Source organism: Streptomyces sp. NPDC096339, from assembly GCF_044762985.1.
Lineage (GTDB): Bacteria > Actinomycetota > Actinomycetes > Streptomycetales > Streptomycetaceae > Streptomyces.
In genome coordinates this window covers 1-55,325 of the sequence record NZ_JBIWFI010000028.1, presented here as the reverse complement: position 1 = coordinate 55,325, position 55,325 = coordinate 1, and the positions used below count along the sequence as shown (strand labels likewise).

The window sequence follows — 55,325 nt, the reverse complement described above, 5'->3', positions numbered from 1 at the left end:
GGCCGCGCCGACGAGCGGACAGTGGACGGGTGAACGCGACACCGTACGACCGCCGCAGGCGGCGCACGCTCACCGTACGGCCCGCCGGGCCCGGGGACGCCTCCGACATCTGCGCCCTGCTCAACGCCGTCGACGTCATCGAGATCGGCAGACCCGAGACCGACCTCGCCGCGGTCGAGGCCGATCTCCACCACCCCGGCACCGACCTCGCCAAGGACTCCTGGCTGGCCTTCGAGGGCGGCCTGCTCGTGGCCTGCGCCCAGGTGTGGAACGACTCCGGGCCCGGCAGGATCGACTCCGACCACTACGTGCTGCCCGGCCACCGGCAAGCCGCCGTCCGGCTGCTGGAGCTCATGGAGGCCCGGGCCCGCGAGCTCACCGCGGGGGAGGGGGACGCCGTCATGCGGCTCCAGCTCAACTCCGAGCCCGTCCTCGACGCCGACGTGCTGCCCGGCCGCGGCTACCGGCCCGTGCGCCGCCACCAGGTGATGACCCGGGCCCTGTCCCCGGCCGCCGATCCGCCGCCCGCCCCTCCCGAGGGGCTCGTCCTGCGCGACTGCGCCACCGACGAGACCGACCGCCGCCGGGCCCACGCCCTCGTCGAGGATGCCTTCGCCGCCCACTTCGGCCATGTGCGCCGCCCGTACGAGGCATGGCTGGACCACCAGGGCGCCCGCGGCCTCGACTGGTCGCTGGTCTGGATCGCCGGCCTGCCCGCCGCCGGCGACGCGGGCGTCCTGCTGAGCCGCGACGACCGCACCAGCATGGGATGGCTGAACTACCTCGGCGTCCGCGCCGACCTGCGCGGCCGGGGCATCGGAGGCTTCCTCCTGCGCCACGCGTTCGCCGCCTACGCGGCCCGCGGCCGCGACACCGTAGGCCTCGGCGTCGACACCCGCAACGAGACCGGGGCCCTCGCGCTCTACGAGGCGCACGGCATGCGCCCGCACTACGCGGTGGACACCTGGGAGCTGAGTTTGCACTCGCCCGGGTGACAGGCGCGGGACGCGAGGGTGCAATCGGTCCAACGAGGAGTGTCGAGGCCCCCGCATAGGGTGACATAGGGCCCTAAGTGAGTCTTGGGAGCCTTAGGAGGCACTTCATGCGCGGAGCCACCCACGCCAAGTGGGCCGCATGTGCGGTGGCCGTCGCCCTCACGGCGACGGCCTGCGGCGGGGGCAGTGACAGCGGTGGAGGCGGTGGCTCCGGAATCGTCAGCTCCTCCTGGGGTGACCCCCAGAACCCCTTGGAGCCGGCCAACACCAACGAGGTGCAGGGCGGCAAGGTCCTCGACATGCTCTTCCGCGGTCTCAAGAGGTACGACCCGAAGACCGGCCAGGCGAACAACATGGTCGCCGAGAAGATCGAGACGACGGACAGTCAGAACTTCACGATCACGCTGAAGGACGGCTGGAAGTTCAGCAACGGCGAGCCGGTCACCGCCCAGTCCTTCGTGGACGCCTGGAACTACGGCGCGGACGTGCGCAACAAGCAGAACAACTCGCCCTTCTTCTCCGACATCGTCGGCTACGCGGACGTGCACCCGACGACCGGCGAGCCCAAGGCGAAGACGATGTCCGGACTGGTCGTCAAGAGCCCCACCGTCTTCACGGTCGCCCTGAAGGACAAGTTCTCCACCTGGCCCGAGACCCTCGGCTACCAGGCCTTCTCCCCGCTGCCCAAGTCCTTCTTCACCGACCACTCCGGCTGGCTGGACAAGCCCGTCGGCAACGGCCCCTACACCGTGGACTCGTACACCAAGGGCACCGGGATGAAGCTGCGCAAGTGGGACGCCTACGGCGGCCCGGACAAGGCGCAGAACAACGGGGTCGACCTCAAGGTCTACACCGACAACAACACCGCCTACACCGACCTGATCTCCGGCAACCTCGACCTCGTCGACGACGTCCCGGCGCAGCAGCTGAAGAACGTCAACAACGACCTCGGCGACCGCTACATCAACCAGCCGGCCCTCATCATCCAGACCCTCACCTTCCCGCTGTACGACCCCCAGTGGAACAAGGAGGGCAGCGAGAAGGTCCGCCTGGGCATCTCCCGGGCCATCAACCGCGACGAGATCACCAAGCAGATCTTCCGCGACACCCGCACCCCCGCCAAGGACTGGACCTCCCCGGCCCTCGGAGAGAAGGGCGGCTTCTCCGCGACGATCTGCGGCGACGCCTGCGTCTTCGACCCGGCCGAGGCCAAGAAGCTCATCCAGGAGGGCGGCGGACTGCCCGGCGGCAAGGTCACGCTGACCTCCAACGTGGACACCGGCTCGCACCGCGAATGGATGGACGCCGTCTGCAACAGCATCAACAACGCGCTCGGCGAAGGCCCCGTCTGCACGGTCAACCCGGTCGGCACCTTCGCCGACTTCCGCAACCAGCAGAGCAGTTACAAGCTGACCGGCCCGTTCCGTTCCGGCTGGCAGGCCGACTACCCGCTCATCCAGAACTTCCTGCAGCCGCTGTACTATACCGGCGCCTCCTCCAACTACGGGAAGTTCAGCAACCCGGACTTCGACAAGCTCGTCGACGAGGCCAACCGGGAGAGCGACTCCGCCAAGGCGATCGCCACGTTCCAGGACGCCGAGAAGATCCTCGCCCAGCAGATGCCGTCCATCCCCCTCTGGTACCAGAACGGCAGCGCGGGCTACTCGGAGCGGCTCTCGGACGTGACGCTCAACCAGTTCAGCGTCCCGGTGTACGACCAGATCAAGGTCAGCTGACCAACCCCCGGATCGAACCTGGAGCAGTCCATGGGACGTTATGTGATCCGGCGGCTGCTCCAGATGATCCCCGTGTTCATCGGCAGCACGTTCCTGATCTTCTTCATGGTGTACGCCCTCGGCGACCCGGTCGCCGCCCTCTTCGGCGACAAGGCCCCCGACCCGGCCACCGCCGCGCGCATCCGCAAGGACCTCTACCTCGACCGCCCCCTGTGGCAGCAGTACCTCCACTACATGGGGCAGATCTTCCAGGGCGACTTCGGCACGGCCTTCAACGGCCAGTCCGTCACCGAGCTGATGGCCTCGGCCTTCCCCGTCACGCTGCGCCTGACCATGGTCGCGATCTTCTTCGAGATCGTCATCGGCATCACCCTCGGCGTGATCAGCGGACTGCGCCGGGGCAGGGCCACGGACACCTCGCTGCTGGCGCTGACCCTCGTGGTCATCTCCGTGCCCGCGTTCGTGACGGGCTACGTCCTCCAGTTCGTCTTCGGCGTCAAACTGCAGTGGGTGCGGCCCACCGTCTCCCCGGACGTCCCGCTGAACGAGCTGATCCTGCCGGGCCTCGCGCTCGCGCTGGTCTCCCTGGCGTACGTCACCCGGCTGACGCGCACCTCCATCGCCGAGAACGTCAAGGCCGACTACGTCCGCACCGCCGTCGCCAAGGGCCTGCCGCGCCGCCGGGTCGTCACCCGCCACCTGCTGCGCAACTCCCTGATCCCGGTGGTCACCTTCATCGGCACCGACATCGGCGCCCTCATGGGCGGGGCCATCATCACCGAGCGGATCTTCAACATCCACGGCGTCGGCTACCAGCTGTACCAGGGCATCCTGCGCAACAACGCGCCCACGGTGGTCGGCTTCGTGACCATCCTCGTCATCGTCTTCCTGCTGGCGAACCTGATCGTCGACCTGCTCTACGCGGTCCTGGACCCGAGGATCCGTTATGCCTGATCCCGAGCGCCCCGAACCGGCCGGCTTCGACCCGGTGGGGCCCCGCCCGAAGGAGGCGGTCTCCCCCACGGGCCAGGGGGGACCCATGGATCTGGCGCTGGACGAGGCCGAGAGCGTGGAGGGCATCGAGAAGACCGCCGGACCGGGCCCGGCCGGCCCCGCGGAGCGCACCCGCTCCCTGTGGTCCGACGCCTGGCACCAGCTGCGCCGCAACCCCGTCTTCATCCTCTCCGCGCTGGTGATCCTCTTCCTGGTCGTCATCTCGATCTGGCCGCAGCTCATCGCCGGCGGCGACCCCCTCCAGTGCGACCTGTCCAAGTCCCAGCAGGGCTCCGCACCCGGCCACCCCTTCGGCTACGACACCCAGGGCTGCGACGTCTACACCCGCACCGTCTACGGAGCCCGCGCGTCCATCACCGTGGGCGTCTGCGCCACCCTCGGCGCCGCCCTGCTCGGTGCCACCCTCGGAGGCGTCGCCGGCTTCTTCGGCGGCTGGGGCGACTCCCTGGTCTCCCGGGTCGCCGACATCTTCTTCGGCATCCCGGTCGTCCTCGGCGGCCTGGTCTTCCTGTCGGTCGTCACCAGCACCACCGTCTGGCCCGTGGTCGGCTTCATCGTGCTGCTCGGCTGGCCGCAGATCGCCCGCATCGCCCGCGGCTCGGTGATCACCGCCAAACAGAACGACTACGTCCAGGCCGCCCGGGCCCTCGGCGCCGGCAACGGCCGGATGCTGCTGCGGCACGTGGCGCCCAACGCCGTCGCCCCCGTCATCGTCGTCGCCACGATCGCGCTGGGCACGTACGTCGCCCTGGAGGCCACCCTGTCCTTCCTCGGCGTCGGCCTGCGCCCGCCCACCGTCTCCTGGGGCATCGACATCTCCAACGCCGCCCCGCAGATCCGCAACGCCCCGCACATGCTGCTCTGGCCGGCGGCCGCCCTGAGCCTCACGGTGCTCGCCTTCATCATGCTCGGCGACGCGGTGCGCGACGCCCTCGACCCCAAGCTGCGCTGAGGAGCCCCGCACATGCTGCTCGAAGTCCGCGACCTGCACGTGGAATTCAAGACGCGCGACGGAGTCGCGAAGGCGGTCAACGGAGTCGACTACTCGGTGGACGCGGGCGAGAGCCTCGCCGTGCTCGGCGAGTCCGGCTCCGGCAAGTCGGTGACCGCCCAGGCGGTGATGGGCATCCTGGACATGCCGCCGGGCCGCATCACGAGCGGCGAGATCCTGTTCAAGGGCAAGGACCTCCTGAAGATGAAGGAGGACGAACGGCGCAAGGTCCGCGGCGCCGGGATGGCCATGATCTTCCAGGACGCGCTGTCCTCCCTGAACCCCGTGCTGAGCGTCGGCGCGCAACTCGGCGAGATGTACGAGGTGCACCGCGGGATGTCCCGCAAGGACTCCAGGGCCAAGGCCGTCGAGCTGATGGACCGGGTGAGGATCCCCGCGGCCAGGGAGCGGGTGGGGGACTACCCGCACCAGTTCTCCGGCGGCATGCGCCAGCGCATCATGATCGCCATGGCGCTGGCCCTGGAGCCCTCGCTGATCATCGCGGACGAGCCGACCACCGCCCTGGACGTCACCGTCCAGGCACAGGTGATGGACCTGCTGGCCGAGCTCCAGCGCGAGCTGCACATGGGCCTCATCCTGATCACCCACGACCTGGGCGTGGTCGCCGACGTGGCCGACAAGATCGCCGTCATGTACGCGGGCCGGATCGTCGAGGCGGCCCCCGTCCACGCCATCTACAAAGCCCCCGCCCACCCCTACACCCGCGGCCTGCTGGACTCGATCCCGCGCCTGGACCAGAAGGGCCAGGAGCTCTACGCCATCAAGGGCCTGCCGCCGAACCTGCTGGCCATCCCGTCCGGCTGCGCCTTCAACCCGCGCTGCCCGATGGCGCGGGCCGTGTGCCGCACCGACGTCCCGCCGCTGTACGAGGTGGCGCGGTCGCCCGAGTCGCCCGAGTCGCCCGAGTCGCCGGAGTCTCCCGAGTCGCCGGAGGGGCGGACCAGTGCCTGCCACTTCTGGAAGGAGTGCCTCCATGGCTGAGCCCCTCCTGGAAGTGAAGGACCTGGTCAAGCACTACCCGCTCACCCAGGGCATCGTCTTCCGCAAACAGGTCGGCGCGGTCAAGGCCGTGGACGGTGTCTCCTTCGAGCTGCGGGCCGGCGAAACCCTCGGCATCGTCGGCGAGTCCGGCTGCGGCAAGTCCACCGTCGCCAAGATGCTGGTGAACCTGGAACGCCCGACCGCGGGCGCGATCTCGTACAAGGGCGAGGACATCACGAAGCTGTCGGGCAGGGCCCTCAAGGCCGTCCGCCGCAACATCCAGATGGTGTTCCAGGACCCGTACACCTCGCTCAACCCGCGCATGACGGTCGGCGACATCATCGGCGAGCCGTACGAGATCCACCCCGAGGTGGCCCCGAAGGGCGACCGGCGCCGCAAGGTGCAGGAACTCCTCGACGTGGTCGGCCTCAACCCCGAGTACGTCAACCGCTATCCGCACCAGTTCTCCGGCGGCCAGCGCCAGCGCATCGGCATCGCCCGCGGCCTCGCGCTGCGGCCCGAGATCATCGTCGCCGACGAGCCGGTCTCCGCGCTCGACGTCTCCGTCCAGGCCCAGGTGATCAACCTGCTGGAGCGGCTCCAGAACGAGTTCGGCCTGAGTTACGTGTTCATCGCCCACGACCTGTCGATCGTGCGGCACATCTCCGACCGGGTCGGCGTGATGTACCTGGGCCGGATCGTGGAGATCGGCTCCGACGCCCAGATCTACGACCACCCGACCCACCCGTACACGCAGGCCCTGCTCTCGGCGGTGCCCGTCCCCGACCCGGAGGCCCGCGCACACCGCGAGCGGATCATCCTCAGCGGCGACGTGCCCTCCCCGGCCAACCCGCCCTCGGGCTGCCGCTTCCGCACCCGCTGCTGGAAGGCCCAGCCCCGCTGCACGGCCGAGGTCCCGCTGCTCGCCGTCCCCGAGGCCTTCCCCTCGGGCCCGGCGGCCCACCCCTCGGCCTGCCACTTCGCGGCGGAGAAGCAGGTGGTGCCGCCGTCACCGCCGGAGGGCGGGGGCGGGCCGCGCCTGGACAAGGGCAACGGGGGCGTATGACCCGGCGCAGGGCGCCCGTTCGGGGCGCACGGCCGGGCCGCTCCGGCGGAATGCGCCCCGCCGCGCCGTACATGCCGACGGGGCGATCATTTCCGGCCACCCCCGGCGGCCTCCGGCCGACCGGTCGGGATGCCCGAGCGATCGGGCAACTCGGTTAACATGTAGGCAACTTGACCGTTTCTGCCCCGAGATCCGGGGCATGCAGCCTGTGTGACGTGCGGCCGTGCGGGTGCCGACAGCCGGCCGGAGGGAGTCAGAACCCCTCCGGCCGGCCTCTCGTGTGACCCAGCCCATGCGCGCCGTGCGCCCCTCGTGCTGCCGGAATTCGATCGATGCGCTGGTACGGATAGTTATGATCCGTAGCGCACGGTGGGTATGAGTCCTGCCGAGCACGAATGCGCTTACCGATGTCCGCTCGACGTGGAGGTGAACCGCCGTGGCACTCTCGATCTCGGCCGTGGTGCTGCTGGCGATCGTCGTCTTCCTGCTGGTCCGCAGGTCGGGCCTGAAGGCGGGACACGCGGTGGTCTGCGTACTGCTCGGCTTCTATCTGGCGAGCTCCACGATCGCTCCGACCCTCAGCCAGCTCACGTCCAACGTGGCGAGCATGATCAGCGGCTTGAAGTTCTGAGGTAGTCGACCAGGGGATGGCTTGCCGGTCGGGCCGGGCTCGCCGACGAGGCACCCCCTAGGCTGGGCCCCATGAACGGTCTTCCCGCCCGTCGGCTGCTCCTCGTGCACGCGCACCCGGACGACGAGTCGATCAACAACGGCGTCACCATGGCCAAGTACGCGGCCGAGGGCGTCCACGTCACCCTGGTGACCTGCACCCTCGGCGAGGAGGGCGAGGTCATCCCGCCCGCTCTCGCGCACCTCACGGCCGACCGCGACGACACCCTCGGCGCCCACCGCGTCGGCGAGCTCGCCGACGCCATGGCGGAACTCGGCGTCACCGACCACCGGTTCCTCGGCGGCCCCGGCCGCTTCCGGGACTCCGGGATGATGGGCGCCCCGCAGAACGACCGCCCCGAGGCCTTCTGGTCCGCCGACGTGGACGACGCCGCCGCGTACCTCGTCGAGGTGATCCGAGAGGTCCGCCCGCAGGTGCTCGTCACCTACGACCCCGACGGCGGATACGGGCACCCCGACCACATCCAGGCCCACCGGGTCGCCACGCGCGCCGCCGAACTGGCCGCGGAGGGCGCCTACCGGCGCGACCTCGGCGAGCCGCACCGGATCGCGAAGGTCTACTGGAACCGCGTACCGCTCTCGGTGGTGGAGGAGGGCTTCGCCGAACTGCGCGCGACCGGAACCGGGTCGCCCTTCCCGGGGATCGCCTCACCGAAGGACGTACCCGGCGTCGTCGCGGACGAGCGGATCACCGCCGAGATCGCGGCACCCGAGGAGATCGAGGCGGCGAAGGCGGCCGCGATGCGCGCCCACGCCACCCAGATCGCCGTGGACGGGCCCTTCTTCGCGCTCTCCAACGACCTCGGGCAGCCGCTGCTCACCCGCGAGTACTACGAACTCGTCGCGGGCGAGCCGGGCGCCCCGGCGGGCGAGCGCGAGCACGACCTGTTCGCGGGGGTCGGGGCATGACCGCGGCACTGACCCCGGCGCGGATCGCCGCCGCCCTGGGCCTGCTGGTCCTCGGCGCGCTGACCGGCCTGGCCGGCTGGCTCGTGGTGGACCTGTGGTTCCCCGGCGGGCTGCTGCTCGGGCTGCTGGCCCTCTTCGGGCTGTTCCTCGGCGGCCGGATCGCCCTGGGGGCCGGGCTCGGAGTGGGCGGGCCCGTGGTCGGCTGGTTCCTCGCGTACGTGATGCTCGGTGTCCCGCGCCCCGAAGGGGACTTCCTGCTGAGTTCGTCCGGAATCGGCATGTACGCCTACCTTTTGGGCGGTACGGTCCTGGCTGTGATGTGCGCCACCATGCGCGGCCCGCTGGAGCGGCCGGTTTCGGCCGGACGACCCGCCAAGTGACGTGGTGTCGGACTCCGTAGAGGGATCCGAGGAGGGGGCGCGCGAGGGGGTCCCGGGCCGCCGCGCGGGGGTTCGGTGAGGGGTTCGGAGAACCCCTGATTCCCCGGGGTCAGTTGCGTCCGGGCGGCGGCCAGTATGGTGGACGGGCCGCCGAGCTGCCCGCGCACGGTATGACGGGCGGCGGAGCCAACCGGGAGAACCTGCCTTGAGTCGTGAAACCGCCAGTTCGTCCTCCGGGTCCAAAGGGCCCGGTGGAGCCGCCTACCCCTCGGGTACGCCGCCGTATGGAACCGGCCAGTCCCCGGAGGAGAACCCTGTGACCTCGAACCCGTCAACGCCCGATCCCGACGGGCCCAAGACCGAGACCACGCTGACGACCCGGATCCGGATCAACATCCCGGGTTCGCGGCCGATCCCGCCCGTGGTCGTACGCACGCCGGTGGGCACCAACTCCGACTCGGCGGACAACGGACCCGACGCGCCGCAGGCGCCGGCGCCGCGACCGGCCCTGCCGGCCGCGCCCGCCCAGGCCCAGCCGCGCCTCGAGCAGCGGCCGAAGCCCCAGCCGACGCGGATCCAGGCCGAGCCCGAGCCGGTCGCCGAAGCCGAGGCACCGGCCAGCAACTGGTTCGCCCCCCGCAAGGCGCCCACCCCGCCGCCGCCCGCCCCGACGCCGGCCCCCGCGCAGCCGCCGACCCGGTCCGCCGGCGCCCCGGCCCCCGGGTCCGCCCCGCAGCTGCCGACCCGACCCACCGGCGCCTCGCTCCCCGGCGCCCCGGTCCCCGGCGCCCCGCTCCCCGGCGCCTCGCTCCCCGGCGCCCCGGTCCCCGGCCCGATGGCGGCCCCCGTGCCCGGACAGGCGCCGCTGCCGCCGACCCCGGCCGTGCCCGGCGCCGGCTACGCGACCCCGCCGCCCACGCCCGCCGCGCCGATGTCGGACCTCGCCCACGGCTTCGGCCACGGCCCCGTGCCCGGCGCCCCGATGCCCGCGGGCCCCGTGCCCGGCGGGCTGGTCCCCGGCGCTCCCGGCCCCGACGCGCCCGGCGGCGGCTCCACGCAGCCCCTCCCGGCGTTCCGGGCCGAGCAGGGCGCGGGCCCCGCCGGTCCCACCGCCGGCCCCGGTCTCGGCAGCGGCCCCGGCGGCGCGGACGCGCCCCGCTGGCCCGGTCCCGGCCTGGACACCCCGCCCCCGTCCACGGCGCGCGTACCGGCCCCCGGGCCGGCCGCACCGCGCCCCGCGCCCGCCCCCGCGCAGGCCAAGACCGCGCCGGCGGCCAAGAAGAAGGGCCGCTCCAAGACGGTCCTGATCGGCGGCGGAGTCTTCGTCCTGTTCGGCGTGGCCTACGGCGCGGGCCTGCTCCTGAACCACTCCGACGTCCCCAAGGGCACCACCGTCCTCAACGTCGACATCAGCGGCAGCCGTGACGAGGCCGTGGCCAAGCTCCAGACCGCCTTCGGCACCCGCGCCGCCGCCCCGCTCCAGGTCAGCGTCGGCGGCAAGCAGGTCGAGTTGAAGCCCGACAAGGCCGGCCTGAGCCTCGACGCCCAGACCACCGTCCGCAACGCCGCCGGCAACGACTACAACCCCATCACCGTCATCGGCTCGCTCCTCGGCAACGAGCGCGTCGCCGACCCGGTGATGCCGGTCGACGAGGAGAAGCTCCAGGTGGCCCTCCAGGAGCTCGCCGGAACCGCGGGCTCCGCCACCGAGGCGACCATCAAGTTCGACACCGGCAAGGCCGTCGCCGTCCCCGGCAAGGCCGGCACCACCCTCGACGTCGACGCCTCCGTCCCCGTCGTCGCCAAGGCCTTCCGCGACATGGTCGAAACCGGCAAGTCGGTCCCGCCCGAACTGCCCGTCACCAACAAGGAGCCGACCGTCGCGCAGGCCGAGATCGACCGGGCGATGAAGGAGTTCGCCGAGCCCGCGATGTCCGCCAACGCCATCGTCAAGATCGGCGGCAAGTCCATCGCCTTCGGCGCCAAGTCGCTGCCCAAGATCATCAGCATGAACGCGGTGGACGGCCACCTCGTCGAGAAGTACGACCTCGACGCGCTCAAGGCCACGTACGGGAACACCTGGGACGGGGTCCTGATCACCCGGGGCACCGGCGACAAGACCCCGGTCACCCCGCAGGACGTGGCCGGCGCGCTCACCAAGGCCCTGCGCGGCAAGACCACGGCCGAGCGCACCGTGGTCGTCGACACCAACCCGAGCTAGGCCGCACCGCTCACGACCGTGCCCCCGCCCGATCCCCGGGCGGGGGCATCGTCATGTCCACGGCATGACATCCGTCATGCGCCCCTCACGACGGGCGACACTGCCGCGCGGCACCCCCCACCGGCGAAGCTCGACACATGACGACGACGACCGCGACACGCACCGCGCAGCCCGCCACCGACACCGTGGTGAGCTTCGAGAACGTGACCAAGAGCTACGGCACGGTCCGGGCGGTCGACGGCCTCTCCCTCACGCTCCACCCGGGCGAGACCGTCGCGCTCCTCGGCCCCAACGGCGCCGGCAAATCCACCACCCTCGACCTCCTCCTCGGCCTGCGCCCCGCCGACTCCGGCTCCGTCCGGCTCTTCGGCACCACCCCGCGCGAGGCGGTCGCCGCCGGCCGCGTCGGCGCGATGCTCCAGAGCGGCGGCCTCATGGAAGAGGTGACCGTACGCGAGATCGTGGCGCTGGGCTGCGCCCTGCACCCCCGGCCGCACCCGGTCGACCAGGTCCTCTCCCGGGCCGGCATCGACAAGATCGCCGACCGCAAGGTCGACAAGCTCTCCGGAGGCCAGGAGCAGCGGGTGCGCTTCGCGCTCGCCACCGTCGGCGACAGCGACCTCATCGTGCTCGACGAGCCGACCACCGGCATGGACGTCACCTCCCGCCAGTCCTTCTGGGCCACCATGCGGGAACAGGCCGACCAGGGCCGCACCGTCCTGTTCGCCACGCACTACCTGGAGGAGGCCGACGCGATCGCCGACCGCGTCATCGTCCTCTCCAAGGGCCGGGTCCTCGCCGACGGCACCGCCGCCGAGATCAAGGCGAAGGCCGGAGCCCGGAAGATCACCTTCGACGTGACCGAACCGGCGGGTCCATCGACACCCATGGGCGCCCGCCTGCGCGAACTGCCCTTCCTGACCTCCTTCGAGCAGCGCGGCGACACCGTACGGATCCAGTCCCGCGACGCCGACGCCACCGTCCACGCCCTCTACGCGCTCGGGCTCTACCCCCGGAACCTGGAGGTCGCGGGCCTCGGCCTGGAACAGGCCTTCATCGCCCTCACCGAGGCCGAGGAGGCCACGAAGTGAACGCCCTCATCAAGCTCGAGATCGTCCGCGCGCTGCGCAACAAGAAGTACCTCTTCTTCACGATCCTCTACCCGGCCGCCCTCTTCCTGATGCTCGGCGGCACCCTCGACGGCACCACCAAGGTCATGGGCACCGAACTGACCATGCCCGCCTTCTACATGGTCGCCATGGCCTCCTTCGGCGCCCTGACCGCCGTCCTGATGGGCAACAGCGAGCGCATCGCCAAGGAACGCGAGAAGGGCTGGGTCCGCCAGCTGCGGCTGACCGCCCTCCCCGGCCGCGGCTACGTCCTCGCCAAGACCGCCGGAGCCGGCGTCCTCTCCCTCCCGGCCATCCTGGTCGTCTTCGCGGTGGCCGCCGCCGTGAAGGACGTACGGTTCGACGCCTGGCAATGGCTCGCCCTCACCGGCGCCATCTGGGCCGGCAGCCTGGTCTTCGCCGCGCTCGGCGTCGCCCTCGGCTACCTGGCGAGCGGGGACACCGTCCGCCCCCTCACGATGCTGGTCTACTTCGGCCTCTCCATCCTCGGCGGCCTGTGGATGCCCACCGCGAACTTCCCGCAGTGGCTCCGGAACATCTGCGAATGGCTCCCCACCCACGCCTACGCGGGCCTCGGCCAGGCCATCGAACTCGGCGGAGCCCCCCACGCGAAGGACGTGGCGATCCTCGCGGCGTACTTCGTACTGTTCACCGGTGCGGCCGCCTGGCTGTACCGCAAGGACTCACTGAAGGCGTGAAACCGTGGCGCTCACGAAGGAAGCCGACGAGGTCCCGGGGATCGGGATCGGAGTGAAGCCGCTGACCTTCCGCCAGCAGCTCGTGAAGGCCCTCTGGATCAGCATCTGGCTGTTCTACCTGAGCGCGCCCGTCACCGACCTGATCCGAGGCGGGCACTCCACCGGGGCCCGGATCCTCGGGGCGCTGGGCCTGGTGGCCTTCGTCGCCTGGTACCTGGTGCTGGTCTTCCGCACCGTCCGGCAGATGGCCGTGCCGCGGGTCCTGGTCTCGCTGGCCGTGCTCGCCGCGCAGGCCACCGTCCTGTCGCTGACGCTGGGCCGCGAATGGCTCGTGCTCTTCGTCTACGTGTCCATCTCCTCCGGCGCCGCACTGCCGCCGGAGATCTCCCGCTGGACGGTGCCGGGCGCGACCGCGTTGATGATCGTGGTGGCCCCGGCGCTGCCCGGCTGGGACGCCTACCTGGCCGGGCTGGTGGTACCGGCCCTGATGGGCGGGTTCGCGATGGTCGGCATCCGCGCGATGATCCGCACCACCATGGAACTGAGGGAGGCACGGGCCACGGTGGCCCAGCTCGCCGCCAACGAGGAACGCCTGCGAATGGCCCGCGACCTGCACGACCTGCTGGGCCACTCGCTGTCCCTGATCACGCTCAAGAGCGAGCTGGCCGGCCGGATGCTGCCCGACCAACCCGACGCGGCCGCCCAGCAGGTCGCGGACATCGAGCAGGTCAGCCGCCAGGCACTGGTCGACGTACGCGAAGCCGTGAGCGGCTACCGACGGCCCACCCTGCCCGGCGAACTCGCCGGCGCCCGAACCGCGCTGGCCGCGGCCGGGGTGGTGGCGAAGCTCCCGGCGGGGGACGGCGCCGACCTGCCCGGGGAACTGACCGAGGAACAGGAGTCCGCCCTGGCCTGGTCGCTGCGCGAAGCGGTCACGAACGTGGTCCGGCACAGCGGCGCGAAGCGGTGCGCGGTCAGCCTGGAGACGCCGCAGACACTGGAGGGGCCCGTGGTGGAGCTGACGGTGCGGGACGACGGCGCGGGCGGCCCGAGCACGCACGGCAACGGCCTCACGGGCCTGACGGAACGCCTGGAGGCGGTCGGCGGCACGCTGTCGGCCGGCCCGGCCGGCCCATCCGGCTTCCGACTGGTCGCCAGGGTCCCCCTAGGATCGCGGTCATGAGCCCACGCCCCATCCGCATCCTGCTGGCGGAGGACCAGTCGATGGTCCGCGAGGCCCTCGCCGCGCTGCTCGGCCTGGAGCCGGACATCGAGGTACTGGCGCAGGTCGCCCGAGGCGACGAGGTGGTGGAGGCGGCCCGCGCGCACGACGTGAACGTGGCCCTGCTGGACATCGAGATGCCGGGCATGACGGGCATCGAGGCGGCCGCGGCCCTGCGCTCGGCCCTCCCCGACATACGGATCGTCATCCTCACCACCTTCGGCCGCCCCGGATACCTGCGCGGGGCGATGGAGGCGGGCGCCTCCGCCTTCCTGGTCAAGGACGCGCCGGCCGCGCAGCTGGCGGCGGCCGTGCGGAAGGTCCTGGAAGGGGAGCGGGTCATCGACCCCACCCTGGCGGCGGCGGCCCTCGCGGAGGGCGCGAACCCGCTCACGGACCGGGAACGGGAGGTCCTGCGGGCTGCGGAGTCGGGCGCGACCAACGCGGAGCTGGCGGCCCGCCTGCACCTCTCGCAGGGCACGGTCCGCAACTACCTCTCGACGGCCATCCAGAAACTGGCGGCGCGCAACCGGGCCGAAGCCGTCCGCACGGCCCGCGAAAAGGGCTGGCTGTAGCCGCTGCGCGGCCCCCTGGGGCTCCGCCCCGGACCCCGCGCCTCAAACGCCGGCGAGGCTGGATCTTCCAGCCCCGCCGGCGTTCGAGGCGCGGGCGCGCGGCGCCTGTACGGCGTCCGGGGCGGAGCCCCGGTCTCGGGAAGGGGCGGGGTGGGGGAAGGCCCCGCGCAGCGGCCGGGACCCGTACCCCGCACCCGGCGGCGCGCACCGCGCAGCGGAACCGGCGGGCCGGTCAGTTCAGCAGGGCACGCGCGGCAGCGGCCTCGGCCCGGATCCTCGCGGCGGCGTCCGCGTCGATCACGGACACCACCTCCGCGTACGAGTCCAGCTCCGCCGCCCCCTCCCGGAAGGCGCCGCGTTCCACCAGCAGCCGCGCCCGGTCGTACCGCAGCGCCGCCGGATGCGACGGCAGCAGCAACGACAGCTCCAGCGCCCACAGCGCGACCCCCGAGTGCTCCGGGCGGGCCGACGCCCACGCGCGGATGTTGTTCAGGATCCGCAGCACGATGTCCAACGTCCGCGCGGGCGTCCGCGGCCCGGAGGCCAGCTCCGCCGGGCCCGCCCCCAGCGACGCGCCGCCCGCGAACGGGTCGATCACCACGCCCTCCTCCGGGTCCCCGAAGCCCACCACGAAGTGCCCCGGCAGGCCCAGCCCGTACACCGGCGCCCCCGCCCGCCGCGCGACCTCCAGCCAGACCACGGACAACAGGATCGGCAGGCCGCGCCGGCGCCGCAGCACCTCGTGCAGCAGCGAGGACGAGAGCCGGTCGTAGTCCGCCGGGGTGCCGTGGAAGCCCAGCCGGCCGCCCAGCAGTTCCGTGACCGCCGAGGCCCACTCCCGCGCGCCCCGCAGCCCGTACGGCAGCATCCCGGCCAGCCGGTCCAGCTCGATCTGCGCCCAGTCCATGACGCGTTCGTCGAGGTCCGGGTCGGCCTCCGCCGCCAGCAGCAGGCACAGCACCGCCAGATCGGGGCGCTCCGCCCGGGCCTCCGCCGCGAACCGCTCACGCCACTGCGAGGTCACGACCCCACCGCCCGGTAGTGGTGGTACGTGTGGTGCGTGGAGAAGCCGAGGCCGTCGTACAGCCCCCGCGCGGCCGCATTGTCGGTCTCCACCTGGAGCCACGCCGCCGACGCGCCCTCCTCCAGCGCCCGCCGTGCCAGCGCCGCCATCACGGCCGTCGCCAGGCCCTCCCGGCGGTGCTCCGGATCGACCGTCACCGCCGCGAAGCCCGCCCAGCGCCCGTCGACCACGAGCCGGCCGATGGCCCGGCCCCCGGGCAGCGCCGCGAACCACACCGACGGCCCCTCCACCAGCATCCGGCGCGCCAGGTCCGGGTCGGAGACCTTCCCGTAGCGCCCGAGCCACTCCTCGTCCGGGACGCGGGTCAGACGTACGGACCCGGCGCCGGGCGCGTCGACGTCGGCCACCGGCGCCAGGGCCCCGATCCGTACCTCCGCCGACACCTCGGACACCCAGCCCCGCCGCTCCAGCTCCGCGCACAGCAGCTCCTGCGTCCCGGCGGCGCCCGTCGCGGCCTGCACATAGGCCGGAAGACCACGTTCCGCGTACCAGGACGTCACTCGGGCGAGTGCATCGTCCAGCGGTATGCCCGGGTCGCCGAGCGGCAGCACGGAGTTGGCCCGCCGGGTGAATCCGCCCGCCGCCCGCAGCGTCCACTCGCCCAGCGGCTCGCTCTCCAGCGGCTGCCAGGACCGCGCCGCGACCCGCGAAAGCTCCTCGAAGGAGGCCGCCGGACCCCGTCTGCGGGCCGGCGCCGGGGGCACGACCTTGCCCGCGACCAGCGCGGATTCCGCGATGCGGACGGATTCGCCATTCTTTCGTGTGATCAGCAGCACACCCCGGTCCCAGGATGTGAGAACTCCGACCGTGTCCGTGAACTGGGGCGATCCGCCCAGCTCGCCCTCAGCCCGTCGTACGGAGACTCGTTTACCCACGTCAGCCGGGGTGATGCGAACCTCCAGCAGTCCGCCCGCAGTGAATTCCACAGCTCTGTCCGCCCCTCCTGTTCGGATCGTGCCCGGGAACGGAGATACTAGGTGTGGGCATCGACGACGCCGCGCTCCCGCGCGATATGGACAGCCCTACCGAGGAGGAACGAGAGCGTGACCTACGTCATCGCGGAGCCTTGTGTCGACGTCAAGGACAAGGCATGCATCGAAGAGTGCCCCGTCGACTGCATCTACGAGGGCCAGCGGTCCTTGTACATCCACCCGGACGAGTGCGTCGACTGTGGCGCGTGTGAGCCGGTCTGCCCGGTCGAGGCCATCTTCTACGAGGACGACACCCCGGAGGAGTGGAAGGACTACTACAAGGCGAACGTCGAGTTCTTCGACGAGCTCGGTTCGCCCGGTGGCGCTTCCAAGCTGGGCCTGATCGAGCGCGATCACCCCTTCATCGCTGCGCTGCCCGCCGGCATCAACGGCGAGCACTGACCTTTCAGTCAGAAGCGCCCCTCGGTCCCGTACGGCCTTCCAGCCGTACGGGACCGAGGCGTTTTCCGACCCGCTACCAGCCAGTACTGAGAGAGAGCAGAGACCACCGTGGCCGCAGTATCCGACCGTCTTCCCGCCTTCCCGTGGGACAAGCTGGAGCCCTATAAGGCCACGGCGGCGGCCCACGCGGACGGCATCGTCGACCTGTCGGTCGGCACCCCCGTGGACCCGGTCCCGGAGCTGATCCAGCGCGCCCTGGTCGGCGCCGCCGACTCCCCGGGCTACCCGACGGTGTGGGGCACGCCTGCCCTGCGCGACGCGATCACCGGATGGGTGCGGGGCCGCCTCGGCGCGAGCGCCGCCGGGCACCGCAACGTCCTGCCCGTCGTCGGCTCCAAGGAGCTGGTGGCCTGGCTGCCGACCCAGCTCGGGCTCGGCGCGGGCGACAAGGTGGCCTACCCGAGGCTCGCCTACCCCACCTACGAGGTCGGCGCGCGGCTGTGCGGCGCCGAGGCCGTGGTCTACGACGACCCGACCGAGCTCGACCCGGCCGGGGTGAAGCTCCTGTGGCTCAACTCCCCGTCCAACCCCACCGGGAAGGTCCTCTCCAAGGAGGAGCTCATCCGGATCGTGGCCTGGGCGCGCGAGCACGGGATCCTGCTCTTCAGCGACGAGTGCTACCTGGAGCTGGGCTGGGAGGCCGAGCCCGTCTCCGTCCTCCACGACGAGGTCTGCGGCGGCTCGTACGAGGGCATCGTCTCCGTCCACTCCCTCTCCAAGCGCTCCAACCTGGCCGGCTACCGCGCGGCCTTCATCGCCGGTGACGCGGCGGTCCTCGGCGAACTGCTGGAGATCCGCAAGCACGGCGGCATGATGACCCCGGCGCCCGTCCAGGCCGCCACCGTCGCCGCGCTCGGCGACGACGCGCACGTCGAGGAGCAGCGGGTCCGCTACGCCGCCCGCCGCGCGGCACTGCGCGCGGCGCTGGAGGCCCACGGCTTCCGGGTCGAGCACAGCGAGGCCAGCCTGTACCTGTGGGTCACCCGGGACGAGCCGTGCTGGGACACGGTCGCCCACCTCGCGGGGCTGGGCATCCTGGTCGCGCCGGGCGACTTCTACGGCGAGGCGGGCGCCCGCTTCGTGCGCGTCGCGTTCACCGCCACCGACGAGCGGGTGGAGGCGGCGGTCAAGCGCCTCGCGGGCTGATCCCTCACCGCCCGCGGATCCGTACACGCCCGAAGGGGCCGGGAGTTCGTGCTCCCGGCCCCTTCGGCGTTCCTGCGTTCCTGCGTTCCTGCGTTCCTGCGGTCCTGCGGTCCTGCGTGCTGCGCCGGTACGGCGATCAGCCGAGCGGCAGACCGCCGGGCAGACCCCCGGGCAGCGAGCCGAGCGGCAGCTCCTGCGCGCCGGGTACGGGCAGCCCGCCGAGCAGCCCGCCGGCCTGGCCGGCCACGTCGGCGGCCGGGACGGCCTTGGTGGCGGTGCCCGTGGCCGTGGACGCGGTCTCCGCGGCCGTCGCGGCCGTCGCGGCGGCGTCGGCGTCCGGGGCGGTCAGGGCGCCCAGCTGCTGCACGGGCTCCAGGCCGGCGGCACTGGCCGCGCCGGCCGCACCGACCACGGGCGCTGCCCCGGCTGCGACGAGCAGCGCGGCACGGGCGATCCGACGGGTCAGGGGGAGGGACATGATGCTCCTAAGCGGTAGCGGCTGAGTACGCCGTGTACAACCGCTCGTGGGGGGCCGTGAGTTGCGGAGCCGCCGGGTAAAGGATCGGTAACGCATCGTTTAATCGGCTTCCGCGAAAAGCCCATTGGATGCGCACCCACCAGCACTTCTTCCCTCCCCGAACCGTTTCGCCCCGCAGCCCGCGTCGCCCCCGCGAGGGTGACCCCCCGCACGCCTGACCGGGCCGAACCCGATGGGCCTGCCTCCAGCCTCGCCGGCGTTTGAGGCGCGGGGTCTGGGGCGGAGCCCCAGGACGGGTCCGGGCGGAGCCCGGGGAACGGTGGAAGGGCGGGTAGGGGACGGCTCCGCGCAGCGGCACCCACCCCGGGGCCGCGCCTACGGGCCGTCGGGGCCGGGCGCGCGGCGGGGCACCTCCTCGGGCGTCGAACCTGCGGAGGCAGCGGACATGTACGACGTGGCTGCGTTCGACGCCCTGCGGGGGCGCCCCACCGCACACCCGACCCCGACGGCGCGGGGGTGGCACTCGGCGGACCCGCCGTTCGACGCCCTGCGGGGCGCCCCACCGCACACCCGACCCCGACGGCGCGGGGGTGGCACTCGGCGGACCCGCCGTTCGACGCCCTGCGGGGCGCCCCGCCGCACGCCCGACCCCGGCGGCGCGGGGTGGGCACCACCGGCCCCGGCGGTCTCAGCGGCCCAGCGGGTCAGCGGGCCGTGAAGATGCGTACGTCGTCCGGGCCCGCGCTCAGCGGGTCGCCGGAGCCCGACTTGCCCGGGACCTTGTCGATCCAGCGGCCCTTGTTCTCGCCCGCCACCCACGCCTTGCCGTCGTACCCGACCCGCGTGATGTTCAGCTTCGCGGCGTTCGCCACGGCCCAGTGCGCGAGCTCCCAGCCGCGCTGCCGGTCGACCGCGCCCTTCTTGTCCGTCACGGGCACGGCGACCTCCGACCGGTCCGCGGGACCCGAGCGGCCCAGCGAGGAGGCGGGCGGACCGAGCTGCGGCGCCGCCTTGGGCCCGAACACCCGGGTCAGTTCCGCCTTCACCTTCTCCGGATCGCCCGAACCGGGCCGCGGCGCGGGGCCGGTGCAGGTCAGCGTCCCGGGCGCACCGCCCGTGAACGCCGCCGCGAGCAGCGTCGCGTCCGGCTCGTGCTTCGCGTACGCCTGCGGGAAGCCGCTGAGCTGGACCTGCTGCGCCGCCTCCGTCAGGGGCAGCCGGGCCCATCCCCTGACCTCCTTGAGCCGGTCGTAGAAGATTCCGGCCGAATACACGGGGTCCTGGATCTGCGCGGGCGTGCCCCAGCCCTGCGAGGGCCGCTGCTGGAACAGGCCCAGCGAGTCCCGGTCGCCGTGGTCGAGGTTGCGCAGCGCCGACTCCTGCATCGCGGTGGCCACGGCTATGGTCACCGCCCGCTCCGGCATCGGCTTGCCCGTGCCCACCACCGCGATCGTCGCGGCGTTCCCCGCCTGCTCGGGAGTCATCGAGTACGAGCCGCCCTCGCCCTCGGCCCCGTCCGCCGCGCGGACGACGCAGTGTGGCGCGCCCATGCCGCCCGTGGAGTCGTGTTGGACGGCGAAGTAGCCGATGACCGCGAGCAGGACGAGCAGGCCGGCGGCGGCCCGCAGCAGCCGGCGGCGGCGACGGGGGCGGGAGTGATCGCTCTGGGACACGCGGCCCACCGTACTTGAGCCACGTGACGCGTCCACCGGGCGGACGTGGAAGGTTCGCCACACCCCGGGGCGTTAGGGTCAGAGGCATGTCCGAATCCGAGCTGGACCTCACCCTGGACGCCGCCGAGCTGACCGCCCGGCTCGTCGACATTCCGTCCGTGAGCGGCGACGAGAAGGTGCTCGCCGACCTCGTGGAACACGCGCTGCGCGCACTGCCGCACCTCACCGTGGACCGTTTCGGAAACAACGTCGTGGCCCGCACGAACCTCGGCCGCGCCGAGCGCGTCGTACTCGCCGGCCACCTCGACACCGTGCCGATCGCAGACAACGTTCCGTCCCGTCTCGACGAGAACGACGTCCTGTGGGGCTGCGGCACCACCGACATGAAGTCCGGCGTCGCAGTGCAGCTGCGCATCGCGGCCACCGTGCCCGAGCCGAACCGCGACCTCACCTTCGTCTTCTACGACCAGGAAGAGGTCGCTGCCGACCTCAACGGCCTCGGCAAGGTAGCCGAAGCCCACCCCGACTGGCTGACCGGCGACTTCGCGGTGCTCCTGGAGCCCTCCAACGCCGAGGTCGAGGGCGGCTGCCAGGGCACCCTGCGCGTACTGCTCCGCACGACCGGCGAGCGCGCCCACTCCGCCCGCAGCTGGATGGGCTCCAACGCCATCCACACCGCCGGCCCGATCCTGGCCAGGCTGGCCGCGTACGAACCGCGCAAGCCGGTCATCGACGGCCTGGAGTACCACGAGGGCCTCAACGCGGTCCGCATCGAGGGGGGCGTCGCCAACAACGTCATCCCCGACGCGTGCACGGTCACGGTCAACTTCCGCTACGCCCCCGACCGCAGCGAGGCCGACGCCATCGCCCACGTCCGGGAGGTCTTCGCGGACTGCGACATCGCCGAGTTCGTGATCGACGACTCCTCGCCCGGCGCCCTGCCCGGCCTCTCCCACCCGGCCGCCGCGGCCTTCATGGAGGCAGTCGGAGGCCACGCCATGCCGAAGTTCGGCTGGACGGACGTCTCCCGCTTCAGCGCGCTCGGCGTCCCGGCGGTCAACTACGGTCCGGGCGACGCCCTGCTGGCCCACAAGGTCGACGAGCGGGTGGAGACGAAGGCGATCCTGCACTGCGAGGAACGACTCCGTGCCTGGCTGACCGCCTGAATTCCGCTTCCCGTCACCTTCGTGCGCCTACCCTGATCCAACGATCAGCAGGAGGGAGCACATCATGGGCAACCCCGAGAGTTCCGCCCGTCGTCAGCCCGAGGAGCAGCAGCTCGGGCCGGTGCTGAGGAGGCGGAGCCAGATCAAGGCGGGCAGCACGACGGACCAGCGGCTGCTGGACTCCGCCGGGCCCTCCGAGTGGGTGCACACCGATCCCTGGCGGGTCCTGCGCATCCAGTCGGAGTTCATCGAGGGCTTCGGCACGCTGGCCGAGCTGCCGCCCGCGATCAGCGTGTTCGGGTCGGCCCGCACCTCGGCGGGCACCGCCGAGTACGAGGCGGGCGTGCGGATCGGCAGCGCGCTGGTCGACGCCGGCTTCGCGGTGATCACCGGCGGTGGGCCGGGCGCGATGGAAGCGGCCAACAAGGGCGCCCGCGAGGCGGGCGGCATCTCGGTCGGCCTCGGCATCGAGCTGCCCTTCGAGCAGGGCCTGAACCAGCACGTCGACCTGGGGCTGAACTTCCGGTACTTCTTCGTCCGAAAGACGATGTTCGTGAAGTACAGCCAGGGCTTCGTCGTCCTGCCGGGCGGGCTCGGCACCCTGGACGAGTTGTTCGAGGCGCTGACCCTGGTCCAGACGCAGAAGATCACCCGCTTCCCGATCGTGCTGTTCGGGTCGGAGTACTGGAGCGGTCTGGTCGACTGGCTGCGGAACACGGTGATCGCCCAGGGCAAGGCCTCGGAGAGGGACCTGTACCTCTTCCACGTCACGGACGACGTGGACGAGGCGATCGCGCTGGTCACGAAGGAAGTAGGCAAGTAGCCCCCAGCGGCCGGGCCGGCTGCGGCACCGTTGCGGGGGCTCCGCCCCGAACCCCCGCGCCTCAAACGTCGGCGAGGCTGAATATCCAGCCCGTCCGGCGTTTGAGGACCGGGGTCCGGGGCGGAGCCCCGGTTTCAGGAAGGGGCGGGGTGGGGGACGGCTCCGCGCAGCGGTACCCCGCCCCGGGCCGCGCCTACGGGCCGTCGGGGCCGGGCGTGCGCCGGGGCACCTCCTCGGGCGTCGAACCTTTCCAGGCAGCGGACATGTGAAGCGTGGTTGCGTTCGACGCCCTGCGGGGGCGCCCCACCGCACACCCGACCCCGCCGGCGCGGGGGTGCCCCACCCACACCGGACCCCGGCGGCGCGAGGGTCAGGCCAGGCCTCGGCGGGCCACCGCCGGGGGCCGGTGGCCCTGGATCGACGCGACCATGTCGAGGATCTGCCGGGTCTCGGCGACCTCGTGCACGCGGTAGACCTGCGCGCCCAGCCACGCCGAGACGGCCGTGGTGGCCAGCGTGCCCAACAGGCGTTCCTTGACGGGCCGGTCGAGCGTCTCGCCGACGAAGTCCTTGTTGGAGAGGGATACCAGCACCGGCCAGCCCGTCGCCGTCATCTCGCCCAGCCGACGCGTGGCCTCCAGCGAGTGGCGGGTGTTCTTCCCGAAGTCGTGCCCGGGGTCGATCATGATCGCGTCCCGGCGGACGCCCAGCGCGGCGGCCCGTTCGGCGAGGCCGACCGTGACCTCCAGGATGTCGGCCATGACGTCCTCGTACTCGGTCCGGTGAGGACGCGTCCGCGGCTCCGCCCCGCCCGCGTGGGTGCAGACCAGCCCGGCGCCGTAACGCGCCGCGACCTCGGCCAGCTTGGGGTCCACCCCGCCCCACGCGTCGTTCAGGAGGTCCGCCCCGGCTTCGCAGACCGCCTCGCCGACCTCGTGCCGCCAGGTGTCGACGCTGATCACCACGTCGGGGTGGCGGCGGCGGACCTCGGCGACGAAGCCGACCGTGCGGCGGGCCTCCTCGGCCGCGTCCACGTGCTCGCCCGGGCCCGCCTTGACCCCGCCGATGTCGATGATCGCGGCGCCCTCGGCGACCGCCTGCTCGACCCGGTCCAGGGCCGGTTCGTCGCGGAACGTCGCGCCCTGGTCGTAGAAGGAGTCCGGGGTGCGGTTCACGATGGCCATGATCACCGGTTCATGGGTGTCGAACTCGCGCCTGCCCAGTCGCAGCATCCTGCTCTTTCCTCCTTCGGCGGCCCCCCCGCCTCATCTGCGACCTTAACCTGATGGTCGGAGTCTCTCGTGGGGAGTGATCGTGTTCTTCTTCTTGATGATCGCGCTGGTCGTGGTCGTGGCGGCGGTCACCCTGGCGGTGATCGGCGGGGGCTCGGAGGCGGTCCTGCCGGAAGCGGAACCGGACCGGGTGGCCGACGCGCTGCCGGAGACCCGGGCCGTCGTACGGGCGGACATCGACGCGCTGCGGCTGCCCGTCGCGCCGCGCGGGTACCGGATGGCCGAGGTGGACGACGTACTGGACCGGCTGGCGGCGGAGCTGGCGGAGCGCGACGCGCGGATCGCGCAGCTGACGGCCCAGGTCGCGGCCGAACCGCAGGACGCGGTACCGGCCGGCCAGGTCGACCTGACGAAGCACGGCGAGCGATGAGCGTCGCGGTCGCGGGCCCGGACGGGGCGCTGCGCTGCCCGTGGGCCCTTTCCACGGAGGACTACGTCGCCTACCACGACACCGAGTGGGGCCGGCCGGTCCACGGCGACGACGCGCTGTACGAGCGGCTGTGCCTGGAGGCCTTCCAGTCGGGGCTGTCGTGGATCACGATCCTCCGGCGGCGGGAGGGCTTCCGGAAGGCCTTCGCGTCCTTCGAGATCGCGGCGGTCGCGGAGTTCGGCCCGGCGGACGCGGAGCGGCTGCTGGCCGACGAGGGGATCATCCGCAACCGGGCCAAGATCGAGGCGACGCTGGCCAACGCGAAGGTGCTCGCCGGGTGGGAGCCGGGCGAGCTGGACGCGCTGATCTGGTCGTACGCCCCGGAGGAGCCCGGCCCGGCTCCGCGCAGCATCGCCGACGTCCCGGCGGTCACTCCCGAGTCCACCGCGCTGGCGAAGGCGCTGAAGAAGGCCGGGATCCGGTTCGTGGGGCCCACGACGGCCTACGCGCTGATGCAGGCCTGCGGGCTGGTCAACGACCATCTGGCCGACTGCGCCTCCCGCGAGGCCTGAGCCCCGCGGGAGGGGGGCCTCAGCGGCCCAGGTAGTTCGGCGGCTGCTTCGCGAGGAAGGCCTGGACGGCGATGGCGTGGTCCTCGGAGGCGCCCGCGCGGGTCTGCAGGACGTCCTCGTGCTCCAGCGAATCCGCGAGGGAGTGCGAGGCCCCGTAGGCCAGGGACTCCTTCAGCGCGGCGTAGGCGACGGTCGGGCCGGAGGCCAGGGCGCGGGCCACGGCCTCGGCCTCGGCGCGCAGGGACTCCGCGGGCACCAGGCGGTTGGCGATGCCGAGCTCGAACGCCTCCTGGGCCTTGACCGAGCGCGGGAAGAGCAGCAGGTCCGAGGCGCGGGAGGCGCCGATCAGGCGGGGGAGGGTCCACGAGACCCCGGAGTCGGCGGTCAGTGCGACCCCGGCGAAGGAGGTGTTGAAGGACGCGGTGTCGGCGACGACGCGGAAGTCCGCCGCCAGCGCGAAGCCGAAGCCGGCTCCGGCCGCGACGCCGTTCACCCCGGCCACCACGGGCTTGGGCATCTCGGTGAGCGCGCGGACGATCGGGTTGTAGTGGTCCGCGACCGTGCTCATGGTCAGCGAGGTGCCGCTCTCGCGGTCCGAGGCGAGGTTCCCGATGTGCTCCTTGAGGTCCTGGCCCACGCAGAAGGCCCGGTCGCCGGCCGCGGTGAGCAGGACGGCCCGCACGGCGGTGTCGGCGGCGGCCGCCTGGGCCGCGTCGCGCAGCGCGACCTTCGCCTCGGTGTTCATCGCGTTCATCGCGTCCGGGCGGTTGATCGTGATGGTCGCGAGTCCGTCGGTCACTTCGTAGAGCACGCTGTCGGCCATGGCAGGGGGTCCCCCTTCGTCGCGGGCTTGACTACCGGCCGGTACCGGCCGGTGCAAGGGTCAGCATGGCGGACCCTGAGGCACGCGCACATGTGATGTACGTCAAAGAAAGCGCACCGCGCGAGGGCGAAGTATCGCAGGCGGGTCCCCGAAATGAGTGGTTTTGGTCGAGCGCGTTGCCGAAGCGTTCACCGTTGAGGTTGGTCATCGGGTCCTGACATGCGGGATAATGGCCGGGAAGCAATGTGTTCGATGCCGGGTACTAGGCGCCTGAACGGGGCCGTCGGCTGACGATGAGCTGGTTTCAGGAAGGGGAACGAGCATGGCGGCCATGAAGCCGCGGACGGGCGACGGCCCGCTCGAGGTCACCAAGGAGGGGCGGGGCATCGTCATGCGCGTACCGCTCGAGGGCGGCGGTCGGCTTGTCGTCGAGCTGACCCCCGACGAGGCGGACGCCCTGGGTGACGCCCTGAAGAAGGTCGTCGGCTAACCCGCTGACTGCACTTCCACCAACTGCGTTCTGCATTCTCTGCGCTGCCCCGATCGCCGTGAGCGGTCGGGGCAGCGTTGTGTCCGGGACCGTGCCTTTGATCGTCGGAGAGGCGATCGGTCGCGGTTGGTGGCGAAGGCGCACGCCCCGGCCCGGCGCCTGGCCGGCACCCCACCGGGCGGCGGCGCGGCCCTGACGTTCGCGCTGCCGTGCTGACGGGTCCGGACCTACGGGCTTACGGGCTCAGCGGCGTACGGCGCACAGCAGCCCGTCGCCCACCGGGAGCAGCGCGGACTCCAGCGCCGGGCTCTCCCGGACGCTCCGCAGCAGCTCGCGGACGCGGAGCACCTCCACGGGCTGGGCCGCGGAGTCGACCGTACGGCCGTCGGAGAAGACCCCCTCGAAGCACACCAGCCCGCCCGGGCGCAGCAGGCGCAACGATTCAGCGAGGTAGTCGAGGGACTCGGTCGGGTCCCCGTCGCAGAAGACGAGGTCGTAGCCGCCGTCCGCGAGCCGGGGCAGGACGTCGAGGGCGCGGCCCGGGATGAAGCGGGCGCGGTTGCCCGCGAAACCGGCGGCGCGGAAGGCCTGGCGGGCGAAGGCCTGCCGGTCCTGCTCGGGATCCACCGTGGTCAGCACCCCGTCGGGGCGCATTCCGTGGAGGAGGTGGATGCCGGAGACGCCGGTGCCGGTGCCGATCTCGGCGACCGCCTTGGCGTCCGCGGTGGCGGCCAGCAGGCGCAGCGCGGCCCCGGTGCCGGGGGAGACGGAGCGCAGGCCCGCTTCCCTGGACCGGTCGCGGGCCCACCGCAGAGCGTCGTCCTCGGCGACAAACGCGTCGGCGAACGCCCAGCTCGTCTGCCGGTTGCCGGTAATGACCCTCTCCTGTCCCCATAGTTGGCGCAACGGTGACTGTATCCGTTGACGTCGGGAACCCGCAGATGGGACCGGGCGTTGTGAAGGGTGGAGACGGGAGCAGAAGGGGCGGTGCCGGGCAGATCGACGGCCGAGGCGCCTCTGTGACCTAAGACCCGCGTAAAGATACTGCAAAAAGGCTTATCCGGAGCTGACAGAGGGGGTGGCTATGGTAGGGACTCCGCTGGACACCACCAGAGCCGACAGGGGAGGTGCGGCTGCGCCTGTGGATCGTGGGGGCGTGTTGAGACGTCTCTTCTGGTCGGCCGGTGAGCCGAAATCCGTGACCTACATTGCTGACAGCTTCCACACCGCCACCGCAACCACCGCGACCTTCGCCGCCGATGCGGGCTCGCAGGCGTGGACCCCTCCCTCATGGGAGGAAATCGTCAGCACGCACAGCGCGCGGGTCTACCGCCTTGCCTACCGTCTGACGGGCAACCAGCACGACGCCGAGGACCTGACCCAGGAGGTCTTCGTCCGCGTCTTCCGCTCGCTGTCCACGTACACGCCGGGCACCTTCGAGGGCTGGCTGCACCGCATCACCACGAACCTCTTCCTGGACATGGTCCGCCGCAAGCAGCGGATCCGCTTCGACGCACTCGGCGACGACGCCGCCGAGCGGCTGCCGAGCCGCGAGCCCTCCCCGCAGCAGGTGCTGCACGACACCCACTTCGACGCGGACGTCCAGCAGGCACTGGACACCCTCGCGCCCGAGTTCCGCGCCGCCGTGGTGCTCTGCGACATCGAGGGTCTGTCGTACGAGGAGATCGCCGCGACCCTCGGCGTGAAGCTCGGGACCGTCCGCAGCCGTATCCACCGCGGCCGTTCACACCTGCGCAAGGCGCTCAAGCACCGGTCCCCCGAAGTGCGGGCGCAGCAGCGCGCGCTGGCCGGGGCGGCGGTGGGTGCGCCCGGTGCCGGGGGAGAGGGCGGAGCCGAGTGAGCGGAGTCGGTCCGTCCCCCGCCGAGCACCACCTGGGCGACAGGCTCGCCGCCCTGGTGGACGGGGAGCTGAAGCACGACGCCCGTGAGCGCGTGCTGGCCCATCTGGCCACGTGTGCCAGGTGCAAGGCCGAGGCCGACGCACAGCGCCGGCTGAAGAGCATGTTCGTGGAGAGCGCGCCGCCGCCGCTGTCCGCCGGGCTCCTGGCTCGGCTGCAGGGGCTGCCGGGCGGCGGTCCCGACGGCCCGGCAGGCCCCATGGGGCCGACCGGTGGGCCGGGTTCGGCGGGAGCGCCGGCGGATCAGCCGGCCGATCCCTTCGGCTCGTTCGCGTACGCCTTGGCCCAGTCGGGCGTCCCGTCGCAGCCGCAGGGCTTCCGCATCCACGAGGTCGCCCGCCCGCGCCGCCGGTTCGCCTACGTCGCGGCCGGAGCGGTGTCGCTGGCCGCGCTCGCCCTGGGCGGGACGATGCCGATGGAGACCGCCGAGCCGAACGTACGGGGTGAGCAGCCCGCCCCCGCCTCCCGGCCCGGTCCCGTGGTCTCCGTCTCCGTCTCCGTCGCCGACGCCGCGGTCCGCGACCGCGACCGGGTGCCGCCGCCGGACATCGGCCCGACCCTCCTGTCGACGCTCGCGACCCCGCTGCCGCCGCTGCACCCCAGCCCGCCGGCCACACCACGACCGGTCTCCCTGCTGCGCTGACCCGGGACCTGGTTGAATCTGCGGCACATGCGCATAGGTACGCGGGGAGCGCCCATGGCCGACAGGCAGCAGACCGAACCGGCTCCGTCGTGGTGGAGCCGGCCCGAGGGCACGGCCGAAGGCCGCCACGACACGGTTCCGGCCCCCAGGCCCGACGACGGGTCCGAGGGCCGGTCCGAGGGCTCGGCGGCGGAGGCGGGAAGCGGTGAACCGGAGCCGACCCGCCCGGTCCGGTACGACCCGTGGGGCACCCAGCCCTTCCAGGCACCCCTCCAGGCGGTGGACCGGGGCCGGGAGCGGCGCGGGTTCGGGCTCTGGCAGGTCGTCGCCCTCAGCGTGGGCACCGCCCTCCTCGCGGGCGGCATCGGCGGCTACCTCGGCGTGCTCGCCGAGCGGCAGAGCAGCACCCGCCTGGAGCTGCCCCAGGCGGCGGTCGCGGACAAGGGCCGTGCCCCCGACAGCGTGGCCGGGATCGCGGCCACCGCACTGCCCGGGGTGGTGACCCTGCACGTGCGGAGCGCGAAGGGCGGCGGTACGGGAACCGGGTTCGTACTCGACCAGCAGGGCCACATCCTGACCAACAACCACGTCGTCGCCGACGCCAAGGAGATAGCGGTCACCTTCAGCACCGGCGAGAGCGTCACCGCCGAGCTGGTGGGCCGCGACTCCGGATACGACCTGGCCGTGGTCAAGGTCAGCGGGGTGCGAGGGCTCCAGCCGCTGGGCCTCGGCAATTCCGAGAACGTGAAGGTCGGCGACCCGGTGGTGGCCATCGGTGCCCCCTTCGACCTGTCCAACACCGTCACCGCAGGCATCATCAGCGCCACCGGGCGGCCCGTCACCGCGGGCGGGGACAAGGGCGACGGCAGCGACATCAGCTACGTCGACGCCCTCCAGACCGACGCCCCCATCAACCCGGGGAACTCCGGCGGCCCCCTCCTCGACGCCAAGGCCCACGTGGTCGGCATCAACAGTGCGATCCGGGGAGCCGACAAGGACGATCCCGACCGGCAGGGCGGCTCCATCGGCCTCGGCTTCGCCATCCCGATCAACCAGGGCAAGCGCGTCGCCGAGGAACTCATCCGCACCGGCCACGCCACGCACCCCGTGATCGGGGTCACCCTCGACATGGAGTACACGGGCGACGGAGCCCGGGTCGGGGACAAGGGCGGGGACGGCAAGCCGTCCGTGGTCCCCGGCGGGCCCGGAGCCCGCGCCGGGATCAAGGCCGGGGACGTGATCACCAAGGTGGACGGGCAGCGCGTGCGCGGCGGCGACGAGCTGATCATCAAGATCAGGTCCCACCGCCCCGGCGACAAGCTGACCCTGACCGTGCAGCGCGGCGGGGGCCGGGAGCAGACGCTGGAGGTCGTCCTGGGATCGGCGAACGGCTCGTGAGCATCGCATGACGGGGCGGTGAAACCGGTACGGGGCGAGCACGCAGGTATGGGCGTGCGGACAAGGGCGGGTACCGTGTGTGCGGGCCCGCAGTGAGAGAGACCGAGGAGCGGCAGGGTGTTCAACGACATAGGCGCACTCGAACTCGTCACGATCGTGGTGCTCGCGATCCTGGTCTTCGGCCCGGACAAGCTGCCCAAGGTCATCCAGGACGTCTCCGGGGTCATTCGGAAGATCCGCGCGTTCTCCGACAGCGCCAAGCAGGACATCCGCTCCGAACTCGGACCGGAGTTCAAGGACTTCGAGTTCGAGGACCTGAACCCGAAGACCTTCATCCGCAAGCAGCTGACCGAGAACGAGGACCTCCAGGACATCCGCAGCAGCTTCGACCTCCGCAAGGAGCTGAACGACGTCACCGACGCCGTCAACAGCAAGGAGACCGACGCGGCCACCGCCTCCGCCACGCCCGCCGGCGCCGGCCCCGATCTGCTGAAGAAGCCCGCCTCCCCGGCCGCCGACCAGCGCGCCCGCTTCGACGCCGACGCCACGTAGGCGCTGCGCTTGCCCGCCGATTCCGGGTCCGATGGCTATCCTCCATCTGTCCGGATGTAGGACGCCCGAGGGGGGCGGGCCGTTCCGGACCCCACGGAACGAGAGGCCGCCCCATGGAGACGACGAGCAGTAGCCGGGTAGGTGCGCAGACCGCCGAGGCCACCGCGCCCGCCCCAGCCGCCGAACCCGCACAGGACCCGCAGAACGCCCCGCAACAGCCGCCGCAGGCGGCGCAGCAGTCGCAGGAGGGCGCCGCGCCCGTCCCGGCTGCCCGCCGGACCGCCGAGGGCTACCTGAGGGCCGAGTTCCCCTGGTACGGGCTGGACGGGGCCTTCACCGGCCCCCGCTGGCTCATGCAGGTCGGCACCGGTGCGGACGGCACCGTGGAGCACGGCTCCACCGGCCACGGCGACGAGCCGTCCGCGCGGGGTGAGATCGCCACCGGCGAGAAGGAGCGCTTCGCGGTGGTCGTCACCGTCGCCAGCAACCCGCTGCGCCGCAGCGGAGACGGCACCGGCGTCCTGGAGGCCACCTCGGTCTCCTCGGCGGCCTGGCTGGCCGGCTCCGGACTGCTCGCGTACAGCTGGCCGGGCCAGATGGACCACGCCCTGCGCAACGACTGGCTCGACCAGCAGACGGAGGCCGCGTGGGAGCTCGCCGACGATCTGGACGGCGAGGACTGGTCGACGCTGTCACTGCCGGTGGACGGGGAGCCGACGCCGTTCCACTACCGTGAGTCGGAGTTCGGGTGGGTCCTTGCCGGGTCCACGCGGGGCGGCGTCCATCTGGGTGCGTACGGGCGGGGCATGAGCGCGTACGGGCTCGGGTTCTCGGTGATCGCGGATCTCGGCGCGTACGAGTAGTCCGGGTTACGGGCCGGGGTACGGGAAAGGGCACCGCCTGGCGGCGGTGCCCTTTTCACGCTGCGCGGACCCTGCGGGCCGTCGTTCCGGTGTGCCCACCCGTTCCGCCCTGCGGAACGATTGCCCACACCGGGGCGCTAGAACTTGTTCTTCGGGGTGATGCCCAGGGACATGCCCGAGAGGCCTCGGGCGCGGCCGCCCAGTTTGCCGGCGATCGCGCGCAGGGCCGCGCCGGCCGGGGAGTCCGGGTCGGCCAGGACGACCGGCTTGCCCTCGTCGCCGCCCTCGCGCAGGCGCACGTCGATCGGGATGGAGCCGAGCACCGGGACGGTCGCGCCGACCGTCTTCGTCAGGCCGTCGGCCACCTTCTGGCCGCCGCCCGAGCCGAACACGTCGACCATCTCGTCGCAGTGCGGGCACGGCAGGCCCGACATGTTCTCGACGACGCCGACGATCTTCTGGTGGGTTTGCACGGCGATCGAGCCGGCCCGCTCCGCGACCTCGGCCGCGGCCTGCTGCGGGGTGGTGACCACGAGGATCTCGGCGTTCGGGACCAGCTGGGCCACCGAGATGGCGATGTCGCCCGTGCCCGGCGGGAGGTCCAGCAGCAGCACGTCCAGGTCGCCCCAGAACACGTCCGCGAGGAACTGCTGGAGCGCGCGGTGCAGCATCGGGCCGCGCCACACCACCGGCGCGTTGCCCGGGGTGAACATGCCGATGGAGATGACCTTCACGCCGTTCGCGGACGGCGGCATGATCATGTTCTCGACCTGGGTGGGGCGGCCGTCGACGCCCAGCATGCGCGGCACGCTGTGGCCGTAGATGTCCGCGTCGACCACGCCGACCTTCAGGCCGTCAGCCGCCATCGCGGCGGCCAGGTTGACGGTGACCGAGGACTTGCCCACGCCGCCCTTGCCCGACGCGACCGCGTACACGCGGGTCAGCGAGCCCGGCTTGGCGAAGGGCACCTCGCGCTCGGCGGTGCCGCCGCGCAGGGTGGCCGCCAACTCCTTGCGCTGCTCGTCGCTCATCACGTCGAGGGTGACCGCGACGGAGGTCACTCCCGCGACCTTCCCGACGGCCTCGGAGACCAGCTGCGTGATGGTCTCGCGCATGGGACAGCCCGACACGGTCAGGTAGACGGTGACGGCGACCGCGCCGCCGTCGCCGATCTCCACCGATTTCACCATGCCGAGCTCGGTGATCGGCCGGTGGATCTCGGGGTCGTTCACCGTCGCCAGTGCGTCCAGGATCGCGTCCTGCTCGGGCACGACGGCGTCGGCGGCGGAGCTTGTGTCGGTAGCCATGCCCCGATGGTACGGCTCGGTAGCAGGCCTCAGGAAAGCCTCAGCGGTCGCCTTCGTCACGTTCCTGCGGGAATAGCCGCCGCTCGTCCATCTCCTTGATCAGGTCCTGGAACTCGGACCGGATCCAGTCGCGCGTCGCGACCTCGCCCAGACCCATCCGCAGGGCCGCGATCTCCCGCGTCAGGTACTCGGTGTCCGCGATGGAACGCTCGTTCTGCTTGCGGTCCTGCTCCAGGTTGACCCGGTCCCGGTCGTCCTGCCGGTTCTGCGCGAGCAGGATCAGCGGAGCCGCGTACGAGGCCTGCAGCGACAGCATCAGCGTCAGGAAGATGAACGGGTACTCGTCGAACCGCAGGTGCCCCGGCGCGAAGATGTTCCACAGCACCCAGGCGATGATGACGACCGTCATCCAGACGATGAACCGGCCCGTGCCGAGGAACCGCGCCACCCGCTCCGACAGCCGCCCGAACGCCTCCGGGTCGTACTCCGGCAGCAGCCGGCGCCGCGACGGCCGCGGCACGTCGAGCCGGACCCGCGACCGCGTGAGCGCGCTCGAACCGGTCGCCGAGGCCGCCTTCGCCCGTTCGCCCCGTTCGAAGGCGGAACGTTCCGCCCGCTCGCCCGACTCCACCGTCAGCCCGAGCTCCCGAGCCTGCGCGCGCGCCCGCTCGCGCCGTTCGCGGATCTGCTCCCGGCGTCGCTCGCGCGCCTGCTCCTTCTCGCCGCGCCCCCGTTCAGTGGCCACCCACGGCCTCCTCGGAGTGGAAGTCCTTCTCGCGCCAGTCGTCCGGCAGCAGGTGGTCCAGTACGTCGTCCACCGTCACCGCGCCCAGCAGCGAACCGCTCTCGTCGACCACCGGCACCGCCACCATGTTGTACGCGGCCAGGTAGCTGGTCACCACGGGCAGCGAGGCGTCCGGACGCAGCGGCGGCAGGTCCGTGTCCACGATCGAGCTCACCAGCGTGAACGGAGGATCGCGCAGGAGCCGCTGGAAGTGCACCGTGCCCAGGTACTTGCCCGTCGGCGTCTCGTCCGGCGGCCGGCACACGTACACCTGCGCCGCCAGCGCCGGCGACAGGTCCGACTGCCGTACGCGGGCCAACGCGTCCGCGACCGTCGCGTCCGGGCGCAGCACGATCGGCTCCGTGGTCATCAGGCCGCCGGCCGTGTTCTCCTCGTACGACAGCAGGCGCCGCACGTCGGCCGCGTCGTCCGGCTGCATCAGGGTCAGCAGCCGCTCCTTGTCGTCCTCCGGAAGCTCCGACAGCAGGTCGGCCGCGTCGTCCGGGTCCATCGCCTCCAGGACGTCGGCGGCGCGCTCCTCCTTCAGCTTGCCGAGGATCTCCACCTGCTCGTCCTCGGGAAGCTCCTCCATGACGTCCGCGAGGCGGTCGTCGTCGAGGGCGTTGGCCACCTCGGCGCGCCGCTTCGGCGTCAGGTGGTGCAGGACGTTCGCCACGTCCGCGGGGCGCATCTGCTCGAACGTGGCGACCAGGTTCTCGGCGCCCTGCCCGTGCTCCTCCAGCGAGAAGCCGGTGACCGCCGACCACTCCACGGTCAAGGTCTCGCCGCGGCGGCGCAACGCCCCGACCTTGCCCTTGCGTACGAAGATCCGATCGATCTCCCAGTCGCGGCGGGCCGGCAGCTGCTGGATGGCCACGTCCAGGACCGTGACCTCCTCGCCGGTCGCGGTCAGCGTCACCCGGCGGTCCAGCAGCTCGCCGAGGATCAGCCGCTCGGTGGGGCGCTGCTCGAAGCGGCGCATGTTGACGACCCCGGTCGTGATCACCTGACCGGACTCCACGCCCGTGACGCGGGTCATCGGCAGGAAGATCCGGCGCCGGCTGACCACCTCGACCACCAGGCCCAGCAGGCGCGGCGGCCGTCCGCCGACGCGGAGCATCGCCACCAGGTCGCGGACCCGGCCGACCTGGTCGCCGTTGGGGTCGAAGACGGGTACACCCGACAGATGCGAGACGAAGATCCGCGGGGCGCCACCAGCCATCCGAGCGCCTCCAGACGCGTCCATCAACAGTCCTGCCGCCCCTCAGGCTAGCCCGTGCCCGGTGCAAGCGTCCTGGTGGGGCGGTCCGCGCGGGTAGCCGGGGCGCGGTCGTGGCGGGCGGCGCGGCGCCAGGTACGCTGCCTGCTGCTCGCAGCCGCATGCCGACAGGCCGACAGGCCCTTACGCCCCGTACCGCCCCGCACGCCCGCACGACGAGAGGCACTTGCCCGTGACCGCCTACTTCCCTGCCGTGCGCCTGCGCCGGGCCGCGTTCATCGGTGCGCTGTGCGCGGGACTCGCCGTCACCGGCACGGGCTGCGGCCAGGACCCGGACGAGGGGACGAACGGGGTCGGCAAGCTGTCCGCGGACAAGATCGAGGACAAGGCGAAGGCGGCCGCCACGGGCGCCGACTCCGTGCACCTGTCCGGCACGCTGGTGAGCGGCGGCAAGTCCTTCACCCTCGACATGCGGCTGAAGTCGGACGGCGGCTCCGGCGAGGTGAAGTCGAAGGACGACACCTTCCAGCTGCTGCGGGTGGGGGAGCAGCTGTACCTGAAGGCGAGCGCGGCGTTCTGGGGGCAGTCCGACTCGGCGGGCAAGCTCGGCGACAAGTACGTGAAGGTGCCGGAGAGCGACCCCACGTACAAGCAGTTCCGAGGCTTCACCGACATGCACGTCCTGCTGGACGGGCTGCTCGGCCTGGAGGGCAAGCTCGCCAAGGGCTCCTACACGAAGGTCGGCCACACCCAGGCCGTGCAGATCACGGCGGCGGAGGGCAAGGGCGGCAAGCTCTCGGTGTCCCTGGAGGGGACCCCGTACCCGCTGCTCATGGAACGCGCGGGGGGTGCCGGGCGGGTGGAGCTCGGGGAGTGGGGCAAGACCTTCCCGCTGGACCCGCCGGCGCAGGACCAGACGGTGGACTACGGCACGCAGCTGCCGACGACGAAGGACCAGAAGGCGGACGGGACCTCCGCGGCGCCGTCGAAGGGCGCGGGTCAGGGCTCCAACCCGACGAAGCCGTAGCCTCGCGGGGCGGCGGGCGTCTTGACGCGGCCCGCGGCCCGCGGCCCGCTGCGCGGCGCGGCCGTGGGGGTTGCCGGCCGCCGTCACCCGTACGGCGCTCCGCGCCCGCGCCTCAAACGCCGGCGGGGCTGGACGGTCCCCGAGTCCGGGCAACTCCAGCTCCGCCGGCGTCCGAGGCCCGCGTCCCCCTCCAGCCTCGCCGGCGTTCGAGGCCCGGGCACATCCAGCCTCGCCGGCGTTTGAGGCGTGGGGGTTTGGGGGGCGGAGCCCCCGGGTCTTTCAGCCCGTCCGGTGTCCGAGTCCCGGCGCTTTCAGTCTCGCCGGCGTTTGAGGCGCGGGGTCCGGGGCGGAGCTCCGGGGAACGGTGGAAGGGCGGGTAGGGGAGTGCTCCGCGCAGCGGTACCCCGGGGGTGGCCCGCACGTGAGGGGCCGTTGGGGTCGGGCGTGCGGCGGGGCACCTCCTCGGGCGTCGAACGTGCGGAGGCGGCGGACATGTGCGGCGTGGTTGTGTTCGACGCCCTGCGGGGGCGCCCCACCGCACACCCGACCCCGCCGGCGCGGAAGTGCGGGGCTGCGAGGACACCCCGGCGGGCGCTCGGGCCCGGCGGTGCGGGGGTGGTACTGGGCCGGCCCGCCGGGCACGTGCGTTCGAGGTCCTGCGGGGCCGGCCCGCCGGGCGCGCGGCACAGCGGACCTCGGCGGGAGCCTACGGGCGGGACTTGCGGCGCTTCAGGAGGAGCTTCGGGAGGTGCGCCGGGATCGGGCGGCGGGTGATGGCCGGGGAGGCCAGGGGGGCCGCGGCCAGGGACCCGTCAGGGAGGGCGCCGACGGCCTGCGGCTCCAGCCGCAGCAGCCGGCACTCCCGCGCCCACCGCTCCGTCATGTCCTCCGAGTCGGGCGCGTTCAGCCGCTTGCCCTTGAGCTCCGCGACCGCCGCCGCCCACTCCTCGCCGCGCGGCGGCAGTTCCCGTACGGTCGCGGTCCAGGCGACCAGTCGGCCGCCCTTGTCCTTGCTCCGCACGGTCACCTCGGCCGTCGCACCGTCCGCCAGGGCGGGGAAGGGCTGCTCGCCGGGCCCGTCGCCCAGCACGTGCGCCGCGCCGTCCACCCAGGCGTGCCACAGGGCGCGGTCCGCTCCGGCGCCGCGGACCCAGATCAGGCCGGACTTCTTGGTGGCCTCCTCGACGAGGGCCAGGTCGAGCGTGCTGAGAGTCATGCGCACAGAGTAGGGGAGGTTACGCGGCCACCGCCGGGCGGGCGGCGCCCCGCCACGCGGCGGCGAGCAGCAGTGCGCCTGGGGCCACCCCGGCGACCGCCGCCACCGTGGCGGCCGATGCGCCCCCGATCGCCAGTGCCATCCCCGCCGCCCCGCACACGGACATCGCCGTGGCGAGCACGTGCAGCGCCGGCATGCGCCACACGACGGCCAGCCCGAAGAAGTGCACCCCCACGACCAGGGCGATCCAGCCCACCGTCGCCCGCGGGGTGTCCAGGACGTTGGTCAGGACTGCCGCCCCGCCGAATCCGGCGATCACCTCGGCGGCCACCACGTACCGGTAGTTCCGGCCGAAGTCCGCTCCCGGCGCGGGCTCGCCGCTGTTGCGGCGTATCGACAGGAAGAGGCCGAGGAAGGCGGCGACGGCGACCACTCGGAGGGGGACGGACAGTGCTTGTGGCAGGGCGCCCGCGTTGGCCTGTATGAAGGCCAGCCCGAAGAGGCCACCGATGAGTTGCCCCAGCTGGTTCTTTTTCATGATCGTCAGAATTTCACAGCCAGCCGTGGCGGTGCAGGGCCCGGTGGATGGTGAAGCAGCTGGCGACGATGGCGGCCATCACCATCGGGTAGCCGTACTTCCAGTGGAGTTCGGGCATGTGATCGAAGTTCATCCCGTACACCCCGCAGATCATGGTGGGCACGGCGATGATCGCCGCCCACGAGGTGATCTTGCGCATGTCCTCGTTCTGGGCGACGGTCGCCTGCGCCAGGTTGGCCTGGAGGATCGAGTTCAGCAGTTCGTCGAAGCCCACCACCTGCTCGTGCACGCGGGCGAGGTGGTCGGCGACGTCACGGAAGTACTTCTGGATGTCCGGGTCGACCAGCCGCATCGGGCGCTCGCTGAGCAGCTCCATGGGCCGCAGCAGCGGCGACACGGCCCGCTTGAACTCCAGCACCTCGCGCTTGAGCTGGTAGATGCGGCCCGCGTCGCCGCCGCGGGTGACGCCCTTGGCGGGGGCGGCGAAGACGGCGCTCTCCACCTCGTCGATGTCGTCCTGGACGGCGGCCGCGACCGCGATGTACCCGTCGACCACGTGGTCGGCGATGGAGTGCAGGACGGAGGAGGGGCCCTTGGACAGCAGGTCCGGGTCGTCCTGGAGGCGGTGGCGCAGTCCCTTGAGGGAGCCCTGGCCGCCGTGCCGGACGGTGATCACGAAGTCGGGGCCGGTGAAGCACATCACCTCGCCCGTCTCCACCACCTCGCTGGTGGCGGTCAGTTCGTCGTGCTCCACGTAGTGGATCGTCTTGAAGACGGTGAAGAGGGTGTCGTCGTACCGCTCCAGCTTCGGCCGCTGGTGCGCGTGCACCGCGTCCTCCACGGCCAGCGGGTGCAGCCCGAAGGTGGCCGCGATCCCCGCGAACTCGGCCTCGGTCGGCTCGTGCAGGCCGATCCAGGCGAAACCGCCGTCCTCGCGGACCCGGCGGATCGCCTCACGGGGCGTCAGACAGGCCGTTCCCTGTACGCGTCGGCCGCCCCGGTACACGGCGCAGTCGACCACCGCGCTGCTGGCGGAGGGGTCGCGCGTGGTGTCGTAGCCCGGCTGGACGGGGGTGGACTTGCGGAGCGACGGACGGACGGCCGCACGCAGGTAGGGCAGCATCGACATGGCAGGCTCCTTCTCGCGCACGGCTGCGGACCGTACGGGTGGGAGACCTTCCGGGCGCGCGGGCGGCTGGGCCCGGGCAGGCGGAAGGAACAAGACGGGAGGACAGGGACGTTCTGCCGTCGCTCTTCTACTGAATCAGTGCGTCAGGGAAGCGGAAGAGCGATTGGTACTGCACGATCGACTTCGATCCATCGCAGCCCCACCTCCTCCGGCCGGTCCCCCGTGAGAGACGTCCTGTCGTCCAGAGCCTTGAAACAACGCTTCTGCGTGCGGCCCGAACCAGCTGTCAACACTATCAGCCGACTGATGGTCAAGACCCGCCCTTTACCCGCCTGATACGAGTTCTATGCTCGCTCCATGGCAGAAATTCTGGCCCTCGTCGAGGCCCGGCTGCGCACCGCGTTCGGTGAACCCGACGCCCGCGCCGCCGTCACCTTCCTGGGCACCGACCGCATCGAGGTACTCCGCTTCGCCGAGGGAGACCTCGTGCGGTACGCGACCCTCGGGATGTCCGCGAACCCGATGACCGACCCGACCGACATGGTCGCCGACCCCGTACGCGGGCCGCGCGCCGAGCTCGTGCTGACCGTACGAGCGGGACTCGCGCCCACCGACAAACTGCTCCGGCCGCTCGCCGTGCTGGCGGCCTCCCCCCAGGTCGAGGGTCTGATCGTGGCCCCCGGCGCCTCGCTCGACGTGGGCGAACCGCTCTGGGACGGGGCCGCCTTCAGCTCCGTGCTCGTGGCCGAACCGGGGGGCCTGGTGGAGGACCTGGAGCTCGACGAGCCCATGGAACCGGTCCGCTTCCTGCCCCTGCTGCCGATGACGGCGAACGAGGCCGCCTGGAAACGCGTGCACGGCGCCGCGGCCCTCCAGGAACGCTGGCTCGCCCGCGGAACCGATCTGCGGGACCCGCTGCGCAGCGCGGTCGCACTGGACTGACCCCGCACCGGCGGCTCGGATGGGTGAGCCAGCCTTGACGGGCGGGCGGGCGGGGAGGAGCGTGGCTTCTTATGAGGGGTGAACCAAGTTGCCCGAAGTGCGGTGGCCGGGTCAGGGCGCCCGGACTCTTCTCCGACTCCTGGCAGTGCGCCCTGCACGGCACTGTCCACCCCCTGCAACCGGTCATCCCGCCCAGCGTGGAGGCGCTGGGCGTCGTGGTGCACCGGGCTCAGGTGCCGGTGTGGATGCCCTGGCCGCTTCCGGTGGGGTGGCTGTTCACGGGGATCGCGTCCGCAGGTGACGACCGCAACGGGGGCCGGGCGACGGCCGTGGCCTGCTCGGGCCCCGGGCCGCTGGGCGGCATCGGCGAGCTGGTCCTGGTCGCGGAGGAGCTGGGAGTGGGCCTCGGCGCGCGGTACGCGGGCATCGACGGGCCCGACCCCGGTGCGCACATCGACGTATCGGCGCCGCCCCACGCCAAGGTCGTGGCCGCGGGCCGCCCGACACCGCTGTGGCACCTGAGCAAGGCCCCCGACGACCGGGCCGTCTTCGCGGGCGAGGCGCGGGGGCTGTGGTTGTGGGCGATCGTGTGGCCGGAGCAGACCGGCCTCCTGATGTACGACGAGCTCGTCCTCACCGACCTCCGCGACGCGGGAGCGGAGGTCGAGCTCCTTCCGTGCGGGGCCCTCAGCCCCCGCATCCTGGGCCCCGCGTAGGGCTGCGCCCCGCGCCCCGTACCGTCCCGCCGGGGTGCCCCCGCATTCCCGCGCCGTCGGGGTCCCCCGCGACCCCGTACCGTCCCGCCGGGGTGTCCCCGCAGCCCCCGCACTCCCGCGCCGTCGGGGTCGGGTGTGCGGTGGGGCGCCCCCGCAGGGCGTCGAACGCAGCCACGTCGTACATGTCCGCTGCCTCTGCAGGTTCGACGCCCGAGGAGGTGCCCCGGCGCGCGCCCGGCCCCGACGGCCCCTCGCGTGCGGGCCGCCCCGGGGGTGCCGCTGCGCGGAGCCGTCCCCTACCCGCCCTTCCACCGTTCCCCGGGGCTCCGCCCCGGACCCCGGTCCTCAAACGCCGGACGGGCTGAAAAGACCCGGGGGCGCCGCCCCGGACCCCGGTCCTCAAACGCCGGACGGGCTGAAAAGACCCGGGGGCTCCGCCCCGGACCCCGGTCCTCAAACGCCGGCGAGGCTGGAGGGAGACCCGGGCCTCAAACGCCGGCGAGGCTGGAGGGAGACCCGGGCCTCAAACGCCGGCGAGGCTGGAGGGAGACGCGGGCCTCAAACGCCGGCGAGGCTGGAGGGAGACGCGGGCCTCAAACGCCGGCGAGGCTGGAGGGAGACCCGGGCCTCAAACGCCGGCGAGGCTGGAGGGAGACGCGGGCCTCAAACGCCGGCGGGGCTGGATGGGGACCCCCTCAGAGGAGGGATCCGGGCCTCGGGCGCCGGACGGGTTGGAGGGACCCGGCGGGTGCCGGAGAGGGCGGGGCGCCGCCAGGACCCACGGTTCGAAGGTCGGGCGGCGGCGAGCGGAACGGGCCGCCCACCCCGGCCCGCTCCGCAGGAAGCCGCCTCGGCCGGGCGGAGGCCTCGGCGCGGTTATCCTGGAGTGTCCCCCCGTCCGTACGACCCATGGAGCCCGGCTGTGCGCATCGACCTGCACGCCCACTCCACGGCTTCCGACGGTACGGACACCCCCGCCGAGCTGGTGCGCAATGCCGCCGCCGCGGGGCTCGACGTGGTCGCGCTGACCGACCACGACACCGTGGGCGGGTACGCCGAGGCCATCGCCGCGGTGCCTGCCGGGCTGACGCTGGTCACGGGCGCCGAGTTGTCCTGCCGCCTCGACGGGGTCGGGATGCACATGCTCGCGTACCTCTTCGACCCCGAGGAGCCGGAGCTCGCCCGCGAGCGGGAGCTCGTCCGGGACGACCGGACCCCCCGCGCGCAGACCATGGTCGGCAAGCTCCAGGCCCTCGGCGTGGACGTCACCTGGGAGCAGGTGGCCCGGATCGCCGGTGCCGGCTCGGTCGGGCGGCCGCACATCGCCACCGCGCTCGTCGAGCTGGGCGTCGTGCCCACCGTGTCGGACGCCTTCACGCCCGACTGGCTGGCCGACGGCGGCCGCGCGTACGCCGAGAAGCACGAGCTCGACCCCTTCGACGCCATCCGCCTGGTCAAGGCGGCCGGCGGGGTCACCGTCTTCGCGCACCCCCTCGCCGTCAAGCGCGGCGAGTGCGTGCCCGAGGCCGCGATCGCCGAGCTGGCGGCCGCGGGCCTGGACGGCATCGAGGTGGACCACATGGACCACGACGCCGACACCCGCGCCCGGCTGCGCGGCCTGGCGGCGGAGCTCGGGCTGCTGACCACCGGCTCCAGCGACTACCACGGCAGCCGCAAGACCTGCCGGCTCGGCGAGTACACGACCGACCCCGAGATCTACGGGGAGATCACGCGCCGCGCGACCGGGGCCTTCCCGGTGCCCGGCGCCGGCGGACGCGAGCGCTGACGGACGGCCTTCCGGCCTGCCCGCTCCACCCCTCCCGTACTCCGTACTCCCGTACTCCGGTACTTCCTTCCGCTCTTCTGCGCGGTAGCCCCATTTCGCGACACCCCTCACCTGCAAGGCATCACTGTGTTTGATTTCGCCGTCTTCGGATCCCTATTTCTCACGCTTTTCGTGATTATGGACCCCCCGGGGATCACTCCGATCTTCCTCGCCCTGACCTCCGGTCGTCCCGCCAAGGTGCAGCGCCGCATGGCCTGGCAGGCGGTCTGCGTGGCCTTCGGCGTCATCGCCGTCTTCGGTCTCTGCGGCCAGCAGATCCTGGACTACCTGCACGTCTCCGTCCCGGCGCTGATGATCGCCGGTGGTCTGCTGCTCCTGCTCATCGCCCTGGACCTGCTCACCGGCAAGACCGACGAGCCGAAGCAGACCAAGGACGTGAACGTGGCCCTGGTCCCGCTGGGCATGCCGCTGCTGGCCGGGCCCGGTGCGATCGTGTCCGTGATCCTCGCCGTGCAGAAGGCCGACGGGTTCGGCGGGCAGCTCTCCGTCTGGACCGCGATCGCCGCCATGCACGTCGTGCTGTGGCTGACGATGCGCTACTCGCTGGTGATCATCCGGGTCATCAAGGACGGCGGCGTGGTCCTCGTGACGCGCCTCGCCGGCATGATGCTCTCCGCGATCGCCGTCCAGCAGATCATCAACGGTGTGCTGCAGGTGGTCCACGGCTCCTGAGCCGAGGGTCCGCACGAGGATCCGCGCACATGCGAACGCCCCCGCACCGTGATCGGTGCGGGGGCGTGAACGTATCGCGCGAGCGTCAGTTGGACGCGCTCTCGGCCGGTCGGATCAGAATGCGCTGGCCGACGGCCGCGGCCTGCTGCACGATCCGGTTGACGGAGGACGCGTCCACGACGGTGCTGTCCACGGCGGTCCCGTCGACGTCGTCCAGGCGCAGAATCTCGAAGCGCACGGGCTTCTCCCTTCGTCGGTGTTCTCCTTGCAGAGGTGTTAACGAAGAGTAAGCCGCAATCATTCCCTACGCTAAAGAAATTTTTCGGCTGGCTAAGTACTAGTGGGTACGGGGGTCCCCGGCGGTGTCCCAGAAGGCGGTCAGCGCACCTGCCGTGACCTGCGGGGACTCCGCGTTCGGCGAGTGCTCCGCACCCGGTACGACCACGCGCCGCGCACCCAGCCGTCGCGCCATCTCGTCCATCAGCGGCACCGGCCAGGCGTAGTCGACCTCGCCGGACAGGACCAGCTTCGGCAGATCGGTCCGGCTCAGTTCGTCCACCCGGTCCGGCTCGGAGATCAGCACCCGGCCCGTGACGATCAGCTGCTCGGGGACGGTGGCCAGCCACCGCCCGCGCAGGAACTCCGCCAGCTCGGGGGAGTCCGGGACGGCGTCCTCGGGGTCGTGGGCGCGCATCGCCGCCCAGATGCCGGGCATGTCGTCGCCCATCGCTTCGAGCGCGGCGACCAGCAGCTTCGTACGCGCCTGCTGCTCCTCGGAGATCGCGGCCGGTCCGCTGCTCATCAAGGTCAGCGAGGCGAACGGCGACGGGTCGCGCAGCACGGCGGCGCGCGAGATGAGCCCGCCGAGCGAGTGCCCGACCAGGTGCACCGGCCCCGCCCCGAGCGCCGCCGCCTGCGCCAGGACGTCCTGCGCCAGCTCCTCCAGGGCGTACGGGGCCTCCTCGCGCGGGCCGGGACTCTCGTGCTGGCCGCGCCCGTCGACGGCGACCACCCGGTACCCGGCGGCGGCCAGCGGCTCCAGGAGGCCGATGAAGTCCTCCTTGCTCCCGGTGAAGCCGGGGACCAGCAGGGCGGTGCCGCGGACCGGCGCACCGGCCTCGTGCACGGCGAACCCGCCGCGGGCGGTGGTGAGGAGGTACCCGCGGGCGACGGACGGCAGGGTGAGGCGCGGAGGCTTGCTCATGGCCCGAGGTTACCGGCCCGTAGGGGGCGGAGGGGGCCCGGGTACGCCGACGGCCCCGGCCCCCTCGAAAGGGGACCGGGGCCGTCGGGTGAGGCACGGGAACCGGGGGCGCTTACGCCTCCGGAGCGGCCGCGGCCTTGCGGGTGCGCGTGCGCTTCGGCTTGGCGGGAGCCTCCTCGGCCACCGCGGCGGCCTCGGCGACCGGAGCGGCCGCGGCCTTGCGCGTGCGGGTCCGCTTCGGCTTGGCCGGAGCCTCCTCCGCCACGACGACGGCCTCGGCGGCGACCGGAGCGGCCTCGGCGGCCTTGCGGGTCCGCGTACGGCGGGCCGGGACCGGCTCCACCGGCGGGGCCATCTGGAAGTCCGGCTCGGGCGCGGCCGCCACGACCTTGCGGACGCGGGTACGACGCGGAGCGACCGGGGCCTCGTCGACCACGGGGACCACATCGGCCATGACCGACCGCTGGGTGGGCTTGCGGGTACGCCTCGGCGCGACCGGAGCCTCCTCGGCGACCGGGGCCGGGGCGGAGGCCTCGACCACGGCGGCCACGGGGGCCTCGGCGACGGCCTTGCGGGTGCGGGTCCGCTTCGGCTTGGCCGGAGCCTCCTCGACCACGGAAACCTCGACCGCGGGCGCCTCGACGACCGGAGCCGCAACGGCGACCGGAGCGGCCTCCACGGCCTGGGCCGGCACCGTGCCCACACGGGTACGGCGGCGGCGCGGCCTGCGCGGCTCGTCGGCGGCCGGAGCCGCCGGGACCTGCGGGGCCTCGGCCACGGGTCCGGCGGCAACGCCCTCGGCGCCGACCTCCGAACCACCACGGGTACGGCGACGCTGGCGCGGCGTACGGGTACGCGCGGGGCGCTCCTCCGTCACGACGGCGGCTGCGGCCGGACCGCGACCGCCACGGCCACCGCGGCCGCCGGTCTCGCCCAGGTCCTCCAGCTCCTCGGCCTTCAGGCCCGCCCGCGTGCGCTCGGCGCGCGGCAGGATGCCCTTGGTGCCGGCCGGGATGTTCAGCTCTTCGAACAGGTGCGGGGACGTGGAGTACGTCTCGACCGGGTCGTGGAAGTCCAGGTCCAGCGCCTTGTTGATCAGCTGCCAGCGCGGGATGTCGTCCCAGTCGACCAGGGTGACGGCGGTGCCCTTGTTGCCCGCGCGGCCGGTGCGGCCCACGCGGTGCAGGAAGGTCTTCTCGTCCTCCGGCGTCTGGTAGTTGATGACGTGGGTCACACCCTCGACATCGATGCCGCGCGCGGCGACGTCGGTGCACACCAGCACGTCGACCTTGCCGTTGCGGAACGCGCGCAGCGCCTGCTCGCGCGCACCCTGGCCCAGGTCGCCGTGGACGGCGCCCGAGGCGAAGCCGCGCTTCTCCAGCTGCTCGGCGATGTCCGCGGCCGTGCGCTTGGTACGGCAGAAGATCATGGCCAGCCCGCGGCCCTCGGCCTGCAGGATGCGGGAGACGAGCTCCGGCTTGTCCATGTTGTGCGCGCGGAAGACGTGCTGCGCGATGTTGGCGACGGTCGCGCCCTCGCCGTCCTCGGAGACGGCGCGGATGTGCGTCGGCTGCGACATGTACCGGCGGGCCAGGCCGATGACCGCGCCCGGCATGGTCGCCGAGAACAGCATCGTCTGACGCCGCGCGGGCAGCAGGTTCATGATCTTCTCGACGTCGGGCAGGAAGCCCAGGTCGAGCATCTCGTCGGCCTCGTCCAGGACGAGGGCCTTGACGTGGGACAGGTCGAGCTTGCGCTGCCCGGCCAGGTCCAGCAGGCGGCCCGGGGTGCCGACGATCACGTCGACGCCCTTCTTGAGCGCCTCGACCTGGGGCTCGTACGCGCGGCCGCCGTATATGGCGAGGACGCGGACGTTGCGGACCTTGCCCGCGGTCTGGAGGTCGTTGGTGACCTGGGTGCACAGCTCGCGGGTCGGAACCACCACGAGCGCCTGCGGGGCGTCGGTCAGCTGGTCGGGCCTGGCCCGACCGGCCTCGACGTCCGCGGGGACGACGACCCGCTCCAGCAGCGGGAGGCCGAAACCGAGCGTCTTGCCGGTACCGGTCTTCGCCTGGCCGATGACGTCCGTGCCGGAAAGGGCGACGGGGAGGGTCATCTCCTGGATCGGGAAGGGGGACACGATGCCGACGGCCTCAAGGGCCTCGGCCGTCTCGGGATAGATCCCGAGTTCTCGGAACGTAGTCAGGGTGCTGCCTCTTCTGTGAGACGCGGCGCGAGGCGGCGAGGGGGGTCGTACCGTGCCGTGCTTGCAGTACTGCCACGTACGAAGCTGCGCGGGACCACTGGCCTTCGCTCAAGCGCATCTGCCGCTGAGGGGGCCCCTCGTTGGCGGCGGTACGCATGAACGTACTCACCACGCCGAGGGCGGTCGGTTGGAGCCGATCGGGCCACCGACCGGGCATCCTCATTCGGATGCGCCGCCGAGTATTCGGCAAGCGCATTACCACTGTACCCCGGATTCGCGCAGGTGTGTCGGGTGAATTCACCGGGTCGACGCGTTTAGGTGTCCTGGCAGTGAGTAGGCGTGGTGACTTGGCGCGCCTTTCGGCGGGCTATTGTGCGGAGCATGTCGACCGTTGAAAACGCCTCGCCCGCCGACGACAGCACTCCCGCCGAAGCCGTCGGCATCGCCGCCCAGGACTGGGCGACGGCCTCCGCCTCGCCGCAGTACCGGGCCGCCGTCGTGGACCTGCTCGGCGCCCTCGCGTACGGCGAGCTCGCGGCCTTCGAGCGCCTCGCGGAGGACGCGAAGCTCGCGCCCACCCTCGACGACAAGGCCGAGCTCGCCGCCATGGCCTCCGCCGAGTTCCACCACTTCGAGCGCCTGCGCGACCGGCTCGCCGCCATCGAGGTCGAGCCCACCGCCGCCATGGAGCCCTTCGCGAAGGGCGTCGACGACTTCCACCGCCAGACCGCGCCGTCGGACTGGCTGGAGGGCCTCGTCAAGGCGTACGTCGGCGACTCGATCGCCAGCGACTTCTACCGCGAGGTCGCCAGCCACCTGGACACCGACACCCGCGCCCTCGTGGTCGGCGTGCTCGACGACACCGGCCACGGCAACTTCGCCGTCGAGAAGGTCCGCGCCGCGATCGAGGCGGACCCGCGCTGCGGCGGCCGGCTCGCCCTGTGGGCCCGCCGGCTGATGGGCGAGGCCCTCTCGCAGGCCCAGCGCGTGGTCGCCGAGCGCGACGCGCTGTCCACCATGCTGGTCGGCGGGGTCGACGGAATGGCGGCCGGCTTCGACCTGGCGGCCGTCGGCGAGATGTTCACCCGCATCACCAAGGCCCACACCAAGCGCATGGCGGCCCTGGGGCTCGCCGCCTGAGCGGTACCCGTACGAGACCGAGGCCCCGGCGCGCGTCACGGCGCACCGGGGCCTCCGCCTCGTCGAGGACGCCTCTTACGGGATCGTTCGTCAGCCCCGCGTCGGAAGTGAAAACGGAGTCCCGTGGGACTGCCTGCGGGGCCCTGCGGCCGGACGGAGCAGCAGCGACAGCACCACCGCCGAAACGAGCACCGCACCGACGAAGGTCGCCGTGAGCGTGTTGTGCCCGGGGCCCAGCGCGAAGTGCGTCAGATACGCCCCGAAGAGCGCCCCCAGCACTCCGCTGACCAGGACGGTCCTCGGGGAGGGCAGCCGCTGCGCCAGCGCTCTCGCGGCTGTCGCGGAAAGGGCGAGGCCCAGCAGAGCAGAGCCGAGCGCTTCCATCAGCAGCATGGGTCCCTCCGAAACGTCGGGGCAAACCGGGTCACTGCCGTACTACCCGAAGCGGAAGAAAGGGAAACGGCCCGGTGGAATCAACCACCGGGCCGTTTCGCTCAGTTCTCCGCGCCTTCCGGATGCCTCTCAGAGGTTCCCGAAACCGACCTTGCGTGCGGCCGGCTCGCCCAGGTCGACGTACGACAGGCGGTCGGACGGCACCAGGACCTTGCGGCCCTTGGTGTCGGTGAGGCTCAGCAGCGGCTCCGAGCCGGACAGCGCGGCGGCGACGATGCGCTCCAGCTCCTCGGCGCTCAGGTCGCTCTCCAGCACGATCTCCCGGGGTGCGTGCTGCACGCCGATCTTGACCTCCACGGCTTTGTCCCTCCGACGGTCCGTTTCGCGCGATCAGCCGCGCCGTACGCGGTCCACATTAGCCCGGAGAGGGGACGCGGACTGCGCTGACCGGACACGCTCGCAGCGAACAACGGCCGGTCAGCCCCGTCGGACCCCTCAGGCCCCCGCGCCCTCCGTGCCGTGCAGCGGGAACCCGGCGATGCCGCGCCACGCGAGGGAGGTCAGCAGGCCGACCGCCGTGTCGCGGGCGACCGGGCTCTCACTGGACAGCCAGTAGCGCGCCACGACCTGCGAGACCCCGCCCAGACCCACGGCGAGCAGCATCGACTCGTCCTTGGACAGGCCGGTGTCCTCGGCGATCACGTCGGAGATGGCCTCGGCGCACTGGAGCGAGACCCGGTCGACGCGCTCGCGCACCGCCGGCTCGTTCGTCAGGTCGGACTCGAAGACCAGACGGAAGGCGCCGCCCTCGTCCTCCACGTACGCGAAATAGGCGTCCATCGTCGCCGCGACGCGCAGCTTGTTGTCCGTCGTCGACGCGAGTGCGCCGCGCACGGCCAGCAGCAGCGCCTCGCAGTGCTGGTCGAGGAGCGCCAGATAGAGGTCGAGCTTGCCCGGGAAGTGCTGGTACAGCACCGGCTTGCTCACCCCGGCGCGCTCGGCGATGTCGTCCATCGCCGCCGCGTGGTAACCCTGCGCGACGAAAACCTCCTGGGCCGCGCCCAGCAGCTGGTTGCGCCGGGCTCGGCGCGGCAGTCGCGTGCCCCGCGGACGCGCTGCCTCGGTCTGCTCGATGGCTGTCACGCCGCCTCCCACTTTCTCTATGAACACAGTGCGCTCTGCGCCGCGCCGCCATCGTACTTTTCGGTAACCGAATCTGGAGGGTTCAAGCCGAGTTTTCTCGCGGTACGGACCGGTCGGACGCGCTGGTCAGCGGTCGGTCAGGGGTCGGTCCCAGGTCGGTGACGGGCCGGCCGAAGGCCCCTCAGCGGTAGTCGTCCTCGTCCAGCGGCACCACCCGCGCCTGCTCGGCGGCGTCGCCGTCGGCGGCCTCGCCCCGCTCCCCGCCGCCCAGCGGGTCGTCCTCGCCCGGCTGCAATTCGGCCAGTTGTTCCGCCACGTCCGCCTCGGGCGCCTCCGCGTCAGGGAACTCAACCTCCCGGAAGGTGTCCGGCTCCGCAGGGTCGACAGTCATGCCGCTCCCCTCGCTTCCTTGGTTCACCTATGAGCCTAGGAGGATCGCGGATGTGCCGCTACTGCGCTGTTCACGGGACCTGGAGCTTGGGTTTCAGTCTGATCACACTCTGGCAGTGCAGGCTGAGAAAACAAGCGTTTGCTACTTGAAAAGATGTTTTGTCGGCCTTTTCTGGTCTTGGCGTAGGAGTCGCGGGTCGCCGGGACTGGCGTCGCCGCCATGCAACTCCGCTACTCGTTTCGGATTGAGCCGGGCCCCGGTCAGCGCATCGCGCTCGGCCGGGCGTTCGGGTGTGCACGGGTGGTGTTCAACGATTGTCTTCGGGCACGACAAGACGCCCGGGCGGCGGGTTTGCCGTTCGTGAAGTCGACCGAGTTGTCGAAGCGCTTCATCACGGAGGCGAAGAAGACCCCCGAGCGTTCTTGGCTTGGGGAGGTGTCGGCGGTGGTGCTGCAGCAGGCACTGCGGGACCTGGACGCGGCGTACTCCAACTTCTTCGCGAGCCTCAAGGGCAGCCGCAAGGGGCAGGGTGTCGGTGAGCCGCGGTTCAAGTCGAAGCGGGACAGTCGGCAGGCCGTCAGGTGCACCGCGAACGCCCGATGGTCGATCACCCCGGACGGGAAACTGAACCTCCCCAAGACAGGTCCCGTACAGGTGCGCTGGTCTCGCTCGCTTCCCTCGGTGCCGTCCACGGTGACGGTGATCAAGGACGCGTCTGGCCGGTACTTCTGCTCGTTCGTCGTGGAGACGGATCCGGCGGCCGAGCTCCTTCCGTCCCTGGAGGCGGATCAAGGTGTCGACCTGGGTCTGACGCACTTCGCCGTGATGGCGGATGGTTCCCGGGTCCGGTCCCCCCGCTTCCTGCGGCGAGCGGAGAAGAAGCTCAAGCGGGAGCAGCGCAGGCTGTCCCGCAAGGTGAAGGGGAGCCGGAACCGGGCCAGGCAGCGGATCAAGGTGGCTCGCGCTCACGCGCAGGTCGCCGATGCGCGCAAGGACTTCCATCACAAACTGTCCACCAAGCTGATCCGCGAGAACCAAGCCATCAGTCGAGAAGGGCGCCGCATCCGCGCGACGACGCCTTAGGAGCGGCACCACCCACCCCAGGACCTGGGGCCCTCACCCGGCAACGGGCGAGGTGAACGCCTGCGGAGCGCATGTAAGACCAGGACCTGTCCCGGCGGAGCGCGCAACCCCCACTCATGTGGGAAGGAACCAGGAACCCGACTCAAGGCGCACCGTACGCGGACGCCAGGGAGGCGATCCTTCACGGATGAGTGAGGGAGGAGGTCAAACGGATCTGCACACTTCTGTGACCGCGAACACAGGAGGTCGGGCGTGATCGTCTCGTAACATTGCCCGCATGTCTTCCACGGAGCTGCCGGGCGTACGATCCACCGCCGAGCTGTCGTCCCTGGTGGGAGCGGCCCCGGTGGCCGAAGGGGAGCGGTCGCGGACCGTCGTGCTGCCCGGTCTGGAGCTCAACTTCCGGGTGCGCCCGCCGCTGGGCACCGACCTGCCGCCCGCGCTGTTCGTCCACGGACTCGGCGGTTCCTCGCAGAACTGGTCGGCCCTCATGGGACAGCTGGCGGACACCGTCGACGGCGAGGCCGTCGACCTGCCCGGCTTCGGCTGGTCCCCGCCGCCCGCCGACCGCGACTACTCCGTGACCGGGTTCGCCCGCGCCGTCATCCGCCACCTCGACGCCGCCGGACGCGGCCCGGTGCACCTCTTCGGGAACTCCCTCGGCGGCGCCGTCTCCACCCGGGTCGCGGCCGTCCGGCCCGACCTCGTGCGCACCCTGACGCTGGTCTCGCCCGCCCTGCCCGAGCTGCGCGTGCAGAAGGGCGCCGTGCCGACCGCGCTGCTCGCCGTACCCGGCGTGGCGGCGCTCTTCAGCCGGATGACCCGGGGGTTGAGTGCCGAACAGCGCACCCGAGGAGTGACGGACCTCTGTTACGGAGACCCCTCCCGGGTGAGTCCCGAAGGGTTCCGGGACGCCGTCGCGGAGATGGAGCGGCGGATGGAGCTGCCGTACTTCTGGGACGCCATGACCAGGTCCTCTCGCGGGATCGTCGACGCCTACACCCTCGGCGGGCAGCACGGCCTGTGGCGCCAGGCGCAGCGCGTGCTCGCCCCGACCCTGCTCGTCTACGGCGGCCGGGACCAGTTGGTCTCGTACCGTATGGCGCGCAGGGCGGCCGCGTCCTTCCGAGGTTCGCGGCTGCTGACGCTGCCCGACGCCGGGCACGTGGCGATGATGGAGTACCCCGGGCTGGTGGCAGACGCCTTCCGGGAGCTCCTCCGGGACACCGAAGACACCGAGGGCTGAGGACCGTGGGACGACATAGTCGCAAGGCCGCTGCCCCCGCGCCGGTGCCCGATCCGGCGCCGGCCCCCGCGCCGGCGCACCCGGAGCCGCAGCTCGGGTACGAGTACGAGTACGAGTTCGGGACGTACGGATACGGCTCCGGGGAACCGGGCGCGCGGCGCCGGCCCGAACCCACCGTCACCCACCACGGGTACGTGCCCCAGGACGTGCGGGCCGGCGGACATCCCCAGCAGTACGAGCACGGTGGCGCCTGGGGAGCCGGCCCCGACCCGGCCCCCGTGTACGGGGACTGGCGCGGGGTGCCGAGCACCAGGGCCGCCGCGCCGACGGCCCTGCTGGACAGTGACACCCCGGCCTTCGGCACGCCCGCGGTGGGCTTCCCGCAGGTCACCCTCGCGCCTCCCGCTCCCGCGCCCACGCCTGCTCCCGTGGCCGGGCCCGCGCCCGACGCGGTCACCTCCACCGGCTCGCACCGCAGGGTGCGCGTGCCCGGGCCGCGCACGCCCGGCGATCCCGCCGTTCCCGAGGCCGAGCGCCCCGGCGCCGGCCGCGGCCGGAAGGCCTGGACGTACACCGGCATGGCCGCGGCGGCCGTCACCACCGCCCTCGCCGTCGTCGTCGCCGTCCAGATGGCCTCGGACGGCGAGGGCGCGAAACCGGACGCGCTCGCCGCCCCCGGCAAGGCCCCGGCCGAGGCCGGCTCCGACGCCAACAGCCCGACGGCGCACGCCCCCGCCCCCGTCGCCGCGGCGCCCGCGGCACCGGCCGCGCCGGAGCTCACCTACGAGCAGAAGATGGCCCAGCAGCTGCCGATCGACGCGAAGCTCACCGGGCCCGGAACCTTCGACACCGTGCCCGGCGTCGCCAAGGCCCCCGGCAAGGGCAAGGTCGTGCGCTACCGCGTCGACGTCGAACAGGGCCTCGGCCTGGACCCGGCGCTCTTCGCCGAGGCCGTCCACCGCACCCTCAACGACGACCGCAGCTGGGGCCACGGTGGCGCGATGACCTTCGAGCGGGTGCCGGGCGGCGAGGCCGACTTCGTGATCACCCTCGCCAGCCCCGGCACCACCGGCAAGTGGTGCGCCAAATCCGGGCTCGACACCACCATCGACAACGTCTCCTGCGATTCCGCGTCCACCGAGCGGGTCATGATCAACGCGTTCCGCTGGGCGCAGGGCTCGCCGACGTACGGCCCCGAACAGATGCTCAACTACCGCCAGATGCTCATCAACCACGAGGTCGGCCACCGGCTCGGACACGGGCACGTGAACTGCAAGACACCCGGCGCCCTCGCCCCGATCATGCAGCAGCAGACCAAGTCCCTCGACATCGACGGAATCCAGTGCAAGCCCAACCCGTGGGTGTTTCCCGGCAATTGACGTCACGTGCTGATCGGGGTCGACGGTCCTTCCGAGCACAGGCAGTCGTTCTCCGCATGTCGCACCACCACGCCATGACCGCGCCCAGGTGTTCTCTCTTCCCGCGGGCGATCACCTTCGGGCGGTGAGGGGTCTCGGGAACCCGAACCGGCGGCCCGGCGGCGGTCGGAGCGGAAGGCGGCGCACGCGTGGTCGCCCACGCTCTTCTTAGCGTGCTCGAACGCGAACCGAAGGCGAAAGTTACGACTCTTCACCCCTTCCGGTGGCGCGACGGACAACCGTCCGTCGCGCCTTCGGCATATCCGCTTGAGTTTTCCGCGGCGGGTCTCCAGACCGACGGCGACCGCCTGAAACGGGAGATCGGGGGTGCCACTCGTGCGGATCGGACTACTCACGGAAGGTGGTTATCCGTATGCGACGGGCGAGGCCAGACTCTGGTGCGACCGGCTCGTGCGGGGGCTCCCGCAGCACGAGTTCGAGCTGTACGCGCTGAGCCGCGACGCCGAGCAGGAGCGGGCACGGGTACCGCTCCCCGACCACGTCACCCAGGTCCGCACGGCCCCCCTGTGGGCCCCCGCGGACGACGGGCGGACGTACTCCCGGCGCGAGCGGCGACGGTTCGCCGACTGCTTCGGGGAGCTGGTCCGCGGCATCTGCGCGGACGAGGCCGGGCCCTTCGCCGAGGGGCTGTACGGGCTCGCCGAACTCGGCCGCGACCAGGGCGGGTTGTACGCCGCGCTGCGATCGGAGTCCGCGGTGCGGCTGCTGGAGTCCGCCTGCCGGGCGCCGGGCGCGAGCCGCGCCGTACAGGCCGCGCAGGTGGTCGACCTGCTGGAGTTCGTCGACGAACTGGAGCGCATGCTGCGGCCGTTGTCCCTCGACTGGTACGAGGAGGACGGCCGGCACGGGAGCCTCGGCGAGGTCGACGTCTGCCACGCGGCCGCCGGAGGGGTGGCCGCCATCCCCGGGCTGCTGGCCAAACGCTTCTTCGGGGTCCCGCTGCTGGTCACCGAGTACGGGGTCCAGCTCCGCTCCCACTACCTGGAGCGGCGGCAGGGCTCCCGGCCCGCCGTGCGGGCCCTCCTCGCCGCCTTCCACCTCCGGCTGGCCGGCGAGATCTACGCCCGGGCCGACCTCCTGACCCCCGGCAACGCGCACGCCCGGCGCTGGCAGGAGCGGTGCGGAGCCCCGCGGGAGCGGGTGCGGACGGTCTACCCGGGTATGGAGGCGGACCGATTCGCCACCGTCGGGGAGTCCGTGGACTGCGGGGACCCCGGGACCCTGGTCTGGGTCGGCCGGATAGAGCCCGCGAAGGACCTCGTCGGGCTGCTGCACGCCTTCGCCGAGGTCCGCAGGGCCGAACCGGGGACCCGGCTGCGGATCTTCGCCACCGCCGTGGCCCCCGGCTACCTCGCCGACTGCCGCTCGCTGGCGGCGCAGCTCTTCCCCGACGAGGCCGCGGACGCCGTGACGGTGGGGGAGAACCCGGTGACCTTCGAGGAGATCGGCGGACCCGACGCCGCGTCCTCGGCGGAGGCGTACGGGGCGGGCCGGATCGCCGTGCTGTCCTCGGTGATCGAGGGCTTCCCGATCACCCTGGCCGAGGCGATGTTCAGCGGCCGGGCCACCGTGTCGACGGACGTGGGCGCGGTGTGCGAGGTCATCGGCGGCACGGGGCTCGTCGTGCCCCCGCGCAATCCGCGGGCGCTGGCCGACGCGTGCCTGTCGCTGCTGCGGGACCCGGAGCGGGCGCAGCGGCTGGGCGCGGCCGCCAGGGCGCGGGCGCTGGAGCTGTTCACCGTCGAGCAGAACGTGGGCGCCTTCCGCGACATCTACTTGTGGCTGCTGGCCCGGGGTTCCGGGGCGCGCCCGGACGGCGAGGTGCCGTTCGCGCAGCCGGCGGAGGCCCGTGTCCCGGGCCACTGGACCAGCCCGACCTGGTCCGTCGCCCCGACCGCGGCCCCGGCCACAGGCCCGGCCCCGGCCACAGGCCCGGCCCCGGCCCCGGCCACAGGCCCGGCCCCGGCCACAGGCCCGGCCACAGGCCCGGCCCCGGCCCTGGCCCCGGGCACGGTCTGTGCCGGCCAGGCGGCGACTCCGGCCCCGGAGGCGGCCGTATGACCACCATGGACCCGGGGCTCCGCCCCGAACCCGGCGCCGCTCCCCTGCCGGGCGCGAACCCGGCCCCGCTGGTGGCATCCCCGGCCCTTGCGGAGGCACCCTCGGCTCCTCCGGCGCGGCACCCTGCCCCGCCCGAGGCCTGTTCAGCCACTCTGGCGGCACCCTCAGCCCCTCCGGCGTTTGAGGAGCGGGGTCCGGGGCGGAGCCCCGGCGGCCGTGCCGCACTCGCACTGCCCTGTCCCGTTGCGGGGTCCGGCGCGGCGCCGTTGC

The 55,325-nt window shown here is 72.4% G+C and carries 55 protein-coding genes and 1 pseudogene; 36 read left to right on the top strand and 20 right to left on the bottom strand.

The window, feature by feature from the left end:
- Positions 1-29: 29 nt before the first annotated feature.
- From ACIQ5Y_RS28620 to ACIQ5Y_RS28555, 14 genes are all read left to right on the top strand, one after another.
- Positions 30-995 (top strand): GNAT family N-acetyltransferase, encoded by a 966-nt coding sequence (locus tag ACIQ5Y_RS28620; RefSeq protein WP_403886517.1) that lies wholly within the window; start codon positions 30-32, stop codon positions 993-995.
- Positions 996-1,102: 107 nt separating this feature from the next.
- Entirely contained in the window at positions 1,103-2,731 is a 1,629-nt protein-coding gene (locus ACIQ5Y_RS28615; protein WP_403886514.1) for an ABC transporter substrate-binding protein, read from the top strand.
- A 30-nt stretch (positions 2,732-2,761) separates the two neighbouring features.
- Positions 2,762-3,685: an ABC transporter permease gene (locus ACIQ5Y_RS28610; RefSeq protein ID WP_403886511.1), complete on the top strand. Its 924-nt coding sequence runs from the start codon at positions 2,762-2,764 to the stop codon at positions 3,683-3,685.
- Positions 3,678-4,697, top strand: a complete 1,020-nt coding sequence (locus tag ACIQ5Y_RS28605) for an ABC transporter permease (protein WP_403886508.1) — start codon at positions 3,678-3,680, stop codon at positions 4,695-4,697. The genes ACIQ5Y_RS28610 and ACIQ5Y_RS28605 overlap by 8 nt, the downstream gene beginning before the upstream one ends.
- Positions 4,698-4,709: 12 nt before the next feature.
- Positions 4,710-5,738, top strand: coding sequence for an ABC transporter ATP-binding protein (locus ACIQ5Y_RS28600; protein WP_403886505.1), 1,029 nt, complete (start codon positions 4,710-4,712; stop codon positions 5,736-5,738).
- Entirely contained in the window at positions 5,731-6,804 is a 1,074-nt protein-coding gene (locus tag ACIQ5Y_RS28595; RefSeq protein WP_403886502.1) for an ABC transporter ATP-binding protein, read from the top strand. Before ACIQ5Y_RS28600 ends, ACIQ5Y_RS28595 begins: the two co-directional genes overlap by 8 nt.
- A 436-nt stretch (positions 6,805-7,240) precedes the next feature.
- Positions 7,241-7,435, top strand: a complete 195-nt coding sequence (locus ACIQ5Y_RS28590; protein WP_053677094.1) for a hypothetical protein — start codon at positions 7,241-7,243, stop codon at positions 7,433-7,435.
- Positions 7,436-7,506: 71 nt separating this feature from the next.
- Positions 7,507-8,403 (top strand): N-acetyl-1-D-myo-inositol-2-amino-2-deoxy-alpha-D-glucopyranoside deacetylase, encoded by an 897-nt coding sequence (mshB, locus tag ACIQ5Y_RS28585; protein ID WP_403886499.1) that lies wholly within the window; start codon positions 7,507-7,509, stop codon positions 8,401-8,403.
- Positions 8,400-8,783, top strand: a complete 384-nt coding sequence (locus ACIQ5Y_RS28580) for a DUF6113 family protein (RefSeq protein ID WP_403886496.1) — start codon at positions 8,400-8,402, stop codon at positions 8,781-8,783. Before mshB ends, ACIQ5Y_RS28580 begins: the two co-directional genes overlap by 4 nt.
- A gap of 316 nt (positions 8,784-9,099) precedes the next feature.
- Entirely contained in the window at positions 9,100-11,004 is a 1,905-nt protein-coding gene (locus tag ACIQ5Y_RS28575; protein ID WP_403886494.1) for a peptidoglycan binding domain-containing protein, read from the top strand.
- Between the two features lie 137 nt (positions 11,005-11,141).
- Positions 11,142-12,095, top strand: coding sequence for an ABC transporter ATP-binding protein (locus ACIQ5Y_RS28570; protein WP_403886491.1), 954 nt, complete (start codon positions 11,142-11,144; stop codon positions 12,093-12,095).
- On the top strand, positions 12,092-12,832 hold the full coding sequence (locus ACIQ5Y_RS28565) for an ABC transporter permease (protein WP_403886489.1): 741 nt from the start codon (positions 12,092-12,094) through the stop codon (positions 12,830-12,832). Before ACIQ5Y_RS28570 ends, ACIQ5Y_RS28565 begins: the two co-directional genes overlap by 4 nt.
- A 4-nt stretch (positions 12,833-12,836) precedes the next feature.
- Complete coding sequence (locus ACIQ5Y_RS28560) at positions 12,837-14,015, top strand: sensor histidine kinase (protein WP_403886486.1); 1,179 nt, start codon at positions 12,837-12,839, stop codon at positions 14,013-14,015.
- Complete coding sequence (locus ACIQ5Y_RS28555) at positions 14,012-14,629, top strand: DNA-binding response regulator (RefSeq protein ID WP_403886483.1); 618 nt, start codon at positions 14,012-14,014, stop codon at positions 14,627-14,629. Before ACIQ5Y_RS28560 ends, ACIQ5Y_RS28555 begins: the two co-directional genes overlap by 4 nt.
- Positions 14,630-14,861: 232 nt before the next feature.
- Here ACIQ5Y_RS28555 and ACIQ5Y_RS28550 read toward each other — a convergent pair whose 3' ends face one another.
- Both ACIQ5Y_RS28550 and ACIQ5Y_RS28545 read right to left on the bottom strand, forming a co-directional pair.
- Positions 14,862-15,653 (bottom strand): tetratricopeptide repeat protein, encoded by a 792-nt coding sequence (locus ACIQ5Y_RS28550; RefSeq protein ID WP_403886480.1) that lies wholly within the window; start codon positions 15,651-15,653, stop codon positions 14,862-14,864.
- On the bottom strand, positions 15,650-16,639 hold the full coding sequence (locus ACIQ5Y_RS28545; RefSeq protein WP_403886477.1) for a GNAT family N-acetyltransferase: 990 nt from the start codon (positions 16,637-16,639) through the stop codon (positions 15,650-15,652). Before ACIQ5Y_RS28545 ends, ACIQ5Y_RS28550 begins: the two co-directional genes overlap by 4 nt.
- Before the next feature lie 117 nt (positions 16,640-16,756).
- On the opposite strand from ACIQ5Y_RS28545, the gene fdxA reads away from it, so the two are divergent.
- Both fdxA and dapC read left to right on the top strand, forming a co-directional pair.
- A complete protein-coding gene (fdxA, locus tag ACIQ5Y_RS28540; protein ID WP_030713714.1) occupies positions 16,757-17,086 on the top strand; it encodes a ferredoxin in 330 nt (109 codons plus the stop codon).
- A gap of 108 nt (positions 17,087-17,194) precedes the next feature.
- Complete coding sequence (gene dapC / locus ACIQ5Y_RS28535; protein ID WP_403886474.1) at positions 17,195-18,292, top strand: succinyldiaminopimelate transaminase; 1,098 nt, start codon at positions 17,195-17,197, stop codon at positions 18,290-18,292.
- 136 nt (positions 18,293-18,428) lie between these two features.
- On the opposite strand, the gene ACIQ5Y_RS28530 is transcribed toward dapC, so the two are convergent.
- Both ACIQ5Y_RS28530 and ACIQ5Y_RS28525 read right to left on the bottom strand, forming a co-directional pair.
- Positions 18,429-18,770, bottom strand: coding sequence for an ATP-binding protein (locus tag ACIQ5Y_RS28530; RefSeq protein WP_403886471.1), 342 nt, complete (start codon positions 18,768-18,770; stop codon positions 18,429-18,431).
- Between the two features lie 704 nt (positions 18,771-19,474).
- Complete coding sequence (locus ACIQ5Y_RS28525; protein WP_403886624.1) at positions 19,475-20,452, bottom strand: hypothetical protein; 978 nt, start codon at positions 20,450-20,452, stop codon at positions 19,475-19,477.
- 77 nt (positions 20,453-20,529) lie between these two features.
- Between ACIQ5Y_RS28525 and dapE the strand changes: the two genes are divergently transcribed.
- Both dapE and ACIQ5Y_RS28515 read left to right on the top strand, forming a co-directional pair.
- Complete coding sequence (dapE, locus tag ACIQ5Y_RS28520; RefSeq protein WP_403886468.1) at positions 20,530-21,609, top strand: succinyl-diaminopimelate desuccinylase; 1,080 nt, start codon at positions 20,530-20,532, stop codon at positions 21,607-21,609.
- Positions 21,610-21,673: 64 nt separating this feature from the next.
- Positions 21,674-22,432, top strand: a complete 759-nt coding sequence (locus ACIQ5Y_RS28515) for a TIGR00730 family Rossman fold protein (protein ID WP_403886465.1) — start codon at positions 21,674-21,676, stop codon at positions 22,430-22,432.
- A gap of 370 nt (positions 22,433-22,802) precedes the next feature.
- Here ACIQ5Y_RS28515 and folP read toward each other — a convergent pair whose 3' ends face one another.
- Complete coding sequence (folP, locus tag ACIQ5Y_RS28510; RefSeq protein WP_403886462.1) at positions 22,803-23,663, bottom strand: dihydropteroate synthase; 861 nt, start codon at positions 23,661-23,663, stop codon at positions 22,803-22,805.
- A 76-nt stretch (positions 23,664-23,739) separates the two neighbouring features.
- On the opposite strand from folP, the gene ACIQ5Y_RS28505 reads away from it, so the two are divergent.
- Positions 23,740-24,093, top strand: a complete 354-nt coding sequence (locus tag ACIQ5Y_RS28505; RefSeq protein ID WP_403886459.1) for a DivIVA domain-containing protein — start codon at positions 23,740-23,742, stop codon at positions 24,091-24,093.
- Positions 24,090-24,665: a DNA-3-methyladenine glycosylase I gene (locus ACIQ5Y_RS28500; protein ID WP_403886456.1), complete on the top strand. Its 576-nt coding sequence runs from the start codon at positions 24,090-24,092 to the stop codon at positions 24,663-24,665. The genes ACIQ5Y_RS28505 and ACIQ5Y_RS28500 overlap by 4 nt, the downstream gene beginning before the upstream one ends.
- 19 nt (positions 24,666-24,684) lie before the next feature.
- Here the strand turns inward: ACIQ5Y_RS28500 and ACIQ5Y_RS28495 are convergent, their stop codons facing one another.
- On the bottom strand, positions 24,685-25,488 hold the full coding sequence (locus tag ACIQ5Y_RS28495; RefSeq protein ID WP_403886453.1) for an enoyl-CoA hydratase/isomerase family protein: 804 nt from the start codon (positions 25,486-25,488) through the stop codon (positions 24,685-24,687).
- Positions 25,489-25,810: 322 nt separating this feature from the next.
- Between ACIQ5Y_RS28495 and ACIQ5Y_RS28490 the strand changes: the two genes are divergently transcribed.
- On the top strand, positions 25,811-25,978 hold the full coding sequence (locus ACIQ5Y_RS28490) for a DUF3117 domain-containing protein (RefSeq protein WP_003966491.1): 168 nt from the start codon (positions 25,811-25,813) through the stop codon (positions 25,976-25,978).
- Between the two features lie 243 nt (positions 25,979-26,221).
- Here the strand turns inward: ACIQ5Y_RS28490 and ACIQ5Y_RS28485 are convergent, their stop codons facing one another.
- Positions 26,222-26,884 carry an O-methyltransferase gene (locus ACIQ5Y_RS28485; protein WP_403886450.1) on the bottom strand — a complete coding sequence of 221 codons (663 nt, stop codon included), beginning with the start codon at positions 26,882-26,884 and terminating at the stop codon, positions 26,222-26,224.
- A 178-nt stretch (positions 26,885-27,062) separates the two neighbouring features.
- Here ACIQ5Y_RS28485 and sigE point away from each other — a divergent pair, with 178 nt between their 5' ends.
- The 5 genes from sigE to ACIQ5Y_RS28460 all read left to right on the top strand — a co-directional run bounded on the left by sigE (position 27,063) and on the right by ACIQ5Y_RS28460 (position 31,353).
- The gene (sigE, locus tag ACIQ5Y_RS28480) at positions 27,063-27,839 is read left to right on the top strand and encodes an RNA polymerase sigma factor SigE (RefSeq protein WP_403886447.1); all 777 of its coding nucleotides are present in this window, start codon (positions 27,063-27,065) and stop codon (positions 27,837-27,839) included.
- A complete protein-coding gene (locus ACIQ5Y_RS28475) occupies positions 27,836-28,540 on the top strand; it encodes a zf-HC2 domain-containing protein (RefSeq protein WP_403886444.1) in 705 nt (234 codons plus the stop codon). The genes sigE and ACIQ5Y_RS28475 overlap by 4 nt, the downstream gene beginning before the upstream one ends.
- A gap of 54 nt (positions 28,541-28,594) precedes the next feature.
- The gene (locus ACIQ5Y_RS28470; RefSeq protein WP_403886441.1) at positions 28,595-29,938 is read left to right on the top strand and encodes a S1C family serine protease; all 1,344 of its coding nucleotides are present in this window, start codon (positions 28,595-28,597) and stop codon (positions 29,936-29,938) included.
- 117 nt (positions 29,939-30,055) lie between these two features.
- A complete protein-coding gene (locus tag ACIQ5Y_RS28465; protein ID WP_403886438.1) occupies positions 30,056-30,490 on the top strand; it encodes a sec-independent translocase in 435 nt (144 codons plus the stop codon).
- 113 nt (positions 30,491-30,603) lie between these two features.
- Positions 30,604-31,353: a hypothetical protein gene (locus ACIQ5Y_RS28460; RefSeq protein WP_403886435.1), complete on the top strand. Its 750-nt coding sequence runs from the start codon at positions 30,604-30,606 to the stop codon at positions 31,351-31,353.
- 137 nt (positions 31,354-31,490) lie between these two features.
- Here ACIQ5Y_RS28460 and ACIQ5Y_RS28455 read toward each other — a convergent pair whose 3' ends face one another.
- From ACIQ5Y_RS28455 to ACIQ5Y_RS28445, 3 genes are all read right to left on the bottom strand, one after another.
- Positions 31,491-32,660 (bottom strand): Mrp/NBP35 family ATP-binding protein, encoded by a 1,170-nt coding sequence (locus ACIQ5Y_RS28455; RefSeq protein WP_403886432.1) that lies wholly within the window; start codon positions 32,658-32,660, stop codon positions 31,491-31,493.
- A gap of 40 nt (positions 32,661-32,700) precedes the next feature.
- A complete protein-coding gene (locus ACIQ5Y_RS28450) occupies positions 32,701-33,297 on the bottom strand; it encodes a DUF1003 domain-containing protein (RefSeq protein WP_403886622.1) in 597 nt (198 codons plus the stop codon).
- Between the two features lie 97 nt (positions 33,298-33,394).
- Complete coding sequence (locus ACIQ5Y_RS28445; protein ID WP_385365623.1) at positions 33,395-34,666, bottom strand: magnesium transporter MgtE N-terminal domain-containing protein; 1,272 nt, start codon at positions 34,664-34,666, stop codon at positions 33,395-33,397.
- 229 nt (positions 34,667-34,895) lie between these two features.
- On the opposite strand from ACIQ5Y_RS28445, the gene ACIQ5Y_RS28440 reads away from it, so the two are divergent.
- Positions 34,896-35,690, top strand: coding sequence for a hypothetical protein (locus ACIQ5Y_RS28440; RefSeq protein ID WP_403886427.1), 795 nt, complete (start codon positions 34,896-34,898; stop codon positions 35,688-35,690).
- Between the two features lie 706 nt (positions 35,691-36,396).
- Here ACIQ5Y_RS28440 and ACIQ5Y_RS28435 read toward each other — a convergent pair.
- The 3 genes from ACIQ5Y_RS28435 to ACIQ5Y_RS28425 are packed head-to-tail and all read right to left on the bottom strand — an operon-like array spanning position 36,397 to position 38,573.
- On the bottom strand, positions 36,397-36,906 hold the full coding sequence (locus tag ACIQ5Y_RS28435; protein WP_403886425.1) for a hypothetical protein: 510 nt from the start codon (positions 36,904-36,906) through the stop codon (positions 36,397-36,399).
- A 19-nt stretch (positions 36,907-36,925) separates the two neighbouring features.
- Positions 36,926-37,444: a hypothetical protein gene (locus ACIQ5Y_RS28430; protein ID WP_403886422.1), complete on the bottom strand. Its 519-nt coding sequence runs from the start codon at positions 37,442-37,444 to the stop codon at positions 36,926-36,928.
- Positions 37,445-37,457: 13 nt separating this feature from the next.
- The gene (locus ACIQ5Y_RS28425) at positions 37,458-38,573 is read right to left on the bottom strand and encodes a magnesium and cobalt transport protein CorA (RefSeq protein WP_403886419.1); all 1,116 of its coding nucleotides are present in this window, start codon (positions 38,571-38,573) and stop codon (positions 37,458-37,460) included.
- Positions 38,574-38,930: 357 nt separating this feature from the next.
- On the opposite strand from ACIQ5Y_RS28425, the gene ACIQ5Y_RS28420 reads away from it, so the two are divergent.
- The 4 genes from ACIQ5Y_RS28420 (at position 38,931) to ACIQ5Y_RS28405 (ending at position 42,749) form a co-directional block, all read left to right on the top strand.
- On the top strand, positions 38,931-39,515 hold the full coding sequence (locus ACIQ5Y_RS28420; protein WP_384753870.1) for a suppressor of fused domain protein: 585 nt from the start codon (positions 38,931-38,933) through the stop codon (positions 39,513-39,515).
- A gap of 71 nt (positions 39,516-39,586) precedes the next feature.
- On the top strand, positions 39,587-40,231 hold the full coding sequence (locus tag ACIQ5Y_RS28415) for a DUF6758 family protein (protein WP_403886415.1): 645 nt from the start codon (positions 39,587-39,589) through the stop codon (positions 40,229-40,231).
- 922 nt (positions 40,232-41,153) lie between these two features.
- The gene (locus ACIQ5Y_RS28410; RefSeq protein WP_403886412.1) at positions 41,154-42,017 is read left to right on the top strand and encodes a PHP domain-containing protein; all 864 of its coding nucleotides are present in this window, start codon (positions 41,154-41,156) and stop codon (positions 42,015-42,017) included.
- A 126-nt stretch (positions 42,018-42,143) separates the two neighbouring features.
- The gene (locus ACIQ5Y_RS28405; RefSeq protein WP_403886409.1) at positions 42,144-42,749 is read left to right on the top strand and encodes a MarC family protein; all 606 of its coding nucleotides are present in this window, start codon (positions 42,144-42,146) and stop codon (positions 42,747-42,749) included.
- Positions 42,750-42,834: 85 nt separating this feature from the next.
- On the opposite strand, the gene ACIQ5Y_RS28400 is transcribed toward ACIQ5Y_RS28405, so the two are convergent.
- From ACIQ5Y_RS28400 to ACIQ5Y_RS28390, 3 genes are all read right to left on the bottom strand, one after another.
- Positions 42,835-42,987: a hypothetical protein gene (locus ACIQ5Y_RS28400; RefSeq protein ID WP_365165459.1), complete on the bottom strand. Its 153-nt coding sequence runs from the start codon at positions 42,985-42,987 to the stop codon at positions 42,835-42,837.
- A 99-nt stretch (positions 42,988-43,086) separates the two neighbouring features.
- Positions 43,087-43,953 carry an alpha/beta fold hydrolase gene (locus ACIQ5Y_RS28395; RefSeq protein WP_403886406.1) on the bottom strand — a complete coding sequence of 289 codons (867 nt, stop codon included), beginning with the start codon at positions 43,951-43,953 and terminating at the stop codon, positions 43,087-43,089.
- 112 nt (positions 43,954-44,065) lie between these two features.
- Positions 44,066-46,069, bottom strand: a complete 2,004-nt coding sequence (locus ACIQ5Y_RS28390) for a DEAD/DEAH box helicase (RefSeq protein ID WP_403886403.1) — start codon at positions 46,067-46,069, stop codon at positions 44,066-44,068.
- 471 nt (positions 46,070-46,540) lie between these two features.
- Here ACIQ5Y_RS28390 and ACIQ5Y_RS28385 point away from each other — a divergent pair, with 471 nt between their 5' ends.
- Positions 46,541-47,299, top strand: coding sequence for a ferritin-like fold-containing protein (locus ACIQ5Y_RS28385; RefSeq protein ID WP_403886400.1), 759 nt, complete (start codon positions 46,541-46,543; stop codon positions 47,297-47,299).
- A 90-nt stretch (positions 47,300-47,389) separates the two neighbouring features.
- Here the strand turns inward: ACIQ5Y_RS28385 and ACIQ5Y_RS28380 are convergent, their stop codons facing one another.
- The 4 genes from ACIQ5Y_RS28380 to ACIQ5Y_RS28365 all read right to left on the bottom strand — a co-directional run bounded on the left by ACIQ5Y_RS28380 (position 47,390) and on the right by ACIQ5Y_RS28365 (position 49,226).
- Positions 47,390-47,692, bottom strand: a complete 303-nt coding sequence (locus ACIQ5Y_RS28380; protein WP_403886397.1) for a hypothetical protein — start codon at positions 47,690-47,692, stop codon at positions 47,390-47,392.
- Between the two features lie 129 nt (positions 47,693-47,821).
- The gene (locus ACIQ5Y_RS28375) at positions 47,822-48,049 is read right to left on the bottom strand and encodes a DUF3107 domain-containing protein (RefSeq protein ID WP_403886394.1); all 228 of its coding nucleotides are present in this window, start codon (positions 48,047-48,049) and stop codon (positions 47,822-47,824) included.
- A 138-nt stretch (positions 48,050-48,187) separates the two neighbouring features.
- Positions 48,188-48,835 carry a TetR/AcrR family transcriptional regulator gene (locus tag ACIQ5Y_RS28370; protein WP_376662071.1) on the bottom strand — a complete coding sequence of 216 codons (648 nt, stop codon included), beginning with the start codon at positions 48,833-48,835 and terminating at the stop codon, positions 48,188-48,190.
- A gap of 181 nt (positions 48,836-49,016) precedes the next feature.
- The gene (locus ACIQ5Y_RS28365) at positions 49,017-49,226 is read right to left on the bottom strand and encodes a hypothetical protein (RefSeq protein WP_384757370.1); all 210 of its coding nucleotides are present in this window, start codon (positions 49,224-49,226) and stop codon (positions 49,017-49,019) included.
- 219 nt (positions 49,227-49,445) lie between these two features.
- Here ACIQ5Y_RS28365 and ACIQ5Y_RS28360 point away from each other — a divergent pair.
- The 4 genes and pseudogenes from ACIQ5Y_RS28360 to ACIQ5Y_RS28345 all read left to right on the top strand — a co-directional run.
- Positions 49,446-50,294, top strand: a pseudogene (locus tag ACIQ5Y_RS28360) (RNA-guided endonuclease InsQ/TnpB family protein); the annotation flags it as partial.
- A gap of 292 nt (positions 50,295-50,586) precedes the next feature.
- Positions 50,587-51,555 carry an alpha/beta fold hydrolase gene (locus ACIQ5Y_RS28355; protein ID WP_403886392.1) on the top strand — a complete coding sequence of 323 codons (969 nt, stop codon included), beginning with the start codon at positions 50,587-50,589 and terminating at the stop codon, positions 51,553-51,555.
- 5 nt (positions 51,556-51,560) lie between these two features.
- A complete protein-coding gene (locus ACIQ5Y_RS28350) occupies positions 51,561-52,934 on the top strand; it encodes a DUF3152 domain-containing protein (RefSeq protein ID WP_403886391.1) in 1,374 nt (457 codons plus the stop codon).
- Positions 52,935-53,309: 375 nt separating this feature from the next.
- Entirely contained in the window at positions 53,310-55,055 is a 1,746-nt protein-coding gene (locus ACIQ5Y_RS28345; RefSeq protein WP_403886388.1) for a DUF3492 domain-containing protein, read from the top strand.
- The last annotated feature ends 270 nt before the right edge of the window (positions 55,056-55,325 follow it).

What these genes read in the sequence shown, in the direction of transcription:
- ACIQ5Y_RS28365 (WP_384757370.1), bottom strand. Translation starts at nt 49,226, where the DNA reads ATGACTGTCGACCCTGCGGAGCCGGACACCTTCCGGGAGGTTGAGTTC.
- ACIQ5Y_RS28425 (WP_403886419.1), bottom strand. Translation starts at nt 38,573, where the DNA reads ATGTCGATGCTGCCCTACCTGCGTGCGGCCGTCCGTCCGTCGCTCCGC.
- ACIQ5Y_RS28595 (WP_403886502.1), top strand. Translation starts at nt 5,731, where the DNA reads ATGGCTGAGCCCCTCCTGGAAGTGAAGGACCTGGTCAAGCACTACCCG.
- ACIQ5Y_RS28455 (WP_403886432.1), bottom strand. Translation starts at nt 32,660, where the DNA reads ATGGCTACCGACACAAGCTCCGCCGCCGACGCCGTCGTGCCCGAGCAG.
- ACIQ5Y_RS28570 (WP_403886491.1), top strand. Translation starts at nt 11,142, where the DNA reads ATGACGACGACGACCGCGACACGCACCGCGCAGCCCGCCACCGACACC.
- folP (WP_403886462.1), bottom strand. Translation starts at nt 23,663, where the DNA reads ATGCTGCGACTGGGCAGGCGCGAGTTCGACACCCATGAACCGGTGATC.
- sigE (WP_403886447.1), top strand. Translation starts at nt 27,063, where the DNA reads ATGGTAGGGACTCCGCTGGACACCACCAGAGCCGACAGGGGAGGTGCG.
- ACIQ5Y_RS28515 (WP_403886465.1), top strand. Translation starts at nt 21,674, where the DNA reads ATGGGCAACCCCGAGAGTTCCGCCCGTCGTCAGCCCGAGGAGCAGCAG.
- ACIQ5Y_RS28380 (WP_403886397.1), bottom strand. Translation starts at nt 47,692, where the DNA reads ATGCTGCTGATGGAAGCGCTCGGCTCTGCTCTGCTGGGCCTCGCCCTT.
- ACIQ5Y_RS28500 (WP_403886456.1), top strand. Translation starts at nt 24,090, where the DNA reads ATGAGCGTCGCGGTCGCGGGCCCGGACGGGGCGCTGCGCTGCCCGTGG.
- ACIQ5Y_RS28530 (WP_403886471.1), bottom strand. Translation starts at nt 18,770, where the DNA reads ATGTCCCTCCCCCTGACCCGTCGGATCGCCCGTGCCGCGCTGCTCGTC.
- ACIQ5Y_RS28390 (WP_403886403.1), bottom strand. Translation starts at nt 46,069, where the DNA reads ATGACCCTCCCCGTCGCCCTTTCCGGCACGGACGTCATCGGCCAGGCG.
- ACIQ5Y_RS28445 (WP_385365623.1), bottom strand. Translation starts at nt 34,666, where the DNA reads ATGGCTGGTGGCGCCCCGCGGATCTTCGTCTCGCATCTGTCGGGTGTA.
- mshB (WP_403886499.1), top strand. Translation starts at nt 7,507, where the DNA reads ATGAACGGTCTTCCCGCCCGTCGGCTGCTCCTCGTGCACGCGCACCCG.
- dapE (WP_403886468.1), top strand. Translation starts at nt 20,530, where the DNA reads ATGTCCGAATCCGAGCTGGACCTCACCCTGGACGCCGCCGAGCTGACC.
- ACIQ5Y_RS28420 (WP_384753870.1), top strand. Translation starts at nt 38,931, where the DNA reads ATGGCAGAAATTCTGGCCCTCGTCGAGGCCCGGCTGCGCACCGCGTTC.
- ACIQ5Y_RS28460 (WP_403886435.1), top strand. Translation starts at nt 30,604, where the DNA reads ATGGAGACGACGAGCAGTAGCCGGGTAGGTGCGCAGACCGCCGAGGCC.
- ACIQ5Y_RS28610 (WP_403886511.1), top strand. Translation starts at nt 2,762, where the DNA reads ATGGGACGTTATGTGATCCGGCGGCTGCTCCAGATGATCCCCGTGTTC.
- ACIQ5Y_RS28415 (WP_403886415.1), top strand. Translation starts at nt 39,587, where the DNA reads ATGAGGGGTGAACCAAGTTGCCCGAAGTGCGGTGGCCGGGTCAGGGCG.
- ACIQ5Y_RS28430 (WP_403886422.1), bottom strand. Translation starts at nt 37,444, where the DNA reads ATGAAAAAGAACCAGCTGGGGCAACTCATCGGTGGCCTCTTCGGGCTG.
- ACIQ5Y_RS28470 (WP_403886441.1), top strand. Translation starts at nt 28,595, where the DNA reads ATGGCCGACAGGCAGCAGACCGAACCGGCTCCGTCGTGGTGGAGCCGG.
- ACIQ5Y_RS28395 (WP_403886406.1), bottom strand. Translation starts at nt 43,953, where the DNA reads ATGAGCAAGCCTCCGCGCCTCACCCTGCCGTCCGTCGCCCGCGGGTAC.
- ACIQ5Y_RS28555 (WP_403886483.1), top strand. Translation starts at nt 14,012, where the DNA reads ATGAGCCCACGCCCCATCCGCATCCTGCTGGCGGAGGACCAGTCGATG.
- ACIQ5Y_RS28435 (WP_403886425.1), bottom strand. Translation starts at nt 36,906, where the DNA reads ATGACTCTCAGCACGCTCGACCTGGCCCTCGTCGAGGAGGCCACCAAG.
- ACIQ5Y_RS28615 (WP_403886514.1), top strand. Translation starts at nt 1,103, where the DNA reads ATGCGCGGAGCCACCCACGCCAAGTGGGCCGCATGTGCGGTGGCCGTC.
- ACIQ5Y_RS28600 (WP_403886505.1), top strand. Translation starts at nt 4,710, where the DNA reads ATGCTGCTCGAAGTCCGCGACCTGCACGTGGAATTCAAGACGCGCGAC.
- ACIQ5Y_RS28605 (WP_403886508.1), top strand. Translation starts at nt 3,678, where the DNA reads ATGCCTGATCCCGAGCGCCCCGAACCGGCCGGCTTCGACCCGGTGGGG.
- ACIQ5Y_RS28580 (WP_403886496.1), top strand. Translation starts at nt 8,400, where the DNA reads ATGACCGCGGCACTGACCCCGGCGCGGATCGCCGCCGCCCTGGGCCTG.
- ACIQ5Y_RS28490 (WP_003966491.1), top strand. Translation starts at nt 25,811, where the DNA reads ATGGCGGCCATGAAGCCGCGGACGGGCGACGGCCCGCTCGAGGTCACC.
- ACIQ5Y_RS28385 (WP_403886400.1), top strand. Translation starts at nt 46,541, where the DNA reads ATGTCGACCGTTGAAAACGCCTCGCCCGCCGACGACAGCACTCCCGCC.
- ACIQ5Y_RS28495 (WP_403886453.1), bottom strand. Translation starts at nt 25,488, where the DNA reads ATGGCCGACAGCGTGCTCTACGAAGTGACCGACGGACTCGCGACCATC.
- ACIQ5Y_RS28355 (WP_403886392.1), top strand. Translation starts at nt 50,587, where the DNA reads ATGTCTTCCACGGAGCTGCCGGGCGTACGATCCACCGCCGAGCTGTCG.